General features: G+C 65.6%; 46 protein-coding genes (1 of these 46 running past the window's edge). 25 read left to right on the top strand and 21 right to left on the bottom strand.

All coding sequences use genetic code 11. The features are described from left to right. Nucleotides 1–129 precede the first annotated feature (129 nt). Nucleotides 130–2,799, top strand: a complete 2,670-nt coding sequence (locus AB0O89_RS07565; protein ID WP_363495817.1) for a hypothetical protein — start codon at nucleotides 130–132, stop codon at nucleotides 2,797–2,799. A 345-nt stretch (nucleotides 2,800–3,144) separates the two neighbouring features. Here AB0O89_RS07565 and AB0O89_RS07570 read toward each other — a convergent pair whose 3' ends face one another. Together AB0O89_RS07570 and AB0O89_RS07575 are read right to left on the bottom strand one after the other, a co-directional pair. Continuing rightward, complete coding sequence (locus tag AB0O89_RS07570; protein WP_363495820.1) at nucleotides 3,145–4,338, bottom strand: glycosyltransferase family 2 protein; 1,194 nt, start codon at nucleotides 4,336–4,338, stop codon at nucleotides 3,145–3,147. Between the two features lie 33 nt (nucleotides 4,339–4,371). Further along, nucleotides 4,372–5,604, bottom strand: a complete 1,233-nt coding sequence (locus tag AB0O89_RS07575) for a hypothetical protein (protein ID WP_363495823.1) — start codon at nucleotides 5,602–5,604, stop codon at nucleotides 4,372–4,374. Nucleotides 5,605–5,636: 32 nt separating this feature from the next. Between AB0O89_RS07575 and AB0O89_RS07580 the strand changes: the two genes are divergently transcribed. Next, nucleotides 5,637–6,533: a glycosyltransferase gene (locus AB0O89_RS07580; RefSeq protein WP_363495826.1), complete on the top strand. Its 897-nt coding sequence runs from the start codon at nucleotides 5,637–5,639 to the stop codon at nucleotides 6,531–6,533. 26 nt (nucleotides 6,534–6,559) lie between these two features. On the opposite strand, the gene AB0O89_RS07585 is transcribed toward AB0O89_RS07580, so the two are convergent. From AB0O89_RS07585 to rfbB, 3 genes are read right to left on the bottom strand one after another with little or no spacing between them, the layout of a single operon-like run. After that, nucleotides 6,560–8,557, bottom strand: a complete 1,998-nt coding sequence (locus AB0O89_RS07585) for a hypothetical protein (protein WP_363495829.1) — start codon at nucleotides 8,555–8,557, stop codon at nucleotides 6,560–6,562. A gap of 5 nt (nucleotides 8,558–8,562) precedes the next feature. Next, nucleotides 8,563–9,978: a bifunctional dTDP-4-dehydrorhamnose 3,5-epimerase family protein/NAD(P)-dependent oxidoreductase gene (locus AB0O89_RS07590; protein ID WP_363495832.1), complete on the bottom strand. Its 1,416-nt coding sequence runs from the start codon at nucleotides 9,976–9,978 to the stop codon at nucleotides 8,563–8,565. Further along, nucleotides 9,978–10,976, bottom strand: a complete 999-nt coding sequence (gene rfbB / locus AB0O89_RS07595; RefSeq protein WP_363495835.1) for a dTDP-glucose 4,6-dehydratase — start codon at nucleotides 10,974–10,976, stop codon at nucleotides 9,978–9,980. Before rfbB ends, AB0O89_RS07590 begins: the two co-directional genes overlap by 1 nt. A gap of 75 nt (nucleotides 10,977–11,051) precedes the next feature. Between rfbB and rfbA the strand changes: the two genes are divergently transcribed. The 6 genes from rfbA to AB0O89_RS07625 all read left to right on the top strand — a co-directional run bounded on the left by rfbA (nucleotide 11,052) and on the right by AB0O89_RS07625 (nucleotide 19,151). Continuing rightward, nucleotides 11,052–11,924, top strand: coding sequence for a glucose-1-phosphate thymidylyltransferase RfbA (gene rfbA, locus AB0O89_RS07600; protein WP_363495838.1), 873 nt, complete (start codon nucleotides 11,052–11,054; stop codon nucleotides 11,922–11,924). A gap of 59 nt (nucleotides 11,925–11,983) precedes the next feature. Then, nucleotides 11,984–13,909 carry a rhamnan synthesis F family protein gene (locus AB0O89_RS07605; RefSeq protein WP_363495841.1) on the top strand — a complete coding sequence of 642 codons (1,926 nt, stop codon included), beginning with the start codon at nucleotides 11,984–11,986 and terminating at the stop codon, nucleotides 13,907–13,909. A 137-nt stretch (nucleotides 13,910–14,046) separates the two neighbouring features. Then, the gene (locus tag AB0O89_RS07610) at nucleotides 14,047–15,768 is read left to right on the top strand and encodes a rhamnan synthesis F family protein (protein WP_363496213.1); all 1,722 of its coding nucleotides are present in this window, start codon (nucleotides 14,047–14,049) and stop codon (nucleotides 15,766–15,768) included. Nucleotides 15,769–15,798: 30 nt separating this feature from the next. After that, nucleotides 15,799–16,977 carry a glycosyltransferase family 2 protein gene (locus AB0O89_RS07615; protein WP_363495844.1) on the top strand — a complete coding sequence of 393 codons (1,179 nt, stop codon included), beginning with the start codon at nucleotides 15,799–15,801 and terminating at the stop codon, nucleotides 16,975–16,977. Between the two features lie 9 nt (nucleotides 16,978–16,986). Further along, on the top strand, nucleotides 16,987–17,907 hold the full coding sequence (locus tag AB0O89_RS07620) for an ABC transporter permease (protein WP_363495847.1): 921 nt from the start codon (nucleotides 16,987–16,989) through the stop codon (nucleotides 17,905–17,907). 101 nt (nucleotides 17,908–18,008) lie between these two features. Continuing rightward, nucleotides 18,009–19,151 carry an ABC transporter ATP-binding protein gene (locus tag AB0O89_RS07625; RefSeq protein WP_363495850.1) on the top strand — a complete coding sequence of 381 codons (1,143 nt, stop codon included), beginning with the start codon at nucleotides 18,009–18,011 and terminating at the stop codon, nucleotides 19,149–19,151. On the opposite strand, the gene AB0O89_RS07630 is transcribed toward AB0O89_RS07625, so the two are convergent. Next, nucleotides 19,123–20,151 carry a glycosyltransferase gene (locus tag AB0O89_RS07630; RefSeq protein ID WP_363495853.1) on the bottom strand — a complete coding sequence of 343 codons (1,029 nt, stop codon included), beginning with the start codon at nucleotides 20,149–20,151 and terminating at the stop codon, nucleotides 19,123–19,125. The two genes, AB0O89_RS07625 and AB0O89_RS07630, sit on opposite strands and share 29 nt — an antisense overlap. Nucleotides 20,152–20,311: 160 nt before the next feature. Between AB0O89_RS07630 and glf the strand changes: the two genes are divergently transcribed. Together glf and AB0O89_RS07640 are read left to right on the top strand one after the other, a co-directional pair. Further along, nucleotides 20,312–21,448 (top strand): UDP-galactopyranose mutase, encoded by a 1,137-nt coding sequence (glf, locus tag AB0O89_RS07635; RefSeq protein ID WP_363495856.1) that lies wholly within the window; start codon nucleotides 20,312–20,314, stop codon nucleotides 21,446–21,448. Beyond that, nucleotides 21,445–22,371, top strand: a complete 927-nt coding sequence (locus AB0O89_RS07640; protein ID WP_363495859.1) for a glycosyltransferase family 2 protein — start codon at nucleotides 21,445–21,447, stop codon at nucleotides 22,369–22,371. The genes glf and AB0O89_RS07640 overlap by 4 nt, the downstream gene beginning before the upstream one ends. A gap of 52 nt (nucleotides 22,372–22,423) precedes the next feature. On the opposite strand, the gene AB0O89_RS07645 is transcribed toward AB0O89_RS07640, so the two are convergent. The 3 genes from AB0O89_RS07645 to AB0O89_RS07655 all read right to left on the bottom strand — a co-directional run bounded on the left by AB0O89_RS07645 (nucleotide 22,424) and on the right by AB0O89_RS07655 (nucleotide 26,268). Next, a complete protein-coding gene (locus AB0O89_RS07645) occupies nucleotides 22,424–23,419 on the bottom strand; it encodes a glycosyltransferase (protein ID WP_363495862.1) in 996 nt (331 codons plus the stop codon). After that, nucleotides 23,385–24,779 carry an O-antigen ligase family protein gene (locus tag AB0O89_RS07650; protein WP_363495865.1) on the bottom strand — a complete coding sequence of 465 codons (1,395 nt, stop codon included), beginning with the start codon at nucleotides 24,777–24,779 and terminating at the stop codon, nucleotides 23,385–23,387. Before AB0O89_RS07650 ends, AB0O89_RS07645 begins: the two co-directional genes overlap by 35 nt. Nucleotides 24,780–24,876: 97 nt before the next feature. Then, entirely contained in the window at nucleotides 24,877–26,268 is a 1,392-nt protein-coding gene (locus AB0O89_RS07655; RefSeq protein ID WP_363495868.1) for an O-antigen ligase family protein, read from the bottom strand. Between the two features lie 85 nt (nucleotides 26,269–26,353). Between AB0O89_RS07655 and manA the strand changes: the two genes are divergently transcribed. The 4 genes from manA to AB0O89_RS07675 all read left to right on the top strand — a co-directional run bounded on the left by manA (nucleotide 26,354) and on the right by AB0O89_RS07675 (nucleotide 32,448). Further along, nucleotides 26,354–27,511: a mannose-6-phosphate isomerase, class I gene (gene manA / locus AB0O89_RS07660; RefSeq protein WP_363495871.1), complete on the top strand. Its 1,158-nt coding sequence runs from the start codon at nucleotides 26,354–26,356 to the stop codon at nucleotides 27,509–27,511. Between the two features lie 151 nt (nucleotides 27,512–27,662). Further along, nucleotides 27,663–27,986, top strand: coding sequence for a WhiB family transcriptional regulator (locus AB0O89_RS07665; protein ID WP_228177570.1), 324 nt, complete (start codon nucleotides 27,663–27,665; stop codon nucleotides 27,984–27,986). Nucleotides 27,987–28,084: 98 nt separating this feature from the next. Then, nucleotides 28,085–31,081: a glycosyl transferase gene (locus AB0O89_RS07670; RefSeq protein WP_363495875.1), complete on the top strand. Its 2,997-nt coding sequence runs from the start codon at nucleotides 28,085–28,087 to the stop codon at nucleotides 31,079–31,081. Further along, nucleotides 31,078–32,448: a DUF5719 family protein gene (locus tag AB0O89_RS07675; RefSeq protein ID WP_363495878.1), complete on the top strand. Its 1,371-nt coding sequence runs from the start codon at nucleotides 31,078–31,080 to the stop codon at nucleotides 32,446–32,448. Before AB0O89_RS07670 ends, AB0O89_RS07675 begins: the two co-directional genes overlap by 4 nt. 7 nt (nucleotides 32,449–32,455) lie before the next feature. On the opposite strand, the gene AB0O89_RS07680 is transcribed toward AB0O89_RS07675, so the two are convergent. Then, entirely contained in the window at nucleotides 32,456–32,896 is a 441-nt protein-coding gene (locus AB0O89_RS07680; RefSeq protein ID WP_228177573.1) for a metallopeptidase family protein, read from the bottom strand. A 170-nt stretch (nucleotides 32,897–33,066) separates the two neighbouring features. On the opposite strand from AB0O89_RS07680, the gene AB0O89_RS07685 reads away from it, so the two are divergent. Together AB0O89_RS07685 and ahcY are read left to right on the top strand one after the other, a co-directional pair. Further along, nucleotides 33,067–33,273 carry a DUF3499 family protein gene (locus AB0O89_RS07685; RefSeq protein WP_363495881.1) on the top strand — a complete coding sequence of 69 codons (207 nt, stop codon included), beginning with the start codon at nucleotides 33,067–33,069 and terminating at the stop codon, nucleotides 33,271–33,273. 45 nt (nucleotides 33,274–33,318) lie between these two features. Continuing rightward, nucleotides 33,319–34,779 (top strand): adenosylhomocysteinase, encoded by a 1,461-nt coding sequence (gene ahcY, locus AB0O89_RS07690; RefSeq protein ID WP_363495884.1) that lies wholly within the window; start codon nucleotides 33,319–33,321, stop codon nucleotides 34,777–34,779. Here the strand turns inward: ahcY and AB0O89_RS07695 are convergent. After that, a complete protein-coding gene (locus tag AB0O89_RS07695) occupies nucleotides 34,773–35,621 on the bottom strand; it encodes an RDD family protein (protein ID WP_363495887.1) in 849 nt (282 codons plus the stop codon). The genes ahcY and AB0O89_RS07695 overlap by 7 nt on opposite strands. A gap of 16 nt (nucleotides 35,622–35,637) precedes the next feature. Here AB0O89_RS07695 and AB0O89_RS07700 point away from each other — a divergent pair, with 16 nt between their 5' ends. The 3 genes from AB0O89_RS07700 (at nucleotide 35,638) to katG (ending at nucleotide 39,486) form a co-directional block, all read left to right on the top strand. Beyond that, nucleotides 35,638–36,636: a stage II sporulation protein M gene (locus tag AB0O89_RS07700; protein WP_363495890.1), complete on the top strand. Its 999-nt coding sequence runs from the start codon at nucleotides 35,638–35,640 to the stop codon at nucleotides 36,634–36,636. Nucleotides 36,637–36,697: 61 nt separating this feature from the next. After that, complete coding sequence (locus AB0O89_RS07705) at nucleotides 36,698–37,189, top strand: Fur family transcriptional regulator (protein ID WP_300590887.1); 492 nt, start codon at nucleotides 36,698–36,700, stop codon at nucleotides 37,187–37,189. Then, on the top strand, nucleotides 37,186–39,486 hold the full coding sequence (gene katG / locus AB0O89_RS07710; RefSeq protein ID WP_363495893.1) for a catalase/peroxidase HPI: 2,301 nt from the start codon (nucleotides 37,186–37,188) through the stop codon (nucleotides 39,484–39,486). Before AB0O89_RS07705 ends, katG begins: the two co-directional genes overlap by 4 nt. A gap of 76 nt (nucleotides 39,487–39,562) precedes the next feature. Here katG and aqpZ read toward each other — a convergent pair whose 3' ends face one another. The 6 genes from aqpZ to AB0O89_RS07740 all read right to left on the bottom strand — a co-directional run bounded on the left by aqpZ (nucleotide 39,563) and on the right by AB0O89_RS07740 (nucleotide 45,881). Continuing rightward, nucleotides 39,563–40,348 (bottom strand): aquaporin Z, encoded by a 786-nt coding sequence (aqpZ, locus tag AB0O89_RS07715; RefSeq protein ID WP_363495896.1) that lies wholly within the window; start codon nucleotides 40,346–40,348, stop codon nucleotides 39,563–39,565. Between the two features lie 141 nt (nucleotides 40,349–40,489). Beyond that, a complete protein-coding gene (locus AB0O89_RS07720) occupies nucleotides 40,490–41,779 on the bottom strand; it encodes a DUF58 domain-containing protein (protein ID WP_363495899.1) in 1,290 nt (429 codons plus the stop codon). A gap of 7 nt (nucleotides 41,780–41,786) precedes the next feature. After that, nucleotides 41,787–42,788, bottom strand: coding sequence for a MoxR family ATPase (locus AB0O89_RS07725; protein WP_363495902.1), 1,002 nt, complete (start codon nucleotides 42,786–42,788; stop codon nucleotides 41,787–41,789). Continuing rightward, on the bottom strand, nucleotides 42,785–43,999 hold the full coding sequence (locus AB0O89_RS07730) for a DUF4350 domain-containing protein (protein WP_363495905.1): 1,215 nt from the start codon (nucleotides 43,997–43,999) through the stop codon (nucleotides 42,785–42,787). Before AB0O89_RS07730 ends, AB0O89_RS07725 begins: the two co-directional genes overlap by 4 nt. Further along, on the bottom strand, nucleotides 43,996–44,664 hold the full coding sequence (locus AB0O89_RS07735) for a DUF4129 domain-containing protein (RefSeq protein WP_363495908.1): 669 nt from the start codon (nucleotides 44,662–44,664) through the stop codon (nucleotides 43,996–43,998). The genes AB0O89_RS07730 and AB0O89_RS07735 overlap by 4 nt, the downstream gene beginning before the upstream one ends. Continuing rightward, nucleotides 44,646–45,881 carry a hypothetical protein gene (locus AB0O89_RS07740; RefSeq protein ID WP_300590644.1) on the bottom strand — a complete coding sequence of 412 codons (1,236 nt, stop codon included), beginning with the start codon at nucleotides 45,879–45,881 and terminating at the stop codon, nucleotides 44,646–44,648. The genes AB0O89_RS07735 and AB0O89_RS07740 overlap by 19 nt, the downstream gene beginning before the upstream one ends. Before the next feature lie 229 nt (nucleotides 45,882–46,110). Between AB0O89_RS07740 and mtrA the strand changes: the two genes are divergently transcribed. From mtrA to raiA, 5 genes are all read left to right on the top strand, one after another. Continuing rightward, complete coding sequence (mtrA, locus tag AB0O89_RS07745; RefSeq protein ID WP_292711772.1) at nucleotides 46,111–46,791, top strand: MtrAB system response regulator MtrA; 681 nt, start codon at nucleotides 46,111–46,113, stop codon at nucleotides 46,789–46,791. A 48-nt stretch (nucleotides 46,792–46,839) separates the two neighbouring features. Next, nucleotides 46,840–48,531, top strand: a complete 1,692-nt coding sequence (gene mtrB, locus AB0O89_RS07750; protein WP_363495913.1) for an MtrAB system histidine kinase MtrB — start codon at nucleotides 46,840–46,842, stop codon at nucleotides 48,529–48,531. Beyond that, a complete protein-coding gene (locus AB0O89_RS07755) occupies nucleotides 48,528–50,207 on the top strand; it encodes an LpqB family beta-propeller domain-containing protein (RefSeq protein ID WP_363495916.1) in 1,680 nt (559 codons plus the stop codon). The genes mtrB and AB0O89_RS07755 overlap by 4 nt, the downstream gene beginning before the upstream one ends. Nucleotides 50,208–50,455: 248 nt before the next feature. Further along, on the top strand, nucleotides 50,456–51,007 hold the full coding sequence (locus AB0O89_RS07760) for a phosphoribosyltransferase family protein (protein WP_363495919.1): 552 nt from the start codon (nucleotides 50,456–50,458) through the stop codon (nucleotides 51,005–51,007). A 201-nt stretch (nucleotides 51,008–51,208) separates the two neighbouring features. Continuing rightward, nucleotides 51,209–51,865 (top strand): ribosome-associated translation inhibitor RaiA, encoded by a 657-nt coding sequence (raiA, locus tag AB0O89_RS07765; RefSeq protein ID WP_341577901.1) that lies wholly within the window; start codon nucleotides 51,209–51,211, stop codon nucleotides 51,863–51,865. Between the two features lie 69 nt (nucleotides 51,866–51,934). Here raiA and AB0O89_RS07770 read toward each other — a convergent pair whose 3' ends face one another. Genes AB0O89_RS07770 through AB0O89_RS07785 form a run of 4 tightly spaced genes read right to left on the bottom strand, consistent with a single transcriptional unit; the run spans nucleotide 51,935 to nucleotide 56,195 of the window. Beyond that, nucleotides 51,935–53,290 (bottom strand): hypothetical protein, encoded by a 1,356-nt coding sequence (locus AB0O89_RS07770; RefSeq protein WP_363495923.1) that lies wholly within the window; start codon nucleotides 53,288–53,290, stop codon nucleotides 51,935–51,937. Nucleotides 53,291–53,332: 42 nt separating this feature from the next. Next, nucleotides 53,333–54,544, bottom strand: coding sequence for an ABC transporter permease (locus tag AB0O89_RS07775; RefSeq protein ID WP_363495926.1), 1,212 nt, complete (start codon nucleotides 54,542–54,544; stop codon nucleotides 53,333–53,335). Next, on the bottom strand, nucleotides 54,541–55,269 hold the full coding sequence (locus tag AB0O89_RS07780) for an ABC transporter ATP-binding protein (protein WP_363495929.1): 729 nt from the start codon (nucleotides 55,267–55,269) through the stop codon (nucleotides 54,541–54,543). Before AB0O89_RS07780 ends, AB0O89_RS07775 begins: the two co-directional genes overlap by 4 nt. After that, nucleotides 55,266–56,195, bottom strand: a complete 930-nt coding sequence (locus tag AB0O89_RS07785) for a biotin/lipoyl-binding protein (protein WP_363495932.1) — start codon at nucleotides 56,193–56,195, stop codon at nucleotides 55,266–55,268. The genes AB0O89_RS07780 and AB0O89_RS07785 overlap by 4 nt, the downstream gene beginning before the upstream one ends. A gap of 309 nt (nucleotides 56,196–56,504) precedes the next feature. Here AB0O89_RS07785 and secA point away from each other — a divergent pair, with 309 nt between their 5' ends. Continuing rightward, nucleotides 56,505–57,671, top strand: the 5' end (the start) of a protein-coding gene (gene secA / locus AB0O89_RS07790) for a preprotein translocase subunit SecA (RefSeq protein WP_363495935.1). Its footprint extends 1,650 nt past the window's final position; only the first 1,167 of its 2,817 coding nucleotides appear in the window; the start codon lies at nucleotides 56,505–56,507; its stop codon lies beyond the right edge, outside the window.

Here is a 57,671-nt window from a genome sequence, read left to right on the forward strand (position 1 = left end):
GGGCTGGATCCACTTCTACAATCACCACAGGCGACACTCCGCGATCGGAGCCCCACCCATCAGCAGGATCGAAAGCAACCTGCCTGGACATCACATCTAGGTCACACCCGTGGGGGACTGCGGTGGCTGATGTTCGCCGTTTCGGCGACTGTCGCTACGGGTGTGCTCATCGGCGCGGGACTTGTCGGGGTCGCGCCCGCGCCTCCTGCCGCCGCAATCGAAACAGTCCAGACGGAGGTCTCGTCCACAGCGGTGGACAGCTCGATCGTTAAGGCCGCGGATCTCAGCCAGTTCAAGCCCGGAAACATCATCAGCGATGCGGTCTTCTTCAATTCCGCGACGATGACAGAGGCGCAAATCCAGTCCTTCCTCGAGTCGAAGGTCTCCTCGTGTAGGTCGGGCTACACCTGTCTCAAGGACTACTACGTCCAGACGCGTTCGATCGCTGCTGATCCGATGTGCGGGGCGTACTCCGGCGGCGGCATGGAGCGGGCTTCCCGCGTGATCTACAAGGTTGCGCAGGCTTGCGGGATCAATCCGCAGGTCATCATCGTCATGCTCCAGAAGGAACAGGGACTCATCACATCGACGGCCCCGAGTTCGTGGGCCTATCAGGCCGCAATGGGCCAGGGGTGCCCTGATACGGCCGCGTGTGACACCGCGTACTACGGTCTGTTCAACCAGGTCTACGGGGGCGCACGGCAGATGAAGCGGTACGCAAACCCGCCTGGCACGAGCAACTACTTCACGTGGTACGCGCCAGGGAAGACCTGGAACGTGCAGTACCACCCCAATACTTCGTGCGGCCGGGGCGCCGTGCTCATCGAGAACCAGGCGACCGCGAACCTCTACTACTACACGCCATACCAGCCCAACGCCGCTGCGTTGTCGGCGGGATACGGGCTGGGTGACGGTTGCTCGTCGTATGGCAACCGCAACTTCTTCAACTACTTCACGGATTGGTTTGGCTCCACCCAGGTCGCCTACAAGCTGCTTATATCGAGGGGCGCGGACATCTACCTCGTTAGCGGCGCGACGCGGTACCACATCACCGCGGATGATTGGCCCGCATTCAGCCAGGCGCTCGGGTCTGCAGTCGCGGTTGGTGATCAGCTGTTTGGCGCCCTTGTCGACGGGGGCCAGGCGTCGCGGTTCATTCGCAACACCAGCACGGGCGAGATCTCGTACATCGACGGCGGGTCGATTCATCGGTTCGCCACGTGTGATCTTGTCGCCCTGTGGGGCGGTTCCTGTGCCAGCCTTACCCAACTTGCGTCGCAAGACTTCACGCAGTTCAAGAAGTCCAGCGAGATGACCGAGTTCGCGCGCACGACGACAGGTGGCCGGATCCATTCTCTGACGGCATCCACCCTCGTGCCGTATTACGATGCCGCAGCGGTCACGTACTTCACCGGCAAAAAGAACCCATATGCAGCGGTGCTTAGCGCTGCTGCCCTCGCGAGCCGGAAGGTGAGCTATGTCCGGTTTGTGCCATCGACATTGGTGTTCACGAACGCTGGCCCGGACGTATATCTTCCGCAGAGTGACGGTCGGCTGCTGCGCGTCCCGACGTGGGCGGTGACGAGTGATCTTGGCCTTGGTCAATCGGCGCGCCGTGTACCCCAGTCCGCTCTCTCTCGCTACGGCAAGCCGGTGGATCTGACTCGCTTCGTCAGCTGCGGTGATGCTACGGCATACGGTTCCGGAGGGACGCTTTATCGTGTGAAGGACGCGGGCGGATTCTCCGTCACGGCCCTCGACGAGGGCACGTGCGCGAAACTTCGCGTCTCGTCGAGCGCCGCGGGTGAGTTGTTTGTGAAGACATCCAGTTCTCCCGACGTTTACCAGGCTACGAAGGGTGAGCTGCGCTACGTACCATCGATGAGTCGACTCGTTGCGCTGGCGGGATCAGCCTCGCCGCGGATCCTGACGATTTCGGCGTCCGCGTTCAAAGCATTCACGATCGGTTCGCCGTACACGATCCCGGCTGACGAGCTCCACGCCTTTGCTGTGGGACAGTTCGTCGTGGGCACATCGAGTCCCAAGGTGTGGTTGCCGACGCAGGATGGTCGTTTGCTCTATCTTCCGAGTTGGGACATCGCAGACGCTCTGGGTATACGGGCGACGGCGACCCGGGTGTCCGATTCCACTCTGTCTGGGTACCGGACTTCCGATTCGCTTGGATGGTTCATCACCTGTGACGGTGTCGTCTCATACGTGAGTGGCGGCAAACGGTACCCAGCGGCCGGAGCCGAAGAGTTTGCGAGCGTCTCACTTGACGAATCTCTGTGTGCACTTCTCCCTGCCGCATGGGAAGATCCTCGCCCGATCTTCATCAAGTCGGCGACACGCCCTGCGGTCTATCACCTCGTGGACGGCGTGCGCCGCTACATCCCGACGATGGCCCGACTCACCGAGCTGAGTGGTACGACGGCGCCGACGATTCTCACGGTGTCGGCCGCGGCCCTCAGCGCCTATGCGGAGGGTGACCAGTACTTCACGACGGGAGAACTCATCAAGTCTCCGAGTTCCCCCGAGGTATACCTGTTCGACGGCGAGAAGTTCCACTACGTCCCGGCGTTCTCGCGGGTGGAGGCGCTCGGATTGTCCACACGTGTAAGAACAGTTAACAGTTGGCGATCGCCGACGGGAAGCGACTCACTGTCGACAACGGTGGTTTGCGATGACACTGTTTACGAACCCCGCGGGGGCGTCCTCTATTCCGCGGGAAGAGCAGCGAAGTCCTCGGACACGGTACTCGGTAGCGCATTGTGTTCGGCTCTGTCCAAGGTCTCCTGAGCCGTCGCTCCTGATTCGCCCTGATTTTCGCCCCGTTCGCTCCCTGCGAAGGAGGCAGCTACGCGAGGTTCATCTTCGGACGAATGCGATCATCCAGACCCATGGCGGGGGAGCTCGGTGGCGAAGAACACAGATCGCCGAGTTCGAGAAGGCGAACGAGATCCTGCCGTCAGCGAGCGTGCCTCTTCAGTCGATTGATCTCGGCCTGTGCCTCGCTCGAGGTTTCCTCACCGACGTCATGCCCCTGCGTCGTTGGCTGGAACGTCGCCGCTACAGCCTTGGGGAAACCCTTTTTCCCATAGCGCCGGATAGGAACGAAACTCAGGGTGAATCGCTCCTGACGATTCAGTCGTTGCTGCGCCCGCGCATGACATCGACCGACCTTGTCGGGATGGTCAGAATGCCCAGGAAGAGACCGGCCATGATCGTCTGGGCCCCGAGGATCATCATGAGAGCTGCCGGGACAGCGACTCGTACGGTATCGGCCGCGTCGAGTGGCCCGTAGCCCTGGCTGCCCCAGGCGGCGAGCTGGATGATGAGTCCGATCAAACCGATGAGGAAGAGTCCGAAGCCCACCAGCGCGAGCGCCTCGAGTGTCATCCGCTTCGCGAGCCAGGTGAAATTTCGGCCGCGAGGTAGTCGGAAGCCCTCTCGCTCTGCATACAGCTTCGTCAACACCCCGAAGAGGATGGACTGGTACCCGACGGTGGCGAGAGCGGCGAGGTAGACCTGGCTGGCTATGTCCAAACCAACCGGGCCGATTCTCGCAGGGCCGAGGAGCAGTGCCAGTGAGCCGCCGATGCCAAGAACGAGGGCGATGAGCCCAGGGATCAGGAACAGCCAGTTCGGACTGAAAATGAGGAGGAAACGCAGGTGGCGCCAGCCGTCTCGCCAGCTGCGAAGATGCGGGGGACGACTGCGACCGTCCTTCGAGAGCGTCGTGGGAACTTCGCTGACTCGCAGTCCGGCCAACGTGGACTTGACCACCATCTCGCTCGCGTATTCCATACCAGTCGTGCACAGCTCTAGATCGAGGATGGATTGGCGATTGTAACCGCGTAGCCCGCAATGGAAGTCGCGGATCGGCGAGCGAAAGAGGATGCGCCCAATCCATGTCAGTACGGGGTTTCCCAGATACTTGTGGAGCGGTGGCATCGCGCCCGGTTCGATCCCGCCGAGGAATCGATTGCCCATGACCAGGTCGTCGCCGGCTCGAAGTCGCTCGAGGAAAGGATCGAGAGAAGTGAAGTCGTAGCTGTCGTCGGCGTCCCCCATGATCACATAATCGCCTGCAGCGGCTTCACTTCCGCCGATGAGCGCCGCACCGTATCCCTTCACGGGCACGTCGACCACTCGGGCGCCGTGCGACCGGGCGATCTCCTGAGAGCCGTCGGTGCTGCCGTTATCGGCTATCAGCACCTCCCCGTTCACGCCGGACCGGTCGAGGTATCCTTTCGCCTTGTCGATGCAGACCGCGAGCGTCTCAGCCTCGTTGAGGCAGGGCATAAGGATGGTGAGCTCGGTGTGGGGAATAGTCATCGGGGCCTTCGAGTCGATGCAAACCTCATGATCCTACCCGACACGCTCCCTCCTACTCGGCCGCAGACTGATCGCTGCCAGTAGGGCAGCAGAAAGGATCATCGCCGAACCAGCCCCGATGACGGCACCCACTGCGCCGCCGAGCCCGATGCTTGCGCCGATCATTATCGTCAATCCGACAAGAGTGGACGTACCGGTTGCGAGGGTGGATATACGTGCGCGCCCGATGGCTGCTAGGTAGGCGCTGAGAAAGACTGAGAGCGAGAATCCAAAGACGGCGACCATCAAGCCCTGAGCGAGAGGTACCGCTCCGGCGAAGTCCTGACCGAAAACGATCGGCAGCACCCACGGCAGGACGGTGATGACAACGACAACACCTGCCCCAAGCAGAACGGTTAGCGTGAGTGTGGCTCGTCGAATGCTACGCGTGCGATCGGCGTGCGGCAGCTGAGACCACTGAGCGAACCGGGGCAGCAGAGCTGGAGTCACCGCTTGCGCGAGCATGGACAACGGTGTCGCGAGAGAAAGTGCTGCGGCGAAGAGACCCGCGCGTGCGGGACTGTCGAAGACAGCCGCGAAGACCATCGAGACCTGCATGATGCCGTTCGTCGCGATGAGGCCAAGCGATGACCATATGAGAAAGTGCGCCAGTGCTTGGGCGGGCGCAGGCCGTTCCTCACCGTTGCGCCTGCGCGCCGCTCGCCGCGCGCCGACCAGGCTCGCGAGGGCGAAAGCCCCGTAGCCGATCACCGCTGGTGCCAGTACCAGAGGTGTCATATGAGTCGAGATGACGGATACGAGCAGCACGAGGGAGAGCGCGCCCGTGACGCTGTCCCACACCGCAACCGCCGGCACCTGGCGCATGCCGAAGCGAACGCCCCGGCCGAAGATATACCAGGACCAACTCATGGTCAGCGCGGCGACCATGAGCGAAGCTGCTCCGTCGCCTCCGAGAAGGTGAGCCGTGACCAGAGCGACAGCGCCGAGAATCGCGCTCATCCACACCATCATGATGGTGAGCGTCTTTATGGTCACGCTTCCCGTCTGGCCTGTTCCGCCGAATGCCGCCGCGGCATTGCCCGCTGCGGTCGGCCCCAGGAGCGAAAGTAGAATCGACACAGCGAAAGCGGTGTTCGTGGCAGCGAGAACGTCGGCGCCCAGCAGACGCCCGACGATCACCGTGTAGGCGAAGCGTGACGCCCCTTGTGCGATGGTTCCTATGGTCGAGAGGACCGAGTCCCGCACTGCTGAGCCGGAGTCGGTCATGGTGGCCAATGTTACCGAAGGAGAGGAGCGGGATGAGCGAGAGCGAACGCGTCGACATCATGTTGCCGTTCTACGGCCGGGAGGATCATTTTCGCGAAGCTGTCGCGAGCGTGCTGGCACAAGACAGCGACCGATGGCGTCTCGTCGTCATCGATGACGCGTACCCCGACCGTGCACCCTTTGATTGGGCGGCGTCAGTCGCTGACAGCAGAGTCGAAGTGATCCGCCACGAGGTGAATCTCGGGATCAACAGATCGTTTCAGGAGTGTCTTGAACGATCGAGCGCAAAATGGGTCACGATCTTCGGGTGCGACGATCTGATGCATCCGCGTTATGTCACACGGATCTTGGAGCTCGCCAAGCGATATCCGCATGCGGGGCTGCTTCATCCAGGTACCGAGATCATCGATGCCGAGGGGCGTCCCACGCGATCACTCGTCGATACCGCTAAGGCGTTTTACAGGCCGCGTGGGCCGAAGCCGCTGCAGCTCTCCGGAGAGGATATGGCGGTGAGCCTGACTCGCGGGAACTGGATGAACTTTCCGGCCATCGCCTGGAACGGTGAGCTGGCGCGTCGCATCGGGTTTTCGCCCGGGTACGACGTGGTACAGGACCTTGCCCTCGCACTTGACGTCTGCGAACAGGGCGGCTCGCTCGTCCTGGACGATGATGTCGTCTTCTCGTATCGAAGGCATGCCACCAGCGTTTCATCGTGGAAGGCAGTGGACGGGAGCCGGTTTGTTGAGGAGTCGGCATACTTCGGACATCTTGCTGATCGCTTTTTTGCCAGCGGATGGCGCCGTGCTGCACGTGCTGCGCGCCGGCATCTCTCTAGCCGCATAAACGCGCTTACGACGGTCCCTGCCGCTCTCATTGGCAGAGATACGCGGGGTGCCGGCGTCTTGCTGCGCCATGCTTTGCGGCCCTGAACCCCCAGCCACGATGAACACCGGTCCTAGTCCGGGGGGCTCACCACTTCCCAGAGGATGATGTCAGTCGACGCGACCGGAAGACTGTTCAATTTGACGAGGCAGCGCTGGTCCAGATCCGCTGCGGAGTCAGACGCGACATACTGAACATTCTCCTGTGCGAACTCCGAGCATGCATCGAAAGTGACTTGGATCTGGTCCGGATACGGATTGGTAATCACAGGTGCGCCGGGGCCGGGTACCCATGACACACCCGCGAGTCGGTCCCACTCGAAGGCGTATGTCGATGTGGGATCGATCTGTTCCCACATCTCGGCGGAGGGTGCCCCCTGGAAACCGTTGTATGCCGTGACGCCGCTTTCGAGCACCAGGGCAGTGCTCAGTCTGTCTCCGACGGCGACCCATGTTCCAGGATGTTGGTCGTTGATTTGCATGATCGCTTGGGCGGGCGCGGTGTCACGCAGATCGAACACGCCACGGTACAGCGGATTCACGCCAAAAGAACCGATCAGTCCGACCGCTGCGAGTGCGGCCATCGCGACAATCGGCCACGCGCGACCGACTGCGAGTATGACAAGAGCAGACACAATCGTGATGAACCACCATGGCCCCGAGAGCTGCAGCAGATCCGGTGCATTCACGGCAAGGCCGCCCGCTATCGCGGCCTGACTAGCTATGAAGGCAGCTGTGCCGAGAGCCGCAACTAGCCATCCGGGGCGGTTTTTCCGCGAGAGCATTCCCAGCAACAGGATCACGACGACGAACGACCCGAAACCCAAACCGATGCGCGCGCGCACCGGCGTCGAGCGGTCAAGGAGCAGGAGGTGCGCGACAGCATCCCAGCCGGGTATCACGATAAAGGCAAGGAGCACGATTCCACCCACTACCGCGAGCAGAAGCGGCCACACGTCGGCTCGGCGCGACCGCCAGGCTTTCACGACAACCCAAACGATCACGGGAAGAAGGAACACCGCGGGCAGGAAGAACGTCGCTGACTCGGAGGCGTTGCCGTCGAGGAATCGCCCTGCATTTCGCAGCGAACCTGTGAAAGACGATCCGAAGAGTGCCGCGATTGACTGCAAAGACGCGCCCAGCCCGGTCGGAACCAAGCGCTCTCCGGGATAGGCAGTAGACAGAAAGGCGGTTACCGTGCTCCACCGCGTGATGAGCCAGACAATGAGGATCATTCCAGCTACGACCCCGCCTATAAGCAACGGCACCAGCCTCATGATCACGGTGGGCCACCGAAGGCCGGGCGCAGCCGCGATCGCCATTCCGATCGCGGTGAGCGCCGTAATGATGACGACGGGAACGATGAAGGGGACGTAGATGCCCATCGCCATCACCACCGTGAGATACATGATGACCGATGCCCAGATCCAGCGATGCCACGATCGTGAGGTGCGCAGTGACCATCTCACCGCGGCGAGGGTGGCAAACCCCCAGGCGAGTGGCCACAGCGTGGTCTGCAAGAACCACCACTGCAGGAAGGGGCTTGCGGAGACGGCTACGGCACTGAGGGCGGCGAGGAGCGGCCGGCGCGGCATCTCCACGGCGGCAAAGGTGTAGGTGGCAATGGCGACACCGAGTAGTGGGAGCCACCACTTCCACGCTTGCCCGTGATCGACGTCAAGGAACTGAAAGCCCCAGAGGTGGGGGCGAAAGACGGCGCTCCAGTCAATTCGGGGGAGATCCTGGGGTATGGTCGCATCCATCCCCCCCGGGAAGGTGCCGTTGATAACGGGGAGCCCCTGTTGCACCTGGGCGATCGCCCAGACCGTCTGTACATTCCATTCATCGGTTCGGATAAGGTTTGGTGCGCCGAAGAGCAGCGCGGGGTCGGAGCCCGCGTACATCATTGCGAAGAACGCGCCAGACGATGTGCCGTTGATCGCTGTAGTGACGAGGATCGCGAAGATCACGCAGAACAGTGCGGCTCCGCTTCCGAGAACCCGGGCCCGAGGCAGATCGTCGTCGGTGGGGGCGGTGAATCTCGTCCACCACTCGAAGAGTCGGTTCGGCACTCCGTTCAGCTCTCACCTGCCAGGTAGCGGCGAAGCGACTCATTCCAGTCTGCCGGCGCGTACCCGGTCTTTCGGATCTTGGCGAGGTCCAGGGTGCTGTTGCGCGGTCGGGGAGCGACCGGAGCAGTTGACGACGCGAAGTACTCGTCGGTCGATATGCCGGTGATACGAGCAGAGTCGTGGCCGGTTACTTCAAAGACCTGCGCAGCGATATCAGCCCACGTGCTCGGTTGCCCCGAGCCGGTGAGGTTGTAGGTGCCAGACACCGCGTCGGTGTCCAGAAGGTGGCGGATTCCTGCCGCGAGATCGTCGGTAAAGGTGAGTCGTCCGGTCTGGTCGTTGACGACGCGGGGGTCGATGCCGCGCTGCGCGAGCGAGGCCATGATGCGGACGAAGTTCTTGCCGTCGCCGATGACCCAGCTGGTGCGGATGATGTAGTGGCGAGGTACGGTGGCGACGATGGCGTCGGCTGCTGCTTTGGTTTGCCCGTAGACGCCGAGCGGACTCAGGGGTTCACCCTCGGTGTAGGGGGTGTCGGATGCGCCGTCGTAGACGTAGTCGCTGGAGACGTGGACGAGGGTGATGCCATTCTCCGTCGCGATGCGCGCCAACGCGGTGACGGCGGTGACGTTCGCTGCCCATGCGTCGCGGCGCCCGTCGGGAGTTTCGGCGGTGTCGACGGCGGTGTAGGCGGCGGCGTTGATGATCGTGCCGTAGTCGCGCCAGCGGCGGGCCGTGGCGAGGTCGGGGCCGGTCAGGTCAAGGTCGTCGCGGGTGGTGTAGTCGATGTGCGAGGCGTCACCGAACTCCGCGCGCAGGGCGCGGCCGAGTTGTCCGTTCGCGCCCGTGACGAGGATCTTCCGGGGTCCGATCGGTGTCACATCGGCCAGGCGCGGATGCTTCTTGTCTTTCTCGCTGATCTCGACCTGGTCGAGGGGGATCGGCCAGTCGATCGCGGCGGTCTCGTCAGCGAGGTTGAGGAAGCTGTAGGTGGCGGTCGGGGACCAGTGGTCGTTGACGAGATACGTGTAGGCGGTGTCGGGCTCAAGGGTCTGGTACGAGTTGCCGACGCCGCGGGGCACGAAGATCGCGCGGGACGGGTCGAGTTCGGTCGTGTAGACGGCGCCGAAGGTAGGGCCTTCCCGCAGGTCGACCCACGCGCCGAAGATGCGTCCGGTGGCGACCGAGACCCACTTGTCCCACGGCTCTGCATGGATGCCGCGCGTGGTGCCGACGGCGTCGTTGAACGAGATGTTGTTCTGCACCGGACCAAAATCGGGCAGGCCCAGCGCGGTCATCTTCTCCCGCTGCCAGTTCTCCTTGAACCAGCCCCGGGGATCCCCGTGCACGGGAAGATCGAACACGACCAGCCCAGGGACCGGGGTCTCGGTCACCGCCAACGGTTTGCCGTACTCCGTCATCACTGACCCTTGGTGGCGTAGAACGCCTCAACACCGTCTTTGGACGGCGCCCACCACGATTCGTTGGCGCGGTACCAGTCGATCGTCGCGGCAAGGCCGGCCTCAAAGTCCTGGAACCGGGGCGCCCACCCCAGTTCAGTGCGGAGTTTGGTGGAGTCGATCGCGTACCGCAGGTCGTGACCGGCCCGATCGGTGACGTGGTCGTAAGCGTCAGCATCCTGACCCATCAGAGTAAGGATCAACTCGACCACGGTCTTGTTGTTCTTCTCACCGTCAGCGCCGATCAGGTATGTCTGCCCGATCTCACCCTTCTCCAGGATCGTGAGAACCGCTGAGGAATGGTCATCGGCGTGGATCCAGTCCCGCACGTTCTCGCCCGCCCCATACAGTTTGGGACGGATGCCGCGAATCACGTTCGTGATCTGCCGCGGAATGAACTTCTCCACATGCTGATAGGGCCCGTAATTGTTCGAGCAGTTGGAGATCGTTGCTTGCACCCCGAAGCTACGCACCCAGGCGCGCACGAGAAGGTCGCTGCCGGCTTTGGTAGACGAATACGGCGACGACGGGTTATACGGAGTGTGCTCGGTGAACCGCTCCGGGTCATCCAACTCCAAATCCCCATACACCTCGTCGGTGGAGATGTGGTGGAACCGGGTCCCGTACTTACGGGCAGCCTCAAGCAGCGTGTACGTGCCGATGATGTTCGTGTCCAGGAACGGACGCGGGTCGTGCAGCGAGTTGTCGTTGTGAGACTCCGCCGCGTAGTGGACCACTGCGTCAGCCTCTGCCACCAGAGGATCAACCGTCTCCGCATCCGCGATATCACCGACGACCAGCCGCACGCGGTCATCGGGGAGACCTTCAAGCGAGGCCCGGTTACCCGCATACGTCAGCTTGTCGAGCACCACCACGTTGTCGTCAGTGTGCTCAATCACATGGTGAACAAAATTCGACCCAATGAACCCAGCACCACCAGTGACTAGAAGCGTACGCATGCAACAAAGACTATCTGGAGCGGATGAGAGCACCCTGGCTTGGCCGACCGAGCGCGATCGATCAGACTGGTACGCATGAAGGGCATCATTCTTGCCGGAGGCACGGGTTCGCGGCTGCATCCGGTCACTCTCGGCGTCTCAAAGCAGCTCGTCCCGGTCTACGACAAGCCGATGATCTATTACCCGCTGTCGACGCTCATACTCGCCGGCATCCGCGAGATTCTGGTGATCACGACCCCGCACGATGCGGATCAGTTCACGCGACTACTGGGGGACGGCTCACAGTTCGGTGTATCGATCACCTACCGAACACAGCCATCGCCCGACGGTCTCGCCCAGGCGTTCATCCTTGGTGAGGATCACATCGGCACCGACAGTGTTGCTCTCGTTCTTGGCGACAACATCTTCTACGGACCGGGAATGGGCACGCGTCTTCGTCGCTATCACGACCTGACCGGCGGCGTAGTCTTCGGATACTGGGTCGATGACCCAACCGCGTATGGGGTTGTCGAATTCGACGCCGGCGGGCGGGTCGTCTCGCTCGAGGAGAAGCCTGAGACGCCTAAGAGCCACTATGCAGTGCCCGGGCTGTATTTCTACGACAACGATGTTGTGGATATCGCCAAAGAGCTCAAGCCCTCGCCGCGTGGCGAGCTCGAGATCACGGACGTTAACCGGGAGTACCTCGAGAGGGGATCGCTTCAGGTCGAGTTGCTGCCGCGAGGCACGGCATGGTTGGACACGGGTACGTTTGACTCGCTCAGCGAAGCGACCGAGTTCATTCGCACTGTTCAAAAACGCCAGGGGCTCTCAATCGGAGCACCTGAAGAGGTCGCCTGGCGAATGGGCTTCCTCACCGACGACGAGCTCCGCGAACGCGCTATGCCCTTGGTCAAGAGCGGCTATGGCGCCTACCTTCTCAAGGTTCTTGAATATGGAAAGCAGTAGGATCGCCGCTTGATGATTCGGGTCTCGGAGATTCCGGGCCCGTCACGAACGGTGGTCAGGTGACGCAACCTCAGATCTTCCCCACAGGCGGACGACGCCTGCTTGTCTATGTCGTTTGGGACAGGCGCGGAGGCGTCGAGGATTTCGTACTCTTCACACTCGCGGGGCTGAGAACACATTCCGACCGCATCCTGGTCGTCGTCAACGGCAGCTTGGACAACGGGGGGCGCGCTGCGCTGGAAGAGGTCTGCGATGAGATACTCGTGCGTCCAAATGTCGGCTTCGACATCTGGGCACACAAGCACGCTATTGACCACCTCGGCGAAGCCATCAACGAGTATGACGAAGTCGTCTTCGCGAACGACACGTGGTACGGCCCGGTGCGCCCGTTCGATCCCGTATTTGAACGTATGGATGCGGAGCCAATCGATTTCTGGGGGATGACCGATCACGCGCGCGAAGAGCCGAATCCGTTCACGCGGAAGGGGGTGATGCACTACCACCTGCAGTCGTTCTGGATCGCGGTGCGACGGCGCATGCTGGAGTCATCACAATGGCGTGATTACTGGCGCGACCTTCCGAGCATGCCGGGCTACTTCGATGCTGTACTCAAACATGAAGTCGTGTTCACGCATGCCTTTGAAAGCCAGGGGTTCACCCACGGGGTGGCTTTCCCCAGCGAGGACTATCCGACAGATCACCCAGCGTTGTTCAACGCGGATCTGCTTCTTGATGCCGGTTGCCCGCTGATCAAGCGGCGGCCATTCTTCCACTACCCACCATTCCTCGACCGTCACGCCGTTATCGGTCGGGATCTGCTCAGCAGGGTCGCCGGGTACGGCTATCCGGTGGAGAACATCCTCTCCAACCTTGCGAGAAACGTCGCACCACGGACATTGAACGCTGATCTGGCCATGCTGGAGGTGCTCCCCGATGCCCCGGTGAAGCTTCAAGCGAGGCCGCGCCTACTTGTCGCACTGCACGTTTCCGACGCAGCAGCGGCGGGAGCGCTTCTCGACCGGCTGTCAGCCATAACCGAAGCTTTCGAGCTTGTCGTGACGGTCGCCTCGTCAACCGACGCGGAATCGGTCCGGGAGGCGCTGCGAAACAGGGACGATCCAAGGATGACGTCCGCAGAGGTCCGCGCGCTTCCTCCCAACGATGGACGCGATATCGCGGCGTTGTTTGTCGGCCTGGCTGACGTGCTGGCACGAGAGGACCTGGACCTGATCGTGCGTGTCCACACGATGAAGATGGGTACCTCCACCCAGAACGCGCGACGGTACTTTCAGAGCCAACAGGTCGATAACATCATCGACTCACCTGGCTACTTCTCCAACCTGCTGGCCCTCTTCGAATCTGAACCGGGCCTCGGTGTCGTCTTTCCGCCAACCGTGCACATCGGCTATACGCCGCTCGGACGGGGATGGTCGGTCTACGCCAGCGCAGCCGAGCGGTTGTGTAAGCAGTTGCGCGTCCGAGTACCTCTCGATGGGGTGTCCCCGTTGGCGCCCCTGGGAGGAATGATGGTTTTCCGCCCTCGCGCGATGCGGGCACTCACCGCGCACAAGTGGGCCTACGACGACTATCGACGCGCAGGCGCCTCTGGCGGAGCCGATCTTGCTCGTACGCAGGAACGGGTCATCGCAAATGTTGCGGGCGAGTCCGGGTTCCACTGCCGTACGGTCATGACGGAGAGACACGCGGCGCTCAGTCACCTCTCACTCGAGTACACGTTCGACCAATTGGCCTCGACAACGCCCGGCTATCCCGTGGAGCAGATTCAGTTCCTCCACCGCGCGGGATGGATGAGCGCGGCTGGCCCGGGGAGCTTCGCGCGGATGTACCTTCGGTTCAAATACCCGAGGCTAGCTCGTCGCGCCGATCCCGCGCTCGACCTTCTCAGGCGGGTGCTCGTCAAGGTCAAAGCACTGCGTCGCCCTCCTCGTCGGAGTCCCTCACGGGCAGAAGGAGGAAAGCTGTGAGTTCTGAGCGTTTCTCGTCGTCCGCTCCGGTCGTGCACCGCGCGCTCGTTTTCGCGATAACAGACCGACGCGGCGAGATAGACGAAGCCACGGAATACGCCCTGGTGGCTCTGCGCGCCGAGGTGGACTCGATCACGGTGGTAGGCGGGCTTAGTCCCGAGGGTCTCGAGCGCGCGGAGCAGATCGCAGATGACGTGCACTCGTTCGGGGTTCCGGGAGAGGTCGGAGCGACGGCGGCATGGAGCGCAGCGGCGGATCGGCTCAGCGTCACCAGGTTCGATGAGGTGATCTTCACGGGGGACCAATGGCTCGGTCCTGTGGGTCCATTCCCCGCGCTGCTCGACCGGATGACGAGAAGCGAGGCCGCGCTCTGGTCGATGACCGACCGCGCCGATGACACTAGCGATAGCCAAGCGGCCGTAGTGCCTTCGCCCGAGTGGATCGTCGTGCGCCCACACCGGCTCCCGTGGCGGAAGTGGGCGGACTTTCTCTCTCAACAGCCGGCTTGGACCGAACTCGGCGAGGCGATTGCCGGCTGGCTTAGCGATCTCGCACTCACCTGGGAGGCAGCGTTTCCTGGGGTGCGCTTCAACAGCACTGACCCTGCCCTATTCCGCGCCGTTGATCTGGTAGAGGGCGGGTGCCCGATCATCGTCCGCCGGATCTTCACAAGTTTCCCGCCGTTTCTCGACAAACACGCTGTCATCGGCCGCGACGTGTGGGAGGCGATGATCGCTCAGGGATACCCGGGAAGTACCGCTCTCTCATCCCTAGCGCGCAGCGTCGCGCCCAAAGATCTGCACACCAATCTGGGGCTGCATTCGACTCTGTTTCACGACGGGCTCGCGTACGACGAGGACCGACCTCTTCGCGTGGTCGTGATTGCCCACATCTTCTACCCGGACATGACGGACGAGATTCTTGATCTTGCGGAGCGGCTCCCGGGCGAATGCAAACTGGTCGTGACAACACCGGATCGCGCGCGTGCTGATGAGATCGAGCGGACTGTCTCGCTGCGGTGGCCTCGCAGTCGCTGCGAAGTCCGTGTGGTCGCGTCCAACAACGGTCGTGACCAAAGTGCTTTCCTGATCGGGTGTCGCGACATCCTGCTGTCGGGAGAGTTCGACGTCGTCGTAAAGCTCCACTCGAAGAAGACGCCGCAGGATGGCTTCAACGTCGGTCGCCATTTCAAGCAGCAGCAGTTCCTCAATCTTCTGGGCAGTGCAGGCTATGCCGCGAATGTGCTCGCGCTGTTCCAACGCGAGTCCGGCCTCGGTCTTGCGTTCCCTCCGACAATCCACTTCGGTTACCCCACACTTGGGCGAGGATGGTGGTCAAACAAGCCAGGATACGAACGACTCAGTCGAGAACTCGGGATTCGGGTACCCGTGGACGAGATCACGCCGCTCGCCCCATACGGCTCGATGTTCTTCGCCCGACCTGAGGCATTGCGGCTCCTTGTTGAGCACAACTGGAGCTATCAAGACTTCGGAGGCGCCGAAGCTTACCGAGATGGCGGTCTGGCGCACGTGCTGGAGCGTGTACCCGTTTATGCGGCTGCGGAGCTCGGATACCATTCGCGCACGATCGCGACTCCTGAGTACATGGCTGTGAGCCATACATCGCTGGAGTTCAACCTCGACCAGCTGTCTGCGACGATCCCCGGTGATGTCCTGAACCAGATCCGTCTCGTGAAAGGTATGGGCTTCGCCGGCACGGGGACGTTCATCGACTTCGCGCGGATGTACGTGAGCTTGAATCATCCCCACCGGAATCGGACATTTGCGCGGGCTGTGGATAGTCTCAAGAGATGGCGCCGCGCCCTCAGGCGCATCAACCCGTGGATGAGGGCTACCTAGGAGCGGGTTCTTACCATTGTGAAGATCGTGATGACGATGATGGTCCGTGACGAAGCGGACATTATCGCGGCGATGCTCGAGCATCACCGAAGGCAAGGCGTTGACCACATTCTGGTCACTGACAACGGTTCGGTCGACGGAACACGAGAGACGCTCGAGCGATTCGCGCAGACCGGTTTCGTCACGGTCTGGGATGATCCCGTACATCGCAAGCAACAGTCCGAGACCGTGACGAGGATGGCGCGCCTCGCCGCGACCGAGTACGGCGCAGACTGGGTGATAAACGCCGACGCAGACGAGTTCTTTGTTGCGGCGAATGAGACGAGCACTCTGCGCGACGAACTCGGCTGTATCGACGAAACAGTGCCTTACGTCACCGTGGAGGTCGTGAACCTCACGGGCGCGCCGGCCATCGATGGAACGGGGCTGCAGCGACTGATCTACCGTGACCGGAGAGATGCTCAACGGCTGGTCTCGGCGGGAATACCCTTCCATCCGACTGGGGACGCAATTCACCGAGCGCACCCCGAGGTTTCTGTCAGCCAGGGCAATCACTTCGTCTCGGCTGCTGGCTGGGGAGACCCTGCCCCCGAACCTCGTATCGAAGTGCTCCATGTTCCCTGGCGATCGTGGGCGCAATATGAGCGAAAGGTCCGCAACACCGGCGAGTCCTACCGGGCGAACCCGGACCTGCAGCCGAGCCCGCGCCACCACGGGATGCAGGACTTCCGACGTCTGGAGCAAGGCCGTCTCGAAGAGACCTATGTCGCAAAGCACCCCCTCCCTGACGAGATCGCCGACCTGATGGTAGATGCCGAGCTGGTGGAGGATCGACGGCTTGCGCTCATCGCGGCCGAGATGTCTGAAACCCTTGTGCCCGACGTTCTGTATCTGCCCGAACGACAGATCCAACTGGCGCGAGACGGACGTAGGTTCACAGCGATCGAGGCCGAGTACGAGCGTCGCCTGCAGGACCTTCGGGAGTCGCTGGAGGCCGTGCATGCCTCGCTTCACGTGGCGATGCTGGCGGTTGCCGAGGGTAAGACGCACATTGACCAGCGGGATGAGCAGATCGCAGACCTTCGACGACAGCTTGATGCAGCACACCGTAGATTCGCCGTACGCCTCGCAAACCGCGTCGGTTCCTACCTCGCGCCGGTGTGGGGGGTTAGGCGCGGGCGAGGCGACGTCGGCACGGAGTCGGACTAAGCTAACCGGGTGAGTGAGAGCAATGGCGGGGCTGCTCCGGAGCGCTTCGCGAGATTGGCTGAGGCTCCGTTGACAGTAGTCGGAGCACCCGCGATGTCGGGCGCTCGTTCATTCGTGGCACCGGTTCGTGATCTGTTCGGTCATCGGGAGCTGCTCGGCCTTCTGGTCCGACGCGACCTAAAGGCCAAGTACAAGGATTCGGCCCTCGGTTTTCTGTGGTCTCTCGCGCGTCCCCTGATGCAGTTGGCGATCTACTACATCGTCCTCGGTCAGTTTCTGCAAGCTGCAAGGGGAATCCCCGATTTCGCGATCTACATCTTCACTGGACTGACGATCATGGGTCTTTTCTCGGAGACGTTAGTGGGCGCAACGGGAGCTGTCATCGCAAACGCGGCGCTCGTGAAGAAGGTCTATGTCCCGCGCGAGCTGTTTCCGCTTGCGTCGGTCGGGTCCGCGCTCTTTAACTTCTCTATCCAGCTCGGGATTCTGGTTGTTGCGACAATCGTGTCCGGAAGCTTTCCGTGGCACGCGGAGTTGCTCTACGCGATTCCATCGGTGCTGATCGTGCTGATCTATGCCCTGGGGTTCGGGCTCTTCCTCGCGGCCGCGAACGTTTACCTCCGTGATGTTCAGTACCTCGTCGAGGTAGCAATGATGGTGCTCTTCTGGGCTAGTCCGGTGGTCTACTCGTGGCAGATGGTGAGTGAACGCGTGACCAACTCGCTGATCCTGGATCTCTACACGAACAATCCGCTCACGCTTGCAGTGATTGGCTTCCAGCGTGCGTTCTGGCTCGAGTCGGACTCCGTCGCGCAGCCCACCGAGTTGCTGCTGAGGATGACGATCGCCATCCTGGTTGGACTAGTGATCCTTCTCGGCAGCCACCGAATCTTCCTCCGCCTGCAGGGCGATTTCGCACAGGAACTATAGGTCGAACCGTGATGGAAAACCTGCCTGATCGGGTCTCACGTCCCGTCGTGGTCGATGTAGAAGATGTCTCCAAGCGCTTCACCGTACGCAAAGATTCGTCCGTGAAGGAGCGTCTAGTGACGCTGGGGCGCGCCGGGCGTCGCCATCGAGAGGACTTCTGGGCACTGCGTCAGGTGCGTATCGAGATTCGTGCAGGCGAGACGATCGGGCTCATCGGACACAACGGTTCGGGCAAGAGCACCCTGCTGAAAGTGATTGGCGGGGTCATCCAACCTACCTCCGGGTCCGTGCGTCAGCGCGGTCGCGTGGCAGCACTGATCGAACTCGGCGCGGGTTTCCATCCGGACCTCACCGGGCGCGAGAACGTCTACCTCAACGCAGCGCTGCTGGGTCTGTCGAGAGAAGAGACTGACGCTCAGTTCGACGACATCCTCTCGTTTTCCGGAATCGGAGAGTTCATCGATACGCAGGTCAAGTTCTACTCGTCCGGCATGTATGTACGCCTGGCCTTCGCGGTAGCGGTCCACACGGATCCCGACATCCTCCTCGTCGACGAGGTTCTTGCCGTCGGTGATGAAGCTTTCCAACGGAAGTGCCTGGACAAGATCCGTTCGTTTCAAGAAGAAGGCCGCACGATCATCATCGTGAGCCACAGTCTTGGACAGATCACCGAGCTCTGCGATCGTGCGGTATTGATGAATCGGGGTGAGGTTGTCTACCAAGGTGATTCGATGGTCGCGGTGGCGAAGTTTCGCGACATCCTCGAGGGCCGTCGCCGGGATGAAGATGCCGCTCGCACGGGGAGCGCGGATCAGGAGGCCGACGGGCCGGCGGGGAGAGTTCTTCGAACAACGGTGCGCGCAGCAGGTCGCCGCGAGGGCGAGGAGATCCGATTCGGAGACGACCTCATCGTCACGGCGGAAGTGGAGGCCCGGGAAACGCTAACAGACTGGCTCTGCGCAATCCAGATTGACAACACGCTCGGACAGAAGGTCTTCGGCACGGACACCCGCAGGCTCGGCCTTGAGACGCCGCCACTTCGAGGCGTCGCGCGGCTCGAGTTCATCGTCGAGTCGACCACGCTCGGTTCGGGAAAATACTTCGTCAACACCTCGCTCATGGACTCAGCAGGGCGTCACCTCCACGACACGCCTCAGGCGGCCTCGTTTAACACGGAGAACTATGAGCGTATGACGGGGATGGTCCGTAGCGCAGTCAGCGCGTCCCTTCTCGTCGATGAATGATGCCCGACCGGCGCCGTCGAGCGACTGAGCGGAACGCGTCGCGCCCGTCTGCTCGAGCGCATGCGATGAGGTGCCGGGCCCGGGCGTCGAACGAATGGTCGCGGCGTACGAGGCTGACGATGCGGTTCCGCTCGTCTGGGTCGGGCCAGCAGTCGTCGGAAGTGAGGGCCCTCACGAGCTCTTCATCTGACGAATAGGTGCGCACAAGGCCGCCGAAGACCTCCTCGAGACCGGGAACGTCGTCTGAAATGACGCGTGACCCAAGGAAAGTGGCGTCGAAAAGGCGGTTGGACAGGAAGCCCGCGCGGCGCATGTCGTCCCAATGATCGTTCAACACGACGCGTGCGCCCGCATAGACCCCAGGGACCTCCGCGAAGGGGAGATAGTCCGTGCGGATTGCTCTCGCCGGCACGAAGGCCTCCCAATCATGCCCATATACGGCTACATCAGCGCCTACCCGGATTGCGTCAGAGACCACGGGGCGCCTGACGCCACGGGATGTGCCGACAAAGACAATGTCGGCGTCGCGTCGAGCGATAGTCCTGGCTGGATCGAAACGCCTGGCCGAGGCTGCCTGAAGCAGCGGCTCCGCGCCTAGCTCATCGAGGCGCTCCCAGGATGAGCTAGCGGCAAAGATGCGAGTCCATCCCGCATCCGGCTCTGCCGCACTCACCTCGTCGGGATGGCTGATAATCCACAGGTAGTTCACAACTGCCGCGCTCGGACTCCAGCGATGGAGGCCGAGGAGCGAGATTACGACATCCTCGTCGCCGTGCGGGTACGGACTCGGCGCATCCCAGAACTGGACCCGTGCCTCTTGTCCTTGAGTCCTGAGGGCGTCGGCGAGATCATTCGCGAATGCGGTATCTCCCCATCGCTTGGCCGTATCGTCCCCGGGCGCGCTCACCTGGATGGTCCAGTTGAGCTGGCCGCGATACCAGCGAACTCGGCGGCGGACGGCGGTGATCGCTCGTCTGACATACCCCCCCAGAGTACTCACGGGGCATCCGGGGCTGCGATAAATGACACCTGTGGAATTCTACGGGGCCCTCACCCATACACGGGGATGCCGACGCGCGCTCGATAGACTCAAATGTCTGCACCGAGCTCAGCAGATCGGCACGAGCCACGGAACTCGGATGCAGCTAGAAGGTGGATGCATGGATCTGTTGGTGGTCGGCTCGGGCCTGTTCGGTCTGACCGTCGCGGAGCGCGCGGCGGCGGCAGGGCGAAGAGTTACGATCATCGATCGCAGATCTCACCTCGGGGGTAACGCGTTCAGCGAACTGGACTCCGAGACGGGCATCGAAGTCCACAGGTACGGTGCTCACCTTTTCCACACGTCAAACGCAGCGGTGTGGGACTACGTGAATCGCTTCACGGCCTTCACGCGGTATGTCCACCGCGTCTACACGACGCACGCGGGCACGGTGTACCCGCTTCCGATCAATCTCGGCACAATCAATCAGTTCTTCCGTTCCGCGCTGTCGCCCGCCCAGGCGCGTCGGCTGATTACTGAGCAAGCAGCTGAGTTCGACGCGAAGTCGGCTGCCAATCTCGAGCAACGCGCGATATCGCTGATCGGCAGGCCTCTCTACGAGGCTTTCATCCGCGGCTACACGGCGAAGCAATGGCAAACCGATCCACGTGACCTACCCGCGGACATCATCAGCCGGCTACCGGTGCGGTATACGTACGACAACCGGTACTTCAACGATCGGTGGGAAGGCCTCCCGGTTGACGGATACACGGCCTGGCTTGAGCGGATGGCCGACCACCCCCACATTGACGTCCGGCTCAGTACGGATTTCTTCGATCGTGACCAGCCGCTTCACCGTGAGGCAGTGGTGGGGTCGGTTGATGTGGTCTACACGGGTCCGGTGGATGCCTACTTCGGATACGCTGAGGGTCCTCTGACGTGGCGGACTCTCGACTTCGAACGAGAGGTCCTTGATATCCCTGATTTTCAGGGAACAAGCGTCATGAATTACGCCGACGCCGAGGTGCCGTACACGCGGATTCACGAGTTCCGTCACTTCCACCCTGAGCGCTCCGAGCAGTACCCACGAGACCGGACCGTCATCATGCGTGAATTCTCTCGCTTCGCCGAAGGCCCCGATGAGCCTTACTACCCCGTAAACACCTCAGCAGACCGAACGCGGTTGCTCGCTTATCGGCGGCGTGCTGCCCGGGAGACACGCGTGTGGTTCGGGGGCCGATTGGGCACCTACCAATATCTCGACATGCACATGGCGATCGCCTCCGCCTTGGCGCTGTGGAGCAACGAACTGGCATGAGCAGTAACGATTCACCCCCAGTCGTGGGAGCAGGGTCGTCCGTCGCTGCGATCGTGCTCTGCTATCACCCCGATGTTGCTGTGGTGGGCAACGTGCAGGCTCTTCTTCAGCAGGTGTCGCGCGTATTCGTGGTCAACAACTCACCCGACGCGCCGACAGCAGCGACTCTCTCGCCGCTCGCAGGTGACAAGCGGGTCACGCTCATCGATCAAGCGGGCAACGTGGGTGTCGGTGCGGGGTTCAACGTCGGGATGCAGACGGCACTCGACGCGGGTTACCAGTACGTGTGGATCTTCGACCAGGACAGTACGGTGGGCCCGGGCATGCTCGACGCCTTGCTTGCGCACGCGGACCGTCACGGTGCAAGGACTGGTGTCGTCGGCCCCGCCCTTCGCGCGGCCGAGACCGGCAGAGTTTATGACCGCGATCGGGGAGTCGGTGCGCGCGACGTAGATACCCTGATTTCCTCAGGGTCTCTGTTCTCCGCGATGCTTCTTCATGAGGTCGGCCTGCACGACGCCGACCTTTTTATCGACTACGTCGATCACGATATCTGTCTACGCGCCAAGGCTCACGGCTACGTCAACGTCAAGGTCTTCGACACCCTCCTAGATCATCGATTCGGAGACTCGCAGCCTGCCGACATATTTGGTCGGCGAGTTTATCTGGCCAATTACTCACCCCTGCGCCACTTCTACTCGGCTCGCAACCGCATCATCCTTCTGCGGCGGTTCGGGCCGCGAGGCTGGTTCGGGGAAGATCTTCGATACTCGCTCAAGGCGTGGGTGAAGCTGCTGCTGCTTGAGAACGCGAGACGTGCGAAGCTTTCAGCCGCAGCGCGGGGTACGTGGGCTGGTATCCGTTACCCGTCAAGCGCTGGTCGGCGCGGGCGGGCTGGTGTCTCTGTGCCGCCCTCCGGCTAAGCGGACGCCCTCCGACTAAACGCGAGACCGAGCCTTACCGATCGACGAGGTCTCAGGACGATATGTGGTGGACGAGCGGTGGCATAGGCATCCAGCTTCGGTCCCGTGCGATGGCGCGGCCATCGCGGAGCCCGCGGAATAGGTGGCTCGTGCCATGGGCAGCGCGCTCCACCACGGCGAGGCGGATGAGTTCCTTGATGAAGGTGAGTGCGGTTCCCAGCGCAAACGGAATGGGTCGGTAGAAGCCGACAGAGCGGTAGTACTGCTTGATCAGGGCACGGTTACGCATGATGTAGTAGCGGTACGCGTCGCTTGAGGCGTTCATGTGCCGCACGCCCATGTCCCACTGCTTGATTTCTCGGGTACGGCGTAGGACGAACTCGTTGACGATCACGGAGGTCGTGATTCGCGATGCGAGCCACCCGTAGACCTGATCGTCCCAATAGATGAAGAAGCGCGGGTCCGGCAGGCCGATCTGTTGCACGATATCGCGGTGGATGAACATTCCCTCGAAGCATCCGGAGTTCATTTCCTTGAATCCCGACTCGTCGAACTCGGCGGGAGCGAAGGGGATCGGGATGCCCATGCGTTCGGCGATCCGGTACTGCCAGTAGAACTCGCTGCCGTCGAAGTCGTAGCGGCGTCCCTGGATTGAGAGAAAGCGCCTCGACCACCGGCCCATTCTGGCGAGACCGTCGGGGATGACCTCGACGTCGTCGTCCATGAGCCAGATCCACTCGGATCCGAGCTCGTATGCGGTCTGCATTCCCGCGCTGAACCCGCCGGACCCGCCGGTATTCGTCTCGAGGCGGCGGTAAACGAGTTCGGTGCCGATCCGTCCACGGAACGACTCAACGACCTCGGTCGTGTCATCCGAGGAGGCGTTGTCGATGACGACGACATGTCCGGGCTTCGGATCCATCTCACCGATGCTCGTGAGCAGTCGCGACAACAGCCCCGACCGATTGAACGTAACCGCCACGATCGTCGCCGTGGATGGGTCGAAGCTCGAGTCAGACGAAGTCGGGTTCTGGTTCGCGGCGCGCATGTCTCGACGATCCTATCTGCGACGCCCTGTTAGGAGGCTGCAGCTTCGCTAGGAACAGGACTGTCAGCATCCACCCCCACAGGAGTAGCGGGCTGGATTCGGTGACGCCCTGGATGACGACGATGACCCCGACCGCGACAGGGAGGAGCGAGACCGTGGCGGTGACCCGGTCGTCCCGACGCTGCCAGCGGTGTTGGCGAACCGCGAAGACCCACGTGCGCCACACGAAGAGGGCATACATGCCGGCAAGCAGTCCGACACCGACCACGCCGAGCTGGAACCACACGTCGACCCACACGCTGTGCGCCTGGATGATGTGCAGGCCTCGGGGCATGACGATCCAGTCAGCGAAGGCAGGGTCCCACGGGATCCACGGTGTCGCGAAGCCATTGCCGACGACCGGCTGGGCGGCGCCGCGGGAGAACACGAGATCCCAGATCTCGGTGCGGTCGGTCAGGTCTCCGTCACGACCGAGGAACGACAGGATGCCGCGCCGCATCAGCCAAGCGAGGCTCGCGGTCATCGCGATCACGGCGGCGGCAGCGAGATACACCCGCACGCGACCCCGTGTCGTTCGTGCCATGCGCGCCGCGAGAAGAATGAGAAGCGCCACCGTGAGCGCGATCGTCGCGATGAACGCCGTGGCTGATTCGGTGCGAACGAGCAGGTACGCCGAGACGGCCAGCGTGACCCCGAACAGGCCCCGGCGTCGTTCCTCGATGGCCAGACGGATGCTGAGGACGACGACTGCGAGCAGGGCCAGCATCGCGAGCAGGTTGGCGTTGCCGACAATGCCGTCAAGGCGTCCGCCAGTGAAGAGCTGGCCGCTCGTCCAGATATCGCTGCGCGCGGTGTCGGCGTCCGCCGCAGCGAACTCGATCCCGACCGGGCCGCCCACGACGAGCGCTGCCCACGCTTCGAAGACCACCGACAGTGCCATAACAGCGGCCAGTGCCCAGGCCAAGGCCGATACTAGCTGGCGCCAGGTCAGCATCGCAGCGAGGGCGATGGCGACCAGCGTGGTCGCTGCCAGCAGGGTCCAGGTCAGGGCACTCGTTTCCGGCCACCGCGACCACGCGAGGCTGGCACCGGCCCATCCTGCGAACGTAAGCGCGGTCCAGGGGAGTGCCCGCCACCGCGGGGCACGGATGACGCGCGCGGCGACGACCGCGACTCCCGCGCACGCGATGACGCCCGCGCCAGCGGCGGCGGGTGCGCCGAACGCCGCCGCCCATCCGGGTGCCGTGAAGGCGATGAACAAGACCACGCCGGCCCACAAGTGTGGCGCGAGACGCAGGGGGATCGTCGTGGAAGGGGCGACGACAGGAAGGGTGGCCGTAGAGGCTCCGAAAGCCGTCATCAATGGCCACGCTAGCTGGCCGACATCACAGATCGGTCACGGACTCCCGAGCCTTCCCACCGAATCCGACGCGACCGGAACAGTCGGAATCAGCGAGTCAGCGGGCGCGCAACAGTTCCCCTAGCTCGATAGCCAAACGCTGTTCCGCGGGTCCTTCGCCGATGTGCGGGGACTGCTTGATCTTGGACCCGAGCAGGATCATCAGCATCCATCCCCAGCCCATGAGGGGCGCCGTTTCGGCAAGACCCTGGACGAGGAGTACCGCTGCGGTGAGCGTCGGCAGCAGTGTCAGCGCCGAGTAGGGCCGGTCGGCCCGCAGATCCCAGCGTGGCCGATCCACGGCGAAGAACCACGAGCGCCACACGAACGCCAGGTAGGCGAAACCGAGCAGGAAGACGCCGACGACGCCGAGTTGGAACAGGATGTCGACCCACACGCTGTGCGCCTGCGTGACCTGCCTGCCGTCGAGCACGATCCAGTCCTGGAACGCGGGATCCCACGGCAGCCAGGGCGTGGCGAAGCCGCCACCGATCGCGAGGTGGTCGCCTGCGCGCTCGAGGACGGCGGTCCAGATCGCCTCGCGATCAAGGAGGTCAGCCGTGCGGTCAAGCGCGGTGAAGACGGGGACCCGCCAGAACCAGAGCGCGACCGCCCCGGCCGCACCGATCAGGGCGTAGCCGACGTAGTAGCGCGTGCGCTCGCCGGGCCTGCGCGCGGTCCGCATCAGCAGCACGGTAGCGAACACGAGCGCGACCCCGGCAGTGGTGAACCAGGCGGTCACGGATGCCGCGAGCACGAGCGTCAGGGCAGACAGCCCGATCCACACGCCGAGCATGATCCGGCGCGACTCGCGTGCGGCGAACTCGATCGCGAACACGATGACCGAGAGCAGAGCGATCATGCCGAGCAGGTTCGGGTTCCCGATGACACCTTCAACGCGCGCGCCGGCGAAGACACCGCCGCTGATCCACTCGGGGGCGCCTGCTGAGGCATCCGTCTCGAACCCCGCGTAGAGCGGGCCGCCGACGACCCATGCCACCAGGATCTCGGCAGCAAGGGACAGCCCAATGACCCATCCGAGGGCCGCCCCGATCGCGCGGACGATCTCGCGCCACGTCAGCACGCTCGCGATGGCGATCGCCTGGAAGGTCGTGGCGACCAGCAGCAGCCATGTGATTGCGGATGTCTCGCGCCAGCCCGACCACGCGATGGACAGCCCGGCCCACAGGATGAACGTTCCCGCAATCCAGGGGAGCCGTCGCCATTGGAACGGTGGGCGGATTACCGCGACCATGACCGCTGATCCGGCGACGATCACACCGCCGACGATCGCCGTGACAGGCACGCCGAATCCGAGCACCCAGCCCGGAGCTGTGAAGGCAAAGAAGAGGCTGAAGACCATCCAACCGCGCAGCAGAAGATGCCGGGTGCGCTCCCGCTCTGGAGCGACCGGCGGCGCCGAAGCTGGATGACGGCTGAAGCTGGCCATGGTGCTCTCAGGGTAGCGCTCAGCGTCTGCCCGATGCGGGGGCCACTGGCCAGGATGCTGACGCTGGCGTCGGTACGCTGGTCGCGTGCTGGTTCCGCTTATGAACACGCCCCGCGACTACGCCTGGGGCTCCACGACTCTGATCGCCGAGCTGGAGGGACGCACCCCGACCGGCGCGCCCGAGGCCGAAGTGTGGTTCGGGGACCATCCCGGCCACCCGGCCCGCGTCCCGGACGGGCGGACGCTCGGTGAGTGGCTGGCCTCCGGCGACGCGCCTGAGGGCACTCCGGAGCGACTGCCGTACCTGCTGAAGATCCTCGCCGCTGGTTCGCCGCTGTCGATTCAGGCCCACCCGTCGAAAGCGCAGGCGGAGGAAGGGTTCGCGCGAGAGGAAGCCGCAGGGACCCCGCGCGACGCTGCGACGCGGACCTATCGAGACGCGAACCACAAGCCCGAGATCATCGTGGCCCTCAGCGACAGGTTCCTCGCCCTGGCGGGGCTGCGCGAACTCGACGCCACCCGGCGGCTCCTCGACGCCGTCGGGGAGGCGACAGCACCGCTGCGCGCGGTTCTCGACTCCCACCCGGATGACGCAGACGCGCTCGCGGCGGCACTGATCTGGATTCTCTCGCCGGCAGCAGGTGCGCAGGTGAGTGAGATCATCGTGGCGGCATCGGATGCGGCATCCGACGAGTTCAGGGATGAGCTGGAGCTCGTGCGGCATCTGCAGAGCCACTATCCGGGCGATCCCGGCATCGTCGTCGCCATGCTGCTGAACCTTGTCATCCTGCGTCGAGGTGAGGGCGTGTTTGTCCCAGCGGGTGTCCTGCACGCGTACATCGAAGGTCTCGGCGTCGAGATCATGGCGGCCAGTGACAACGTGCTGCGTGGGGGACTGACGCCGAAGCACATCGACGTCGCTGAACTCACCGCAATCCTCGATCCGCGACCGGGACCAGCGCCGGTGCTCGATCCTGCAGTGGGTCCTGCGCGCATCTTCACGGGCGACGTTCCCGATTTCGTTCTGACACAGGTGACGTCGGATTCCGGCGCGCCTGCCGAGGTTCGCATGAGCGGCATCGCGATCGCCGTCGCGACCTCCGGTGAGGTCGAGATCACGGGTGCGGATACCCAAGACCGCCTCACACTCCGCCCCGGAGTGGCGGTTCTCATCACCCCGGACGAGAGATCGGTCTCGATCTCGGGCACTGGCGAGGTGTTCGTCGCCGAACCAGGACAGTAGTTCCACCCGCGACACGCCGCGAATTCCGCCAAGAAGGTTAAGGCGGCGATTGAGGGTTTACGATCTGCGACTTGACCGCAGCGAACTACACCGGTGTAATTACTGCAACACGCTGACCGCGTGGGGGAGTTCTTGAGGTGGGGAGAACGACATGTCGGCTTCGCAGTATCGGTCGGGTGTGCCGGACAACTGGTTCGTCGACCCGGTGCATCTCGGTGTGCCCGGTGTACGTCGTGTCGACCCCGAAGACGAGAACGCGCTCGCCTGGCAGACCGACGCGCTGTGCGCGCAGACCGACCCCGAGGCGTTCTTCCCCGAGAAAGGCGGCTCCACGAGAGACGCCAAGCGCATCTGCAGCTCCTGCGATGTCCGCGGCGAGTGCCTGGAGTACGCGCTCCAGAACGATGAGCGATTCGGGATCTGGGGCGGCCTCAGCGAGCGCGAGCGTCGGAAGCTCAAGCGCCGGGCAAGCTGACCGGAGGGGGCGGCCTTCTCGCCCACGGCGGCTCTCAGCCGGAAACGCCGGGCCCAAGGCGCCTGGGCCGGCGGACGCAACCATAGGCTGACGGCGTCATGCCCGGTACTGTTCACGCGATCGTCGTCGTGCGTCCCGACGGTCGCACGTCCGCGGCGTACCACCTTCGTCGCACGTTCGCGTCCCTGGGGGCGGGCTCTCGCCGTCCGGATGCCGTGACCCTGGTGGTGTGCGGAACCGACCCGGCTGTCGAAGACGCGCTCGAACCCGGAAGCCTTCCCGATCCCACCGCCAATGGGCGCGGCGTGCGCGTCATCCGTCTCGGGCGGCGGACGCGGTTCGCGGCCGCGGTGGCCAGCGCCGCCCTCGAGCCGGACCCGCGAAGCGGCACGGGTATGGATGCCGACCTGCTGTGGCTGCTCGCGCAAGACACCGCTCCCGAACCCGAGGCGCTGGCCCGTCTCGCCGGACAGCTTGAGCTCTCACCCACGCTCGCGTTCGTGGCGCCAAAGCTCGTCCGCCATGACAGACCTGAGCGGATCGTGTCGCTCGGGGTCAGCATGACGCGCGCCGGCGCGTCGGTGGAGCTTGCTGCGGGAGATCTTGACCAGGGCCAGCGCGACGGCATCACCGATGTGTTGGGCTCCGACATCCGTGCCGTGCTCGTGCGCGGGTCCGTCTTCCGGGCGTTGCGCGGGATCGACCCGGCCCTGCGCGACGCGGACGAAGGCCTTGACCTCGCCGTGGCGGCACGCCTCATGGGAGGACGCGTTGCTCTGGTCTCCACCACGCGCGTCGGCGTTTCGGGTGATGGGGTTGCCGGGCTTCCGTTCGCCGAGACCGGTAGCCGTCGCCGCATGATCATCGCGCGGCGGCGTGCGGCCCAGTTGCACCGGCGCCTGACCTCTGCGCATCCGCTGCTGCTTGTTCCAATCTGGCTGTCGCTGCCGTTCCTTGCCCTCGGCCGCACGATCGCGCAGTTGGTGATGAAGGACCCGGGCCGAATCGCGGGGGAGTGGGCGGCCACGATTCTGGCTATGGTGCGCCTTGCCGCGATCGCGCGCGGCAGACGCCGCCTGCGCCGTCACCGCAGCGTGCCGTGGTCGCGGATCGCCCCTCTTCGCGTCTCGACCGCGCTCGCCCGTGAGCGTGCGGCAGAGCCGGCCGAGCCCGAGCCTGACGCGCTCCCGCGTGGTGAGCTTCACTTCTTCGGCGGTGGAGGAGCCTGGCTCGTCCTCGCGATGGCAGCTGTCTCACTCGCTGCCTTCCCCGCCCTACTGGCGTGGCCGGCGCTCGGCGGCGGTGCTCTGCAGCCGCTCCGAGACACCGTCGCAGGGCTCTGGGCTGACGCGGCCTACGGACTCCGACCCACGGCGTGGAACGTGTCGGGCCCGGCCGACCCGTTCTCGGCGGTCGTTGCGGTCATCGGTTCGCTCTGGCCTTTCGCGCCCAGTCGCGCTCTCGTCCTCCTGTGGCTGGCGGCTCTGCCGCTGGCTGCCCTCGGCGGGTGGTTCGCGGCGACGCGGATCACCGACCGCCCGGTGCTGCGCATCACCGCAGGTGTGGCGTGGGCGCTTGCGCCAACCTTCCTGGTTGCTCTGAACCAGGGCATCCCGACCGGTGTGATCGTGCACCTTCTGCTGCCGTGGCTGGTCTTCGCCGGTGCCGTCGCGCACCGCTCCTGGGTCCCGGCAGCAGCTGCCTCACTGCTTGCCGCAGCGGTCATCGCCGCGGCTCCCTCGCTCGCTCCCGCGCTGGCCCTCGTTCTGATCGCGGGGACCGTTGCCGCCGCCGTGCGTCGTTCAGGGGCTGGCGTCGCACGGATGCTCTGGGTCGCCGTTCCGACGATCGTGGTCTTCGCGCCCGTGGCATGCGCGCAGCTTCATGCGGGAAACCCGTGGGCGCTTCTCGCAGACCCCGGCGCCCCGATCGACGCCCTCGCGCAGACGTCGAATGCGGGCACTCGACTCTGGGTGTCTCTCGGGTTCCCGGCCTCGAGCGGCGCCGGATGGGCAGAGCTCTTCTCCACCCTGCCGCTGTGGGTTCCGGCAGTACTACTGGTGCCTATCGCGCTGCTGGCGGCATCCGCTGCTGCAATGCCGAGATGGCAGGTCGGGCTGGCGCACCTCGCACTGATCGTGCTCGGCGTTGCCACGGCTGTGGCCGCCACGGCCGTCGCGGTGCGCTTCGACGGCGCGAACGCTCTCACGCTGTGGCCGGGAGCGGGGCTGAGTCTCGCGTGGTGGGGCGTCGTCGGCGGCGCCATCCTGACACTCGATCAGCTCGGTCGGGCCGAAATGGCTCGGTTCCGTCGGCGCGCCGGAGCGGTATCGGCATCCGTCGCGGTTGTCTGCATGGCGACTCTCGTGATCCTGGCAGCACCTGCGCTCACGGCGTCGGCGCGAGGTGCGACAGCCCTCACCAACGGTCCGACCAGCACGCTGCCGGCGTACGTGGAAGCCGATAGCGGTGGCGCCACCGCGCGAGGAACGATGGTGCTGACCCCCGAATCCGACGGCAGTCTCGCCGCACGCGTCGTCTGGGGCGGCAGCGAGACCCTGGGTGCCCACAGCACCGTCCTCGAGACCCGGACTGCTATGGACGACGCCTCATCCCAGCTTGCTGCCACGGCCGCGGCCCTCGTGAGCTCGACCTCGCCCGACGCCGTTGCAGCGCTGGGCGAGCAGGGGATCGCGTTCGTCCTGCTCGCTCCCGGCGCCGACGCCCCGGCGGCTGACGTGCTCCGGCGCGAGTCCGCCACCGCACTCGATCAGCGCGATGACCTCGATCCCGTCGGAGCAACCGAGCGTGGCGATCTGTGGCGTGTCACCTCCGACATCGCTGCACGGCCTGGCGCCCAGGGTTCAGCCGGCGGAATCGCGCTTCAGATCCTTCAGATCGCTGTCATCGTGATCGCCCTCTTGCTGGCGGCGCCGACGGGGCGGAGCCGGGCCCGTGCGCGGCAGCATCCGCGCATCGTGGGTCTCACGCCCGCCGAGCGGGCGATGGATGCCGGACGGGCTCGCCGCCTCGAGGACGGCGCACACGAGGCCCAGGCCCTGCCCAGCGAGCCGACGGGCGAGGAGGCGACATGACCGGATCGGCCTCACGCTGGCTCAGGCCTGTCTTCGGTGGGCTCGCGGGAGCGGGCGCCATTGCGGCGATAGTGCTGGTGCCGCTGATCGAGGTTCCCGCGATAGCGCCGGAACCTGCGTCAGTGGCTGTTTCGCCGCCGTCGGCTGGTCAGACCCTTGTCTGTGCCGGCGACCTGCTCGTGTCAGCGCGAGACTCGACAGCCGTGAACTCGATTACCGTGGCAGCGCCGCAGGCTGTGGCAACGGCAGGGGAGAGCGCGATCGATCGCGGCGAGTTGGACTCGGATGCCGCGGGCGCAGCTCCCCTCGTGCTTCGATCGTCGCCGGGGTCGGAGCCTTTTGCCGCGGCGGGTTCCGCGACTGTCGGTGACCCCGACCTTGCGGGATACAGCGCGGCGTCGTGCCGCCTGCCGCTGCTGGACTCGTGGCTCGTGGCCGGAGCCGGCACGACAGGCGCCGCCGACCTTATCGTGCTCTCAAACCCGGGAGAGGTGGCAGCGACTGTCACACTCACCGTCTACGGAGCGTCCGGAGCCGAGGTTCCTCCCGGTGGCGGGGGCCTCGTCGTGCGTCCTGGCGCGCAGCGCGTCATCCCGCTCGCGGGCATCGCCCTCGGCGAGGAGAGCCCCGTCGTGCATGTGCAAGCATCCGGTGCCCCGGTCGCGGCATCCCTGCAGTCGAGCATCACCCGGGTGCTCGAACCCGGCGGGGTGGACCAGTCCGGGGCGCTCAGCGAGCTCGCCACCAGCCAGACGATCGTCGGGGTCACGGTCACCGAGGGCGCTCTCGGTACCGGGACGGGGCTTTCCGGAACCATGGTGCGGGTGCTCTCGCCGGATGCGGACACCGAGGCGACGATCTCGGTGCGAGCTGTCGGTGCTGCAGTGCCGGCTATCGATCCGGTGACCGTTCAGCTCCGGGCGGGAATCCCGGCGGCCGTCGAGATGCCGAGCCTGCCGGTCGGTTCCTACGCGGTGGACGTCGTGGCCTCGACACCCGTCGCGGCGGCGGTGTGGCAGACGACCGGCTTCGGTGCGGGATCCGACTTCGCGTGGTATCAGGCGTCCCCGCAGATCGAGTCTTCAGCTGTGATCGCTGTGCCGAGCGGGCCCGGTCCGGTCCTCACCATCGCCAACCCGAGCGCGGCGGATGTGACAGTCGAGCTTTCGGAACCGGGGTCAGATCCTGTTTCGGTGGCCGTGCCCGCGGGAGCAAGCGTCCAGGTGCCCCTGCGGGCTTCGACAGCCTACGAGCTCACCGGGGGTCCCGTGCGCGCGAGCGTCGGCTACGTCGGTGCTGGTGCTCTGGGCGCCTTCCCGGTGTTCCCCTCGACCGCAGGCCAGGAGCCGATCGTCGTCTACCCCTGAGCGATCCTCAGAAGTAGCGGAAGCGGTCGGGTCCCAGATCCCACGGATCTTTGCCGAGGTACTGCGCCGCAGCTCGGAACACTGCCCCCTCGATCATCATCCGGCGATGCAGATCGTCGTTGCGGTGCAGGTGCGACAGGCGCTCCAGCGGCACTCGGTACAGGATGATGCGCTTTTGGTCGGTGAGTACCGCCCACCGCGGGATGCCGTCGGCATCCGTTGCGGGGGGCATGTCGCCGATCTCGAAGCTGACGTCGCGAAGCTCCTCCCACGCCGAGCGCAGGAACTCCGCCGCGGTGCCGACGGTGAGGTCGAACCGGTCGATGCGGGTATCCAGGGGCGGGAGCGGTGGACGAACGACCGGGCTGCGTCCGACGCGCCCGTGGCGTCCGTGACGTGCGGGGCGCCGGGATCTCGCCGGGGCTGAGCGGGAGCGTCGCCAGGCCATGCGCCCATCCTAGATCGGCTGGCCCCGCCGGATCTCACCGTCCCGGTGTCACGGATGCACGGTTTGCGCCGCCTGCGACCCGCAACGCGTGACACTCGAACGGCGGCGGTGGTTGGCGGGACCCGCGTGGCGACGGATGACGCTGCGTGCGTGCGGGTACCGTGACGGTGATGCGTGAACGGTTGTGCTCCAAGATCGCGTGCGCGCGGGAAGCCGTCGCCACGCTCACCTACGACTACGGTGACCAGATGGCTGTGCTCGGCCCGCTGGGTCCCGAGGGCGTGATCCACGCGCACGATCTGTGCAGCATCCACACCGAGCGGCTCGCGATGCCGCGAGGCTGGGTGGTTGTGCGCCACGAGACCCTGCGGGCCTGACAGCGGCGCAGTCTCGGGAGCCGACGGCGTGGGAGAATAGCGCTCATGTCGACTTCCACGATCGCCGCGCTCGATTACGCCATCGCCGACCTCGCGCTCGCCGATGCCGGGCGCCACCAGATCCGCCTCGCCGAGAACGAGATGCCGGGCCTGATGGCTCTGCGCGAGGAGTTCGGTCCGCAGCAGCCGCTACGCGGTGCGCGGATCGCGGGATCCCTGCACATGACAGTGCAAACGGCTGTGCTCATCGAGACGCTCGTGGCTCTTGGAGCCCGGGTGCGGTGGGCCAGCTGCAACATCTTCTCGACCCAGAACGAGGCTGCAGCTGCCGTTGTGGTGGGTCCGACCGGCACCGTCGACCGGCCCCAGGGTGTTCCGGTGTTCGCCTGGAAGGGCGAGACCCTCGCCGAGTACTGGGACTGCACAGACCGCATCTTCGACTGGTCAGCGGAGGGATTCGACGGTCCGAACCTCATCCTCGACGACGGCGGTGACGCGACCCTCCTCGTCCACAAGGGCGTCGCTTTCGAGAAGGCGGGGGCAGTGCCGGATGCCGCTCCCGGCGATTCCGCGGAGTACCGGGTGGTTCTCGACGCGCTGCGTCGCTCCCTTGCCAGCGACCCTGAGCGCTTCACGCGCATGAGTCGGGAGCTCGTCGGTGTGACCGAAGAGACCACCACCGGCGTGCACCGGCTCTATGAGCTGGCACGTGATGGCGAGCTGCTGTTCCGTGCGATCAACGTGAACGACTCGGTCACCAAGTCAAAGTTCGACAACAAGTACGGCATCCGCCACTCCCTGCCCGACGGTCTCAACCGTGCCACCGATGCTCTCATCGGCGGGAAAGTTGCCTTCGTCGCCGGGTACGGGGATGTCGGCAAGGGGGCCGCTGAGGCGCTGCGTGGCCAGGGAGCTCGCGTCATCGTGAGCGAAATCGACCCGATCTGCGCGTTGCAGGCGGCCATGGATGGTTTCCAGGTCGCCAGGCTCGAGGATGTCATCGATCAGGTCGACATCCTCATCACGGGAACCGGCAACCGCAACGTTGTCACCGTCGATCACCTGCTCGCGATGAAGCACCTCGCGATCGTCGCCAACGTCGGGCACTTCGACAACGAGATCGACATGGCGGGCCTGGAAAGCCTCGCCGGAACCGAGCGCGTCGAGATCAAGCCCCAGGTCCACGAGTGGAGACTTCCCACCGGCCGGAGCGTGCTGGTCCTCAGCGAAGGACGCCTCATGAACCTCGGGAACGCGACGGGTCATCCCTCGTTTGTCATGAGCGCCTCGTTCACCAATCAGGTCCTCGCCCAGATCGAGCTGTGGACCAAGCGCGACAACTATCCACTGGGTGTTGCAACGCTCCCCAAGGCCCTCGACGAGAAGGTTGCGCGCCTGCACCTTCCCGCCCTCGGAGTCCAGCTGACGCAGCTTTCCGGCGATCAGGCTGCCTACATCGGCGTTCCGGTCGAGGGGCCGTACAAGCTGGAGCACTACCGCTACTGACGCACCGTCCGGACCGTCGTGGTGTCGGCATCCCCGGCGGTCAGAGTGGCGAGGCGCTCGTTCTGTAGGGCCAGGGCCCGCCCCTCACGTGCTCGCCGCAGGGCGACGACACCACGCAGCAGCGTCTCGGGATCGACCGGCGGGAGAGGCGACACGTACGGAGCGACCTCGGTTGCCAGCGCTGCGGCGACCCGCGTCCGCGCGCCGGGGTCGAGGTAGACGGCCTGGTGAACGAACTGCGAGACACGGCGTGCCAGCCGATCGGGCATGCGCCCGACGTCAGCGACCGCCGCCCAACTCGCCAACGCCGGGGGCACCTCGACGGGGCGTGGCCGAAGTTTCGGGGCACGTGAGCGCTCGCAGTATGTGCCGGCGACAAGGTCGCCGAGGCGCTGCGTCCGTGGCGTGAACGCACCGACGATCGCCGCCACCGCGCCCGCGGTCAGCCAGATCTCCAACACCCCGATGAAGGCGCGGATGAACGCGTGTCGGAATCCCGACGCACCGCCATCGACGCGCACGATGCGGCCGCCCACCGCCCACCGTCCGAGGCTCGAGCCGCCCGTGAGTGTCTCTACGAGCGCCGGAACGAGCACCAGGACGACGACCACGGTCGTGATTCCGAGAATCGGCGCCGCGGCGGCATCCAGGAACGCGCCGCCCAGCAGCCAGTTCGCCACGACGGCCAGCACGATCAGGAGCACGACGGATGCGACCACATCGATCAGGCAGCCGAGCGCTCGCTGAAAGAAGCTCAGGGGCTGGATGTCGAGCGCGACTGCTTCGCCGGTGAGCACTTCGTCCTGACGGATCTCGACCGTCATCGGGTGCTCGGGGGCCATGGGTACAGTAAAGCAAATGGATCTCGATGCCCTGACTGACGCGCGACGCGCGGAGTGGGCGCGGCTGGACCAGCTCGGCCGCTCCCGTCGGCTCTCGGGTGCCGAGATCGATGAACTGGTCACCCGGTATCGGGCCGCGTCGGCGGATCTCGCCGACATCAAGACGACCGCGGGGCGCACTGCCGAGGGTGACTACGTCTCGCTGCTCCTGGCGCGCGCCCGGCGCCGGCTGACGGGCCGCGGTGAGAATCCGCTTCGGCAGATCCCCCGCTTCTTCCTCTGGCAGTTGCCGGCGGCGCTTTACCGGCTGCGGTGGACCACCCTCGCTGTCGCTGGCCTGTTCGTGGTGGTCGCGACGGTGGTAGCAACCTGGATCTCCCGTGATCCGGCGCTGGTCGCGTCGCTGGGCTCACAGGTGCAACTCGAGTACTACGCGGATGTCGAGTTCGAGGGCTACTACAGCGAGAATCCCGCGGCCGTCTTCGCAGGTACGGTCTGGACGAACAACGCGTGGATGGCAGCCCAGAGCGTGCTGTTCGGGATTACCGGGATCTGGCCGGTGATGGTGCTGGTACAAAATGCCGTCGCGGTCGGGACGGCAGCCGCCGTGCTCGCAGCCTTCGACCGCATCGACACGTTTTTCCTCTTCATCCTTCCGCACGGGCAACTGGAGCTCACGTGTGTCTTCGTCGCCGTCGCGGCCGGCCTTCACCTCTTCTGGTCATGGGTCGCGCCGGGTCCGCGCACGCGCGGTGAGGCGCTCGCTTCGGAGGGTCGGGCGCTGGCGACGGTGGCGATCGGACTTGTCTTCGCGCTCGCTGTGGCGGGGGTCATCGAGGGCTTCGTGACCGCCCAGGCGTGGCCCTGGGCCCTCAAGATCGGTATCGGAACCGCTGCGCTCGCGGCGTTCCTGGTTTACATGCTCGTCGTCGGGCGGCGAGCGGTGCGTGCCGGTGAGACGGGGGACCTCACGGAGTTCCACACCGGCACCCCGCGCCTGTGGAGCGGCGGATGAGCGGCATCCTCGACGCTCGCTCCTTTTGAACTGATCAAAAATGCGCTAGCGTCGAGGTGTGATGGATGCGCGGGGGATCGCCGGCCCAGAGCCGGTCGAATCGGTGATCCGCGCAGCGGGGCTCCGGGTCACGAGCGCGCGCCTCGCGGTGCTCGACGCTCTGCGAGAGCACCCTCACGCCAGCGCTGATGCGATCTTCGCGGATGTCGACCGCCGCGCCCCCGGGACCACCCTGCAATCCGTCTATAACGCGCTGAGCGACTTCGAGGCGGCGGGACTGGTGCGCCGCATCCAGCCGGCCGGCCAGCCCATGCGGTTCGAGGTCCGCATCGACGACAACCATCACCACCTGGTGTGCACCTCGTGCGGGCGGGTCGAAGACGTCGACTGCGTCACCGGCGAAGCACCGTGTCTGCATCCGTCGCAAACCCACGGCTTCGCACTCGCCCAGGCCGAGATCACATTCTGGGGCGTGTGCGAAGCGTGCGCCGCGACAGAGACCGACTCTTCATCACCTACCCACAACCCGACCGTCACGGAAGGACGATCATGAGCGAAAACGACCCGGCAGTCACCCCCTTGGGGGAACAGCCCAATGACATCGATCAGGCTGTCACCGTCACCGACACAGACGAGGCAGAAGTCGCCGAGGCTACGGGCGACGGCGCCTGCCCCGTCATCCACGCGCAGCCCCACCCCACGAACGGTTCGGCCAACCAGGTGTGGTGGCCGAACAAGCTGAACCTCAAGATCCTCGCGAAGAACCCCGTCGAGGCGAACCCCTACGGCGGTGACTTCGACTACAAGGCCGCGTTCGAGGCCCTCGATCTTGACGCCGTGAAGAAGGACATCGAACAGACCATCACGGTCTCGCAGGACTGGTGGCCCGCCGACTTCGGCAACTACGGACCGCTCATGATCCGCATGGCCTGGCACAGCGCGGGAACGTACCGCGTCATGGATGGACGCGGCGGCGGTGGCACGGGGCAGCAGCGGTTCGCGCCGCTGAACAGCTGGCCCGACAACGTCGGCCTTGACAAGGCCCGCCGCATCCTGTGGCCGGTAAAGAAGAAGTACGGTCGCGCGCTGTCCTGGGGCGACCTCATGATCCTCGCCGGCAACGTCGCGCTCGAGAACATGGGCTTCGAGACCTTCGGGTTCGCCGGTGGACGTATCGATGCGTGGGAGCCGGATGACGACGTCTACTGGGGCCCCGAGACCACCTGGCTCGGCGACGAGCGCTACACGGGTGAGCGCAACCTCGAGCGGCCGCTCGCTGCCGTGCAGATGGGCCTCATCTACGTCAACCCCGAAGGCCCGAACGGCAACCCTGACCCGCTGGCATCGGCCATCGACATCCGCGAGACCTTCAAGCGGATGGCGATGAACGACGAAGAGACCGTTGCCCTGATCGCCGGCGGTCACACCTTCGGCAAGACGCACGGCGCGGCATCCGACTCGTACCTCGAGAACAACCCCGAGGCCGCCGGCCCCGAGATGCAGGGTCTTGGCTGGAAGAACAACTTCGGCTCGGGCAAGGGCGACGACCAGATCACGAGTGGTCTCGAGGTCACCTGGACCTACCACCCGACCCGCTGGGACAACGAGTTCTTCCACATCCTGTTCGGCTACGAGTGGGAGCTCATGCAGAGCCCCGCGGGTGCCAACCAGTGGCGTCCGGTCAACGGGGGTGGGGCCGACATGGTTCCGCTTGCCCACGACCCCTCGAAGCGTCGCGAGCCCCGGATGCTCACGAGCGACCTCGCGCTGCGGTTCGACCCCGAGTACGAGAAGATCTCGCGCCGGTTCCTCGAAGACCCGGAAGCGTTCGCTGACGCTTTCGCTCGCGCCTGGTTCAAGCTGACCCACCGCGACATGGGCCCCAAGGCTCGCTACCTCGGCCCCGAGGTCCCCGCCGAGGACCTGGTGTGGCAGGACCCGGTGCCGGCTGTCGACCACCCGCTCATCGATGAGGCCGATGCGGCGCTCCTCAAGCAGCGCATCCTGGAGTCGGGCCTCACTGTGGCAGAGCTCGTGCAGACCACGTGGGCTGCGGCATCCACCTTCCGCGGCAGCGACAAGCGCGGCGGCGTGAACGGCGCTCGTCTGCGTCTTGCCCCGCAGAAGGACTTCGAGGTCAACAACCCCGCGCAGGTCGCGAAGGTGCTCGGCGTGCTCGAGGGCATCAAGGCCGACTTCGATGCATCGGCTCCCGGCGGCAAGAAAGTGTCACTGGCCGACCTCATCGTGCTGGCGGGCAACGCCGGTGTCGAGAAGGCCGCGAAGGATGCCGGTGTCGAGGCCGTCGTGACGTTCCACCCCGGGCGTACCGACGCGTCGCAGGAGCAGACGGATGTCGAGTCGATGCAGTACCTCGAGCCGGCGGCCGATGGGTTCCGGAACTACCTCGGCCCCGTGGCCGCGGCATCCGGGCTGCCCGAAGAGCACCTGCTGATCGACAAAGCCAACCTCCTGACCCTCACCGCCCCCGAAATGACCGTGCTCGTCGGTGGTCTGCGCGTCATCGCCGGCAACTACGACGGTTCGGCCTACGGCGTGTGGACCCAGCGCCCGGGAGTGCTCACGAACGACTTCTTCGTGAACCTTCTCGACCTGGGCACCACATGGCGGGCGCTGGACCCCGGCCAGCACGCCTTCGAAGGGAAGAAGGACGGCTCGGGTGAGCTCGTCGGCCGCGGCACCCGCGTCGACCTGCTGTTCGGCTCCAACTCCGAGCTGCGCGCGATCGCCGAGGTCTACGCGAGCGACGACGCGAATGAGCAGTTCGTGCGTGATTTCGTGAAGGCGTGGGGCAAGGTCACCGAGCTCGATCGGTTCGACCTGGTCTGAGCCTCAGTCTCGGCATCCACACAGAAGCGGCCCGCCTCCGAGGAGACGGGCCGCTTCTGTTGTGCCGGGTGCGTTGTCAGCTGACGCGTGCCTCGGCCTGGACGGGAGGGAGCGGCTTGCGCTCGAACAGCGCGCGGTGCGCGAATCCGGCGAGGAGGCCTCCGACCAGCGGGAACACGATGAACACCCACAACTGTGCGAGCGCCTCACCGCCGCCGTAGATGGCCGTCGCGATCGAGCGGGCGGGGTTGACGGAGGTGTTGTCGATGGGGATCGAGACGAGGTGGATCATCGTGAGCGTGAAGCCGATCACAAGCCCCGCAAACTTCTCGGCGTTGCGCTGGGGATGCGTCACCCCGAGGATCACGAGCAGGAAGATCGCGGTGAGCAGGACCTCGGCGACGATGGCCGCACCGAGGCCGAATCCGCCGGGGGATGCCGCGCCGTACCCGTTGCTCGCGAAGCCGCCATCCTGAGCGGCGCTGAGCCAGCCGTCAGGACCGAACAGTCCGATGAGGACGATCAGCGTCGTGCCGACGGCGCCGCCGATGATCTGGGCGATGAGGTAGCCGGGAACGTCTTTCCAGGCGAACCGTCCGGCAGCGGCGAGCCCGAACGTGACCGCCGGGTTGAAGTGGCCGCCCGAGATTGGACCCCACGTGTAGATGCCGGCCATCAGGGTCAGACCGAAGGCGAGGGAGACGCCGAGGAAACCGACGCCGAGCGAGGTGCCGTTCTCGCTCGCGCCGAAGTTCGCGGCGAACAGGGCGGTGCCGATCGAACCGAACACGAGCAGGAACGTGCCCAGGGCCTCGGCGATGAGCTTCGTTGCTGTGCCGGGGGCGGAAGTGGTCTCAGCCATCTCTGGCTCCTTTCATTCGGCCGAAACGTAGCGCTCTCAGGCGACTCACAGGCAAACGACTCGCCCCGGAGGGGTGAAATCACCCCGCTTTTCACCTGCACAGGTTCGATGTCGGTCCCGACGCGGGCCACCGGGCGCCGCTCAGAGCCGGCCGAGCGCCTTGAGTGCGAGGTAGCGGTCGGCAACGCGCGGCGGCAGGTCCTCGGCGGATGCCGACAGTGCGTCCACGCCAGCTCGGGAGAGCGCCGTCACCATTCGGTCGGCATCCCAGCGGGCCCGCTCCCGCGCTGCGGCCTCGAAAGCATCGGATTGTGGCTCCTCGGTCTGCTCTGGCTGGGCCGCGGCGACGAGAACGTGCGTGTGGCTGGGAATGAGCGGGAGAGCGCCGAGGAAGCCGCGAGAGGCCTCCGGATCGTCGTGCGCCGTGAGCACGACGACCATCGAGGGCCGGGTGGTCAGGCGCCGGGCCTGCGCAAAGGCGGCGTCCCAGTCGGTGTCGATGAGCCCGGCATCCACGGCGACCATGGCGTCCACGAGGGCCGGCAGAAGCGCCGCACCGTCGCGACCGGTCACACGGGCACGCACCGCCCGGTCGAACATCAACAGATGGACGTGGTCTCCAGCTTGCGCTGCGAGCGCCGAGAGAAGCAGGGCCGCCTCCATCGCGGCGTCTAGTCGCACGCCGTCGTCGACGCGCGTCGCGGCGGTGCGACCGGTGTCGATGATGATGACAATGTGGCGGTCGCGCTCGGGGCGCCACGTGCGAAGCATTGTGGCGCTGGCCCGGGCCGTGGCGCGCCAGTCGATCGAGCGCACATCGTCGCCGCGCACGTACTCGCGCAGAGAGTCGAACTCCGTGCCCTGTCCGCGCACTTGGACGCTGGTGTTCCCGTCGAGCTCGCGCAGCCGTGCGAGGCGCGAGGGCAGATGACGCCGCGAGGTGAAGGGCGGCAGAACCCGGATGCTTCCCGCAACGGCGATCAGGGCGCTCCGCCCCGCGATCCCGAGGGGCCCCGCCGAGCGCAGTGCGAGTCCGACGCTACGCAGCTCTCCGCGCCGACGGGGCAGCAGCGACGTGACCACCCGACCCGACGCGCCCGGGTCGATGCGTATCACCGCCGTTCCGGTGGCTGCGCCCGCGGTTGGCTGCCAGGCATCCCGAACACGGATGCGGAGGGTTCGCGTACCCGTGTTGGTGACTGTCGCCGTCACCTGGGTCGCTTGGTCGCGCAACACCTTCGTCGGTCCGGCGCGGGTGATGCTCACCTGACGCGGGTTGGGGGCGGCCAGCACATCGATCCCGAGCAGCAGCACGCAGAGCCCGAGCCAGGCAGCTGCCCCTGCCCAGGCGGGGATTCCGCCGACCGAACCGAGGATCACGGGAACAGCGCCGGCACCCACGAGAAGCGGGTAGCGACCGGTCACATACATGCGGGGCTCACAGCGGGACGCGGGTCTGCTGCAGGATGCTCTGGAGCAGCGCTTCGACCGACACCCCTTCGAGTTCGGCATCCGGACGAAGCCGGAGACGGTGCCGCCACGTCGGTAGCAGCATCGTCTGGACGTGGTCGGGGGTGATGGCCGGTGATCCGCCGAGCCACGCCCACGCTTTCGCCGTCGCCAGCAGCGCCGTGGCGGCGCGCGGGCTCGCACCCAGCTGCACCGAGGGGCTCTGCCTCGTGGCTTGCGCGAGATCGACGATGTAGCCGAGGACGTCATCGGTGGCGGTGACGTCCCGCACCGCCGCCTGGGCCGCCCGGAGGTCCGCGGCGGTGACGACTGTCTGCACCCCGGCCTCATCGAGGTCGCGGGGTGAGAAGCCGTCGGCGTGCCGGCGCAGCACCGTGACTTCCGCATCGCGTGCGGGCATATCGACGATGAGCTTTAGGAGGAACCGGTCGAGCTGAGCTTCGGGGAGCGTATAGGTTCCCTCGTGCTCGATCGGGTTCTGGGTCGCGGCGACAAGGAACGGATCGGGGAGCGGGCGGGTCACGCCGTCGGTGGATACCTGGCGCTCTTCCATCGCCTCCAGGAGGGCAGCCTGCGTCTTCGGCGGTGTGCGGTTGATCTCGTCGGCGAGCAAGATGTGGGTGAAGACCGGGCCCTCGCGGAACTCGAACTCGCCTGACCGAGCGTCGTAGATGAGGGAGCCCGAGACATCACCGGGCATGAGGTCGGGTGTGAATTGCACGCGCTTGGTCTCGAGGCCGAGCGCCCGGCTGAACGCCCGTACCAGCAGCGTCTTGGCGACACCGGGGACGCCCTCGACCAAGACATGTCCGCGGGCAAGCAGCGCGATCAGGAGACCCGTGATGGCGGCATCCTGTCCGACGACAGCCTTGCCGATCTCGGTACGAACGCGCCCGACGGCTGCGCGGGCGGCGTCGTCATCGAGGACGGATTCGTCGGCAGTCGTCGGCGCCGGGTCGGGAGTCGTCATGGGGCGTTCCTTTCGGGGTGAAGTGCCGCGCGCGCTGCAGCTTCAAGTCTGCGCAATCGGTCGTGGAGTTCGTCAAGGTCGCGCCGCGACATCGGCGGGGCGCCGTCCAGGATGGTTCGCGCATCCTCCCGCGACGTCACCGAGGCGCTGGCAAGCGCGTCGGTGACCTCTGTCGCCGACGACGATCCTGACAGGCCGAGCAACCGCGCGATCCGCACGCGCGCCCCATGGCGCAGCAGGGACGCTGCGTGCGCGGTGTCGCCGGATCGTGCGTACAGGTGGGCTCGGCCCCGCGTCGTCTCCTCGCCGCGTACCGTCACCGGCAGTCGCTCGCCCACAAGCGGTGCAAAACGGATGCCGCGCCACAGCGCCGCCGCGACTGCAGCCGCCAGCGCCAGGACGATCACGGGGCTGACCCACGGCGGAGTGAGTTCGCCGAGGGACGGGTTCGCAGGGTCGAGATTGGTATCTGCCACGGACGGGACGTACCAGACAAGCGTCGCATTCCTGCCCATGAGCCCCAGCGCGAGGGCCGCATTGCCGTCCTGTGCCAGGTGTTCATTCGTGAACAGTGCAGCGCCGTCGACGGCAGAGACGCGTTGCGTACCCGGCGCATCGGGGCGGACAGTTTCGCGCACCAGCAGCGCATAGCCTCCTGCTGCCGGATAGCACTGGGCGGCATCCGTACCGACGAAGACCGTTCGCGGACGGATCGCTCCCGCCCGCTGCGCCTCTGGCACTGAGCACTGCGGCTGCACGAGCGCGTCATCGGCGACGCCGACGGCGTTCGCCCCGTCGGCGATCAGGCGGAGCGTCCGCGATCGCGGATCGATGAGGACGACGTCTGTCGCAGGTGTGGTGAGGGCGGAGATCGCCTCGTCGGAGAGCGCGGGTGCATCCGGAAGCACGAGCGTTGCCGCGGTCTCACGTAGCGCCGCTGCGGCCTGCTCGTGCGAGCGGACGATGCGCACGTCGACGCCCTGATCGGCCAGGATGCGTGCCAGCGCCCGGGTGCCTGTCGGGGCCGCGGATTCGGGATCGAGCGACTCGCGCTGGCTCCATTCGCTGCCGCCGACGATGCTCGCACCGACGATGCCGACAGCGATGAGAGCTGCGACGATGGCGATCCATCCGACCGCCGAACCCCGGCGGGCTCTGGTGGTTGGGAGATCGGCTCGAGCCGCGCGGCGCTCGCGGGTGTCGAGGCTCATGACGCCGGCACCTCGGCCGGTTCGGCCCGCACGGACCCGAGCTGGGCCAGCGCCCTGTCTGCCGCAGCCACCATCTCGTACCCGGCCTCGGTCCCCGGCCGCTGAAGATAGCGGACGTCCTCGAAGACGGTGGCGGCGTCTCCGACCCGCCCGCTCGTCGGCGCTGTCAGCGCGTCGGCTCGCACCGCGAACTGCCGGGCTGTCGTGCCGGGGGCAAGCTCGATCAAGCCTCGTTCGTCCAGGCCGCGGGCTGCTGCCCGGAAGCGCAGCACGATCGCCGCGTCCCAGTCTCGGCGGCTGCGGGCAGCCTCAGCTGCTGTCCGCAGTCCGTCGGCAGTTCGATAGTCGACGTCGCCGAAGAGTTCACCGGTGCGGGCTCGTCGTGAGGATGCCCGGCGGGGGACTCCCCACACGAGAATCGCGATGATGATGACCGCGATGGCGATGATTGCGGCGACGAGGGCGAGAATCGCTGCCCACTCGGGTGCGACATCGGGCGAGAACAGGGAAGCTAGCGCATCCCGCGCCGCCTGTGCCGCTCGGTCGAACCACGTCGGCTTCGCCGCCTGATAGACCGGATCCGCGAGTTCCTGCACGGCCCAGTCGCGAGCCTGTTCGCCATCAGGGATGAGCGGGATCTCTGAGATCACCGAGGCATCGCCCATGTCGTCTGGTCGTCATCGGGGCCCGCGGGAGGCGTCGACGACGCCGGGTCAGCGGTCGGCGTGGCGGGTGTCGGCGACGCGGATGTCGACACAGCTGCAGATTGAGGCGTCATGACGTACCCCGGCGGCGGGGCGAACGGAGCTGGTTGCGCGTACGCTGCAGGCCACCGGGGCTGCACGGCGCGGCCGATGTGCACGACGTACGGGTCGGGGAGGCCCGCCTCTCCCGCATCTCTGCGATCGACGTACTCGAGCAGGTCGAGGTCGAGGCCCTCGTGCCGCATCCGGCAGTCGATGTAGACGAGCCCCGCGGCTGTTGACTGCACGATGACGGCGACCGACTGGATGAGTAGGGTCACGATCTGCGTGAGACCGAGGGTTGCGACGATTCCGATGATCGCCGCTGCGCTCTCATCGCCCGTGGGGGCTATCACTGTCGTCAGGGCCGAGGCGAGGAACGAGAACGGGATGCTGACGACCTGGGCGACGGCGCCGAAGACGAGCGAGACGAGCACGATGATCCCCAAGATCACCCAGAATCGGCCCCGCGACAGCCGCCACGAGCGACCCAGAGCCGCGCCCAGCGACGTGTGCTCCACGATCAGGACCGCCGGAACGAGCAGCAGCTTCACGGACAGCCAGAGGCTCAGGGGGATAGCTGCGAGGATGACGAGGATTCCGAGGATGACTGCGGCGGCGGGAACGGCGACAGCCAGGACGGCGATCAGCCCGCCGACGATGATCACGATCACGCCGATCGCGAGCGAGAGCAGGATCGTGTAGCCGATCAGACGCCAGGCCACGGGCCGCACACGCTGCCACAGCATCCGCAGCGTCATCTTCTCGGCCACCGCAGCGTGCAAGACGTCGGAGATGACCACAGCCTGCACGAGAACGCCCACGGCGCCCGCAAGAAGACCGAGTACGAGACCCGACAGCGCAGTGAGCGTAATCGATCCCGTCAGGACGGCATCCCACTCGTCGGTACCGGCCGGCACGGTATCGAGCCGCGAGAAGCTTGCGAACGCGACCGCCGAGATGGCGATGGTGACAACGAGGTAGGCGATGGTCTGCACGACCATCGCGAACCCGAGCAGCACCTTTGGGTTGTGTCGCAGCGCCGAGAACGAGCGACCCAGAATCGTGCCGAACGTCAGCGGTTGCAACGGGATGATCCCAGGCCGCGGCGCAGGCGTCCAAGACGGGTACGCGGTCACGGGTTCCTCCTACAGGGCTGGAATCGGCGTGAGTTCCATCGTGTCACACGGGACGCAGGCCCGCTCGTGTCCGTCACTGCAGCGTTCTGCGTGCCGCAGCCGTGCGGGCCGGTGCCGACGCGCGCGCGAATCAACGGCGTGCGTACAGGTGGAGTCGACTACTCTCGGGGGAAGCACCCGCGGCTGCCTGCCGCTAGTGCGCAGGCTGGACGCAAGGAACGAAGGCGCGATGAACTCACGCATCCTGGTGGTCGACGATGACACCGCCCTGGCGGAGATGATCGGGATCGTGCTGCGCACGGAAGGGTTCGACACGGTCTTCTGCGCTGACGGAAACGCCGCTGTCGAGACCTGGCGCGCGGAACGTCCCGACTTGATCCTGCTCGATCTGATGCTTCCCGGTCGCGACGGCATCGAGATCTGCACGGCGATCCGCTCCGAGTCGGGCATCCCGATCATCATGCTGACAGCACGCACCGACACCGCCGATGTCGTGCGCGGACTGGAGTCGGGCGCTGACGACTACATCGTCAAGCCGTTCAACCCGAAGGAGCTCGTGGCCCGCATCCGCACACGACTGCGCCCCGGCGGGCACCCGTCGCAGGAGACACTGCGGATCGGGAACCTGACGATCGATGTCGCCGGTCACGAAGTCCGACGCGGCGACGAGGTGATCTCGCTCACGCCCCTTGAGTTCGAGTTGCTCGTCGCACTTGCCTCCAAGCCGCAGCAGGTGTTCTCGCGCGAGATGCTGCTCGAGCAGGTCTGGGGTTACCACTACAAGGCCGACACGCGTCTGGTCAACGTGCACGTGCAGCGGCTGCGCGCCAAGGTCGAACTCGACCCCGACAACCCCCGCATCGTCACGACAGTGCGCGGTGTGGGCTACCGGGCCGGTGCAGTGGAGTGAGTGTCGTCGACGATCGAACCGCGTGCAGCGGTCGCGTGAGGTGAGACAGTGGGCTCCCAAGGGGCCGCCGAGCCGTCGTTTCGCCCGCTGATCTGGCGACGCAACTGGAGGGCGTGGCCTGACAACCTCGTGCACCTGTGGCGACGTTCGCTGCGGTTTCGTACGCTCTCGGTGACGATCGTGCTTACGGCCTTCGCCGTCCTCATCGCCGTGACCTGGACGGCTCTGGCCATCCAGGACGATCTTTTCGCCTCCCGCCGCGACGAGGTTACCGAGCAGGCGCTTCGTGCGACGGCATCCGCGCAGACGGTGCTCGACAGCGCTGACACGCAGGGAGATCCGGCGCAGATCCAACGTGTCTGGCTTGGGCTGCGTACGGCGCTGCAGCAGCAGTCCTCGACCGACATGATCGCGACGTTTCGCATGGGGGCGCCCTCGGCCGCAGCGCAGGCGTACCGCGTCGGCGAGTTCGACACAGCGATCATCTCCGAGGGGCTGCGCGAGAAAGTGCGGGCCGACGCCAACCAGCAGTGGTGGCAGTCGGTAGCCCTCGATGCTTCGGGTACGCCCGGCATCGTCGTCGGGCAGCAGCTGATCTTCCCGCAGGTCGGCAACTTCGAGGTCTACTACGCCTACGGGCTGGAAAGCGCGGATCAGACGCTCCGCTTCGTTCAGGCAACGCTGTGGGTCGTCGGCGTCGCGCTGGTCTTGCTCATCGGCGGCATCGCCTGGTTCGTGCTCCGCTCGGTTACGACGCCCATCGGCGAAGCTGCACAGACCAGCGCGAAGCTCGCGGCGGGAGAGCTGGGTGTCCGGCTACCCGTGCGCGGCGAGGACGAGCTCGCAACGCTGGGTGAGTCCTTCAACGCGATGGCCGACAGTATCGAATCTCAGATCAAGGAGCTCGCTGATCTGTCGCTGGTGCAGCAGCGATTCGTCTCGGATGTCTCGCACGAGCTGAGAACCCCTCTGACCACCATCCGGCTCGCCGCCGACATGTTGAACGATCGCCGCGATGACTTCGACCCGGCGACTGCGCGCGCCGCCGAGTTGCTTGCTGCTCAGGTCGAGCGCTTCGAGGTTCTCCTCAGCGACCTCTTGGAGATCAGCCGATATGACGCAGGATCGGTGCAGCTCGAGCTGGAACCGACGAGCCTTGCCCATGTGGCAGAGGATGTGATTGCGTCGATGGAGCAGGTCGCCCACCAGCACGGCACAGATCTGCGCCTGGTCGCACCGGGCGGTTACTCGCCGGTAGATCTTGATCCCCGGCGGGTGCGCCGCATCCTGCGAAATCTCATCGGGAACGCCATCGAGCATGGTGAGGGCAAGCCGGTCGTGGTCACCGTAGACAGCAACCAGCAAGCCGTCGCTGTCGGAGTCCGAGACTTCGGCATGGGTATTGCCGCCGAGGATGCCGCACGCGTTTTCGACCGCTTCTGGCGCGCCGATCCGTCCCGCAAGCGCACCCTGGGCGGAACGGGTCTCGGCCTGGCGATCTCACTCGGCGACGCGAAGCTTCACGGCGGAGAGCTGGCTGTGTGGTCGGAACCTGGACGCGGGGCCCACTTCGTGCTCACGCTTCCGCGCGGCGCGCACCGCACGGGACCCGCGGCGCTTCCGCTGGACTCGCCCATTCCGCTCGACCCCGGCGATGAGAACACGGTCGACGCCTTCGAGCACACCCAGCCGATATCGACTGTCCCCAGCGGTGACCGAGCACCGGGAGCTCAGTCATGAGGCGGCTCATCGCAAGCGCGCTGGCAATGGTCGGCATCCTGGCGCTCTCGGCCTGCGCGGGGCTGCCCGTCAGTGGACCGGTCACTGCTGGTCGGCCCGTCGATGAGGTGCTGACCGGTCCTGAGGTGCGCTTCTTCCCGGAGGAAGCCCAGCCCGGAGCGACTCCGGAGGAGATCGTCGAGGGGTTCCTCCTGGCTGGATCGGGCTCGAGCAATGACTGGCAGGCCGCCCGGTCTTTTCTTGCACCCTCGATCCAGTCCTCGTGGGACCCCTCAGCGGGTGTCACGATCGTACCCACGGGGCAGATCGTTGCTCAGCCGGCGGTCGATGACATGGTCAAAGTCACCCTTGCGCCCGTTGCCAGTGTCGACGAGACCGGTCGCTACGAGCCGGCCCTCGGCGGCACCGCAACCCTCGCGTTCGAACTGGTCGAGATAGCGGGCCAGTGGCGGATCGCGAGAGCCCCCGACGGGATCGTCCTCGACGAGAGTGTGTTCGGCACCGTCTTCCATCGGTACTCGGTGATGTACTTCGACCCGAGGTGGACCTATCTCGTTCCCGACGAGAGATGGTTCCCGACCACATCCGCTGCCGTACGCATCACCACGGCGCTGGTCGATGAGCAGCCGAGCGATTGGCTCACCGGGGCAGTATCCACAGCATTCACGGACGACGTGACCTCCGTCTATTCGTCGGTGCCCCAGAGCGCAGGAACTGCGCAGGTTGAGCTGTCGCCGGAGGTGCTCGCACTGCCCCAGCTCACGATCGACCGCATGGCAACGCAGCTCGAAGCGAGCCTCGCCACCGCCGGGATCACGGAGGTGCAGCTGACCGTCGACGGCGTCCCGATCGCTGCCACTCCGGTACCGACCCGCTCGACAGCGGTTACCGGTAGCCCGCTCGTGATGACCGACCAAGGGTTCGGCTTTCTCTCCGGCAACGCGATCACGGCGATTCCCGGGCTTTCGGAGGCCGTTGTCCGAAGTAATCCTGTGGCCGTGCAGGTCGGACCGGACCAGGAGACCGCAGCGGTCCGCTCAGCGGACGGATCGGTTGCACGCGCTGAAGCTACCGACGATGTCGTGGTTCTCGACACTCGCAGCGGGCTTCGAGACCCCGTGATCGACGCTCGGGGCTTCGTCTGGAGCATTCCGGCCCGTTCACCGGCCGCTCTCACCGCCTTCGGCCCCGGCGTCGAGTCACCGCTTCTGTCGCAGCCGTGGGCGGCGGCCGGCGCCACCGATGTGCAGGCTGTGTCGATCTCCCGAGACGGGACACGCATGGCAGGCGTCGTGCGCGTCGGTGATCGCACCGAGGTATGGCTGTCCGGGGTCATCCGAAACAACGATGGAGTCCCGGCTCGATTGGGAGAGCCGACCGTTGCGGGCAGCATCGAGGGTGAGGCCGTGTCGATGGCGTGGACGGATGACGTCACTGTGGCCGTCGTTGTGCGATCGGGAACCGAGACCAACGTGGTCGAACAGGTCGTCGGGGGTGCCTCCGCAACCGTTGCCGGTCCGGCCGGCGTCTCGATCTCAACGGTTGCGACCGCCACGTCGAGCATTCGCCTCCGTTCGGAGGAGGGCGGGCTCTATGTACGCCGCGGAGCGAACTGGCTGCAGACTGCGGAGGGGATCTTGCTCCTTGCGGTTCAGCAGGGCACGCCACAGCGGTGACCCTTCGGCTCCTCCCGAGCTTCGTGTCGGCGTAGCCTTTCGGGGAATCGCTGCGGACCCCTGGTGCGACGGGTGTTGCGGTGCACGCTGGGGCGGTGACAACCTCTGCCTCCCCGCGTGCTGCGGCATGGGTGCACGCTGCAGCAGTGCAAGCGCTCTCGTGGCTCATCCCGGTCGATTGTGCTGGATGCGGCCAGCCCGACTCCCCACTGTGTGAGCAGTGCGAGCGTGCAGTGCGCAGTGGTGGTGTGAGGCACCGGACGGTCGCCGGCCTCGCGGTGGTCAGTGCGATGGACTATGCCGGGCCCGTCGTCGGTGTCATGCGCTCACTCAAAGCCGACGGTCGGACCGGGCTCGCTCGCCCGCTCGGGGCGGCCCTGCGCGGGGCGATGGGGCTGACGGATATCGTGCCCGGGGGACTGGTGCCTGCTATCGCTGCAGCTGCGGTCATCCCGGTTGCGATCCCATCGTCGTCAGCCGCGTTTCGCCGCCGCGGTTACAGCGTGGTCGAGCTCATCGCCAGGCGGGCTGGGCTCCACTGCCTACCCGCACTCCGCAGCGTGGGCTCCGGCCTCGACCAACGGGCACTGGGCCGGGCGGCGCGGGAACGCAATTCGCAGGGGATGTTCACCGTACGATCGGTGCCCGAGCGGCCCGTCGTCCTGATCGATGATGTTGTGACGACCGGCGCGACCCTGCGGGCAGCGGCCGAGGCGTTGCAGGCGGCAGGGGCAACGGTTATCGGAGCTGTCACTGTGGCTTCCACGCCGCTGCTGTGGTCACCTGACGCGCGGGGATGACGGGGGAATGGTAGCTCTGATGCGGCGTTTTCGGAGTCGCTGAGCGCCGGGTAAACGTGTCCTCGCACCTGTTCCTGCGGAGGATACGGACACAGCGGAAATCGTGCGTGACAGGCAGATGACCAGGGTCTAACGTGGGGGTGACAAGGCGACTGATGGTCCGCCCTTGGAACCGGGCGGACCGGAAACAAGGAGGTCAAGATGGACACGAACATCGTCGGCGTGGGAGTCGGTATCACCGATCGCTTCCGCTCGGTCGTCGAAGAGAAACTCGTCCGGATCGAACACCTCGCACCCCGTGCGCAGCGCATCGATGTCAAGGTCACCCACCGCACCTACCGCACGGGTCGGGTCGAAGACCACACTGTCGAGCTCACGCTCACCGGCAAGGGTCCGCTCGTGCGGGCTGAAGCAACCGATGCCGACAAGTTCACGGCGCTCGACATGGCTGTCGACAAGCTGTGCGAGCAGTTGCGCCGCGCCAAGGACAAGAGAGTGGATGCCCGAAACCACCCCCGTAAGGCGAGTTTCGACAAGGAGCGCGGTGAGCTCGACGGAATCGACATCCAGCCCGCATCGGCAGACGTGCTCCGTCGTGTGGCGACCGGCGAGGTGCCGATCGTCGACGGTGAGGATGACGAGGCTTACACACCCGTCGTGATCCGTACGAAGGAATTCGAGGCCGAGTGGATGACGGTCGAGGATGCCGTCGACCGGATGGAACTGGTCGGGCACGACTTCTTCTTGTTCATCAACGCCGCAACCGATCACCCGAGCGTGGTCTACCGCCGCAAGGGCTGGGACTACGGTGTGATCTCCCTCACGACAGAGGCGAGCCCGGCGGCCCTGGTGAGCTGACCGCCCGCGGCACTGCCGCGAGATAGAGGAACGGATGCCGCGGGCCCACCAGCTCGCGGCATCCGTCTTTCAATCGAAGATTCCGTCGAGGATGCTGCCGATCACCAGACCCCCGAGGATTCCTCCGACGAGGTCCGAACCGCCGCCGGCGCGGCGACCGAAGCCCTCCATGGGACCGCCCCACTGCGGCGGTGGACCCGCCGCGGGACGTGATGCGTCGATGTCGCGCTGGGCATACCGCAGCGCGTCGCCTGCCAGCTGGGCGGAGCGGCGGGCGAACTCCAGCGCCTGCTCGCGATCGTCCTCGGGGATGGTGGGGACGGTCGCGGCGGAGCCTCCGACGACGCGGTCCAGGTCTGCCCGGACGCGCTCGGCTTCGGCAAGGCGCGTGCGTGCGTCAGCACCGATCCAGCCCCGGTGGCCGGCAATGACGTCTCGGGCCACCGCGAGCTGGCGGTCGGCGTCATCGATCGCGTTTCGCACATGACCGAGCTCCGGAATCGGTCGGGATGCGCGTTCGAGCGCCGCGGCCACTGCCGCATCGAGTGCCGCGTTCGCTTCCCGCATCCGGGTCAAGTGCTCAAACGGGTCGGTGTTCACTCCGGCGGCGGGGAGCGCGGAGAGGGCAGCTTGCAGTCCTGACATCGCCTGGACAACGGCGGGAACCTGGGGGGCGGTTCGCGCAGCGATCAGATCCCCGCGCGAGTCTTCCACGATCGCGCCGAGTGTCGCTTCAGCTCGGAGGGCCTCGACCTCGAACGTTTCGACGGCATCAACCAGGGTCTCGGCGCGACGAGCCGCTTCCGTCGCGGCTTCCATCGCGAGATTCGCTTGCTCCCGCTGCCCGGCTTCCCGTCGACGCTCAGCGACTCCCGCGCTGTGTTCGGCAAAGCCCACGAGCTGTTCGGCTTCCGCGGGGTTTGCAGCAACGCCCTCCAACGCGCGCGCCGAGTACCTCGTGGCAAGCCGTTCTACGGTCTCACGGGCGTGCGGGATGCGTTCCCGGACACGGGCAGCGTCAGTGCGAACGCGGGCGATGATTTCAGGCGCACGACGTGCCCGCTCGATCGGCTCGGCCAGGGCAGCCATCCGGTCCTCGAGGAGGTCTTCTGCCCAGTCGCACAGCTGGATGATGCGGGTGTTTCGAGTGCGGAGTTCGTCGGCGGTGTCGGGAATCTCGTCGTGGTTGAGCTGGTGCAGATGGAAGGCCTCTTGCATGTGGGTTCGCACCGAATCGAGCGCGTCGCGCAGGTCGCCGACGGCGCCTGGGCCGAGTTCGGCTTCGGCGAACGAGACCTCGTCTGCGGCGAGACGAATATGCTCGTCGGCCGCAACGAGCGAGCTCTGTGCGCGGCGCGCGAGGTCGGCATCCTGTTGCGCCGTCTCGGCCTGTTCACGCTTGCGTCGTCCCCAAAAACCGGCCATGCCTTGATCCTAGAATCGCGCAGCCGTGTTCGGGCTGAGCGCTCAGACGCGCAGGGTGTCGATGACGCGTGAGCGCACCGCCACAAGCGCGGGAAGGAATCCCGCCAGCGCGCCGATGGCGACAGATGCGATGAGCCCGGTGATCGCGGCACGAACGGGGAAGGGTGGCACGTCCTGCAGAGCGCCGAACATGGCCAGCACCATGGGCGTGCGCATGATGGCGACGGCCAGCACGATTCCGATGACGCCGGCAACCGCGGTGGCGACGACGCTCTCGAGCAGGACCGCCGTGAAGATCCGGCCTGCGGTGGCTCCGAAGCTGCGGCGAACCCCGATCTCTCGAATGCGCTGGCGCATGGCTACCAGTTGGATGTTGACCAGCCCCAACCCGCCGAGCACGAGGATCAGGACGGCTATCGAACCGGTGACAAGTTCGAACATCGCAGCAGACGCCTGCGCATCGGGACGCGAACCCCAGTCGGTGCGCGAGACCGAGACCTGTACCGCATCCCCGGCCGCGGCGCGGACATCCGATGCCAGTAGTGCTCCGACCGTTGGGACGATCACCTCGGGCACCCAGAGCTCCCACGTGACCCCGGTATCGGCGGGGAGCGCATCAACCCGCTCTCGATACCCGTCGTACAGCATCCAGATCTGCTTATTCGAGTCCCACTCGCCCTCGCGCGGCGCGACGCCGATGATGGGGAATGTGCCTCCCGCAGCGCCAACCACCTCGATCGTCGGGTGGGTCGCCAGCGGCGGTGCTCCGAGGGCAGTCCACAGCGGGTAGCTGATCACGACGGGCGGCGCCAGCAGCCCCTCGTCACCCGGCACGAACCAGCGGCCTTCGGCAACTGTCGATCGATGGATGACGGGGTAGGCGGGGTCCACCAGCATCGTTGTGACGGGTCTGACCCACTCCGGAGTCTGTACCTGCAGGGTCACGGATGCGGCGAGCCGCGAGATGGAGGATAGATCGAACCGTGCGGCGGCGCCCGAGACATCCTCGTCGAAGCTGTCCCAGTCCATGGGGGCCCCGTCGGTGGTGGATGCCGACACCGAGATCGTGGCGACGCGACCGCCGTACCGGTCTGACTGTTCGGCTGCCGCCTGCCGCTGGTAGTCGCCGAGCGCGACGACCGCGGTCAGTGCTGCAACCGAGACGGCGATACCGATCAGGCTCAGTAGGACCCGCAGCTTGTGGTGGCGCAGTTCCGCCCATGCCTCCAGGAGCGCGCCGACGAACCCGCTCATGACGAGACCGCCCCGAGTGCGGTGTCAGCGAACGCCCGATCGAGGTCGACGGGCGAGAGTACGCCATCGGCAAGTCGCAGGTGCCGTCGTGCGCGAGCTGCCACGTGAAGGTCGTGGGTGATCGTCACGAGCGCGGCGGAGCTTTCGGTTGCGATGTCATCGAGCAGCGCCATCACCGCGGCGCCGGTCTCGACATCCAGAGCCCCCGTCGGTTCGTCGGCGAGGATAAGCGCCGGGCGGCGTACGAGGGCGCGCGCTATCGCGACGCGCTGCTGCTCGCCGCCCGACAGTCGCTCGGGGGGCGTGTCAAGCCGGTGGGCCAAGCCCACACGGTCCAGCATCGCTGAGGCGAGCTCCCGGCGGCGCCAGAACTGCTTACCGCTCGCGTACCCGAGCGGCATCTCGACGTTCTCGAGCGCCGTGCGACCGGCAAGCAGATGAAACTGCTGAAAGACGAAGCCGACATCTCGCCCCCGCATCCGGTCGAGCCGCCCGCGTCGGATGCCGGCGACCGGCGTGCCTCGAAACTCTGCGGTTCCCGATGTCGGCAGATCGAGCAGGCCCAGAATGTTCAGCAGTGTGGACTTGCCCGAGCCGCTGCGTCCGACGATCGCGACGTGGTCGCCCGCCGAGACGGCAAGGTCGACACCGCGCAGGATGTCGAGCGTCGACTCGTCAGGGAGTGCGACCTGCTTGGTCACACCCTCGAGCCTGACAAGACTCACCAGCTCCACCCCGGATCCTCACAGAACTGACCGCCCATGCCGTCGTCGTAGCAGACCGGCTCGTTCGGGGCCGCGAGGCCGGGCACGAACTGGCGCACCTGCTCGCCCTCGGACAGTCCGGAGACGACCTCGACGACGGTGCCATCGCTGACTCCGAGTCCGACTTCCCGCTCCTCCAGGGCATCGCCGGTCCCGGCATCCACCCACACCAGCCCCGTGCCTGCTCCGCCGCGGACGGCTGTGACCGGGACCACGAGCGCGTCGTCGACCGTGGCCACCCGGATCGACAGCTCGGTCCGAAGCCCGGCGAACACCGTCTGATCGGTCGGCACCGCGCACGTGATGCTCGTCGTGCCATCCTCGGACACCTGCACCGACAGCCCTGTGCACGCGAAGGGCGCAGGGCCGCCCTGGATCGTGACTTCGCCCTCGGTCGGGGCGTTCAGCAGCCGGTACAGCTGCACTGGCTCGATGGTGCTCTGCACGTGGTACCGAGCGGGGCTGAGCGTCGCGATCTCACCACCGATGCTCGTCGCCTGGCCTTTGACCACAGCGACGGCCGTCACTTCGCCAGCCTCGGGGGCCACCACGTCGATCGTCTTGACGGGGTAGGACTGCTTGATCGTCATCAACACCTGACCGGTCGCCACCGACTGGCCCGGCGCGACCTTCACCTCGCTGACGGCTCCGTCGACCTCAGAGCGCACCGTCACGGCGTCGTCGCGCGCAATCGTTCCCACAAGAGTCAGTTCGTCGATCACGCTCTGGCGTACGACGGGAACAACAGGCTCGGCGATCTGCCCTCCCGGATCTGCCGATGCTGTGGCGGTATCGGGGAAGAACGCCATCTTCACGAGTGCCGCAGCGATAGCGCCGAACACGATCACCAAGAGGATGGGCAACACCCATCGACGCCACACGGCCATAGACACACGCCTTCCATTCGCGACGAAGCATTACCCCGATGAGCGCGGACGGCTTCGTTATCCCCCGCGTGCAACCTATCCCGGGGCTGCGGGCCGGGCCAAGCATGACGGCTGACTGTCGGTGACAATTCAGGGTCTTCCCCGAGAGGCTCAGGGTGCACGCCTCGCGGGCGGGGGTGGGCGCTTCCGCTGGGAGCGGATCCAGCGCACGCTAAGGTCACGGCCCGGTAACATGAGTCGGTATGTCCGCGCGCGGTTCGCGCCGGGTCGGCACCTCGGGTGCCGCCGTTGACAGATGGAGAGCTTTCCGTGGCCAATCCTCTCGAGAAACTCCTGCGTGCCGGCGAAGGTCGGCTGCTGCGGCGCTTGCAGCAGGTTGCGAAGGCGGTCAACGCCCTCGAGGACGAGTACTCGCAGCTGACCGATGACGAGTTGCGGGACGAGACCGCGGAGTTTCGCACCCGCTACGAGGCGGGCGAGACGCTCGACAAGCTGATGCCCGAGGCCTTCGCGGCCGTGCGCGAGGCCGCGAAACGGACGATCGGTCAGCGGCACTACGACGTGCAGTTGATGGGCGGCGCTGCGCTGCACCTCGGCAACATCGCTGAGATGAAGACCGGTGAGGGCAAGACGCTGGTGGCAACGCTTCCCGCGTACTTGAACGCGATCGCGGGCAAGGGCGTCCACGTGATCACCGTCAACGACTTCCTCGCGAGCTATCAGGCCGACCTCATGGGGCGCGTGTACCGGGCGCTCGGGATGACGACCGGCACGATCGTGTCGGGACAGACCCCCGAGGTGCGCCGGGAGCAGTACCTCGCGGACATCACCTACGGCACGAACAATGAGTTCGGCTTCGACTACCTTCGCGACAACATGGCGTGGCGCCGGGAGGACCTCGTCCAGCGCGGCCACTTCTTCGCGATCGTCGACGAGGTTGACTCGATCCTGATCGACGAAGCCCGGACGCCCCTGATCATCTCGGGACCCTCCGCTGGCGAGGCCAACCGGTGGTTCGCCGAGTTCGCGAAGATCGCTCGGACTCTCGAGCCGGGCGTCGACTACGAGGTCGACGAGAAGAAGCGCACGATCGGTGTGCTTGAGCCGGGTATCGAGAAGGTCGAGGACTACCTCGGGATCGACAACCTCTACGAGTCGGTCAACACCCCGCTGATCTCGTTCCTGAACAACTCGATCAAGGCGCTCGCCCTGTTCAAGCGCGACACAGACTATGTCGTCATGAACGACGAAGTGATGATCGTCGATGAGCACACCGGTCGAATCCTGGTCGGCCGTCGCTACAACGAGGGCATCCACCAGGCGATCGAGGCGAAGGAGGGCGTGCCGGTCAAGGCCGAGAACCAGACCCTCGCGACTGTCACCTTGCAGAACTACTTCCGCCTCTACGACAAGCTCTCGGGCATGACCGGTACCGCCGAGACCGAGGCTGCCGAGTTCATGTCGACCTATCAGCTG

Source organism: Microbacterium sp. NPDC076895 (assembly GCF_040687115.1).
Taxonomy (GTDB): Bacteria; Actinomycetota; Actinomycetes; order Actinomycetales; family Microbacteriaceae; genus Microbacterium.

Excerpts from the sequence above, each read along its gene's own strand:
- AB0O89_RS07680 (WP_228177573.1), bottom strand. The coding sequence starts at position 32,896 with ATGGCCTGGCGACGCTCCCGCTCAGCCCCGGCGAGATCCCGGCGCCCC.
- AB0O89_RS07700 (WP_363495890.1), top strand. The coding sequence starts at position 35,638 with ATGGATCTCGATGCCCTGACTGACGCGCGACGCGCGGAGTGGGCGCGG.
- AB0O89_RS07655 (WP_363495868.1), bottom strand. The coding sequence starts at position 26,268 with ATGGCCAGCTTCAGCCGTCATCCAGCTTCGGCGCCGCCGGTCGCTCCA.
- AB0O89_RS07735 (WP_363495908.1), bottom strand. The coding sequence starts at position 44,664 with ATGGGCGATGCCTCGGTGATCTCAGAGATCCCGCTCATCCCTGATGGC.
- rfbA (WP_363495838.1), top strand. The coding sequence starts at position 11,052 with ATGAAGGGCATCATTCTTGCCGGAGGCACGGGTTCGCGGCTGCATCCG.
- katG (WP_363495893.1), top strand. The coding sequence starts at position 37,186 with ATGAGCGAAAACGACCCGGCAGTCACCCCCTTGGGGGAACAGCCCAAT.
- aqpZ (WP_363495896.1), bottom strand. The coding sequence starts at position 40,348 with ATGGCTGAGACCACTTCCGCCCCCGGCACAGCAACGAAGCTCATCGCC.
- AB0O89_RS07785 (WP_363495932.1), bottom strand. The coding sequence starts at position 56,195 with ATGGCCGTGTGGCGTCGATGGGTGTTGCCCATCCTCTTGGTGATCGTG.
- AB0O89_RS07720 (WP_363495899.1), bottom strand. The coding sequence starts at position 41,779 with ATGTATGTGACCGGTCGCTACCCGCTTCTCGTGGGTGCCGGCGCTGTT.
- AB0O89_RS07705 (WP_300590887.1), top strand. The coding sequence starts at position 36,698 with ATGGATGCGCGGGGGATCGCCGGCCCAGAGCCGGTCGAATCGGTGATC.
- AB0O89_RS07770 (WP_363495923.1), bottom strand. The coding sequence starts at position 53,290 with ATGGCCGGTTTTTGGGGACGACGCAAGCGTGAACAGGCCGAGACGGCG.
- glf (WP_363495856.1), top strand. The coding sequence starts at position 20,312 with ATGGATCTGTTGGTGGTCGGCTCGGGCCTGTTCGGTCTGACCGTCGCG.
- AB0O89_RS07645 (WP_363495862.1), bottom strand. The coding sequence starts at position 23,419 with ATGCGCGCCGCGAACCAGAACCCGACTTCGTCTGACTCGAGCTTCGAC.
- rfbB (WP_363495835.1), bottom strand. The coding sequence starts at position 10,976 with ATGCGTACGCTTCTAGTCACTGGTGGTGCTGGGTTCATTGGGTCGAAT.
- AB0O89_RS07590 (WP_363495832.1), bottom strand. The coding sequence starts at position 9,978 with ATGACGGAGTACGGCAAACCGTTGGCGGTGACCGAGACCCCGGTCCCT.
- AB0O89_RS07685 (WP_363495881.1), top strand. The coding sequence starts at position 33,067 with ATGCGTGAACGGTTGTGCTCCAAGATCGCGTGCGCGCGGGAAGCCGTC.
- AB0O89_RS07615 (WP_363495844.1), top strand. The coding sequence starts at position 15,799 with ATGACGATGATGGTCCGTGACGAAGCGGACATTATCGCGGCGATGCTC.
- AB0O89_RS07565 (WP_363495817.1), top strand. The coding sequence starts at position 130 with ATGTTCGCCGTTTCGGCGACTGTCGCTACGGGTGTGCTCATCGGCGCG.
- AB0O89_RS07650 (WP_363495865.1), bottom strand. The coding sequence starts at position 24,779 with ATGACGGCTTTCGGAGCCTCTACGGCCACCCTTCCTGTCGTCGCCCCT.
- AB0O89_RS07580 (WP_363495826.1), top strand. The coding sequence starts at position 5,637 with ATGAGCGAGAGCGAACGCGTCGACATCATGTTGCCGTTCTACGGCCGG.
- raiA (WP_341577901.1), top strand. The coding sequence starts at position 51,209 with ATGGACACGAACATCGTCGGCGTGGGAGTCGGTATCACCGATCGCTTC.
- AB0O89_RS07695 (WP_363495887.1), bottom strand. The coding sequence starts at position 35,621 with ATGGCCCCCGAGCACCCGATGACGGTCGAGATCCGTCAGGACGAAGTG.
- AB0O89_RS07665 (WP_228177570.1), top strand. The coding sequence starts at position 27,663 with ATGTCGGCTTCGCAGTATCGGTCGGGTGTGCCGGACAACTGGTTCGTC.
- mtrA (WP_292711772.1), top strand. The coding sequence starts at position 46,111 with ATGAACTCACGCATCCTGGTGGTCGACGATGACACCGCCCTGGCGGAG.
- AB0O89_RS07675 (WP_363495878.1), top strand. The coding sequence starts at position 31,078 with ATGACCGGATCGGCCTCACGCTGGCTCAGGCCTGTCTTCGGTGGGCTC.
- AB0O89_RS07755 (WP_363495916.1), top strand. The coding sequence starts at position 48,528 with ATGAGGCGGCTCATCGCAAGCGCGCTGGCAATGGTCGGCATCCTGGCG.
- ahcY (WP_363495884.1), top strand. The coding sequence starts at position 33,319 with ATGTCGACTTCCACGATCGCCGCGCTCGATTACGCCATCGCCGACCTC.
- AB0O89_RS07725 (WP_363495902.1), bottom strand. The coding sequence starts at position 42,788 with ATGACGACTCCCGACCCGGCGCCGACGACTGCCGACGAATCCGTCCTC.
- AB0O89_RS07775 (WP_363495926.1), bottom strand. The coding sequence starts at position 54,544 with ATGAGCGGGTTCGTCGGCGCGCTCCTGGAGGCATGGGCGGAACTGCGC.
- AB0O89_RS07730 (WP_363495905.1), bottom strand. The coding sequence starts at position 43,999 with ATGAGCCTCGACACCCGCGAGCGCCGCGCGGCTCGAGCCGATCTCCCA.
- AB0O89_RS07575 (WP_363495823.1), bottom strand. The coding sequence starts at position 5,604 with ATGACCGACTCCGGCTCAGCAGTGCGGGACTCGGTCCTCTCGACCATA.
- AB0O89_RS07670 (WP_363495875.1), top strand. The coding sequence starts at position 28,085 with ATGCCCGGTACTGTTCACGCGATCGTCGTCGTGCGTCCCGACGGTCGC.
- AB0O89_RS07640 (WP_363495859.1), top strand. The coding sequence starts at position 21,445 with ATGAGCAGTAACGATTCACCCCCAGTCGTGGGAGCAGGGTCGTCCGTC.
- AB0O89_RS07570 (WP_363495820.1), bottom strand. The coding sequence starts at position 4,338 with ATGACTATTCCCCACACCGAGCTCACCATCCTTATGCCCTGCCTCAAC.